Source organism: uncultured Winogradskyella sp. (assembly GCF_937958655.1).
Classification (GTDB): domain Bacteria; phylum Bacteroidota; class Bacteroidia; order Flavobacteriales; family Flavobacteriaceae; genus Winogradskyella.
The window spans coordinates 1-57,671 of record NZ_CALGNH010000003.1; the positions used below are offsets into that span (position 1 = coordinate 1).

General features: G+C 34.1%; 43 protein-coding genes and 2 tRNA genes (1 of these 45 running past the window's edge). 26 read left to right on the top strand and 19 right to left on the bottom strand.

Going from position 1 to position 57,671, the window contains the following annotated elements; genetic code table 11:
* Nucleotides 1–136: 136 nt before the first annotated feature.
* The 3 genes from tig (at nt 137) to clpX (ending at nt 3,640) form a co-directional block, all read left to right on the top strand.
* Complete coding sequence (gene tig, locus Q0800_RS00710) at nt 137–1,459, top strand: trigger factor (RefSeq protein WP_299126754.1); 1,323 nt, start codon at nt 137–139, stop codon at nt 1,457–1,459.
* An 89-nt stretch (nt 1,460–1,548) separates the two neighbouring features.
* Entirely contained in the window at nt 1,549–2,223 is a 675-nt protein-coding gene (locus tag Q0800_RS00715) for an ATP-dependent Clp protease proteolytic subunit (RefSeq protein WP_299126755.1), read from the top strand.
* A 187-nt stretch (nt 2,224–2,410) separates the two neighbouring features.
* A complete protein-coding gene (gene clpX, locus Q0800_RS00720) occupies nt 2,411–3,640 on the top strand; it encodes an ATP-dependent Clp protease ATP-binding subunit ClpX (protein ID WP_299126756.1) in 1,230 nt (409 codons plus the stop codon).
* A gap of 79 nt (nt 3,641–3,719) precedes the next feature.
* Here clpX and Q0800_RS00725 read toward each other — a convergent pair whose 3' ends face one another.
* The 6 genes from Q0800_RS00725 to Q0800_RS00745 all read right to left on the bottom strand — a co-directional run bounded on the left by Q0800_RS00725 (nt 3,720) and on the right by Q0800_RS00745 (nt 10,929).
* Nucleotides 3,720–5,798 (bottom strand): T9SS type A sorting domain-containing protein, encoded by a 2,079-nt coding sequence (locus Q0800_RS00725; RefSeq protein ID WP_299126757.1) that lies wholly within the window; start codon nt 5,796–5,798, stop codon nt 3,720–3,722.
* 122 nt (nt 5,799–5,920) lie between these two features.
* Nucleotides 5,921–6,934 carry a hypothetical protein gene (locus Q0800_RS00730; RefSeq protein WP_299126758.1) on the bottom strand — a complete coding sequence of 338 codons (1,014 nt, stop codon included), beginning with the start codon at nt 6,932–6,934 and terminating at the stop codon, nt 5,921–5,923.
* Between the two features lie 86 nt (nt 6,935–7,020).
* Entirely contained in the window at nt 7,021–7,221 is a 201-nt protein-coding gene (locus Q0800_RS14140; protein ID WP_366518820.1) for a DUF6252 family protein, read from the bottom strand.
* A 14-nt stretch (nt 7,222–7,235) separates the two neighbouring features.
* Entirely contained in the window at nt 7,236–7,583 is a 348-nt protein-coding gene (locus Q0800_RS00735; RefSeq protein ID WP_299126760.1) for a hypothetical protein, read from the bottom strand.
* Between the two features lie 461 nt (nt 7,584–8,044).
* Nucleotides 8,045–9,277: a hypothetical protein gene (locus Q0800_RS00740; RefSeq protein WP_299126761.1), complete on the bottom strand. Its 1,233-nt coding sequence runs from the start codon at nt 9,275–9,277 to the stop codon at nt 8,045–8,047.
* Nucleotides 9,278–9,411: 134 nt separating this feature from the next.
* On the bottom strand, nt 9,412–10,929 hold the full coding sequence (locus Q0800_RS00745) for a GH3 auxin-responsive promoter family protein (protein ID WP_299126762.1): 1,518 nt from the start codon (nt 10,927–10,929) through the stop codon (nt 9,412–9,414).
* A 54-nt stretch (nt 10,930–10,983) separates the two neighbouring features.
* Between Q0800_RS00745 and Q0800_RS00750 the strand changes: the two genes are divergently transcribed.
* Nucleotides 10,984–11,775, top strand: a complete 792-nt coding sequence (locus Q0800_RS00750) for a DUF2797 domain-containing protein (protein ID WP_299126763.1) — start codon at nt 10,984–10,986, stop codon at nt 11,773–11,775.
* Here Q0800_RS00750 and Q0800_RS00755 read toward each other — a convergent pair.
* The 5 genes from Q0800_RS00755 to Q0800_RS00775 form a co-directional block, all read right to left on the bottom strand.
* Nucleotides 11,772–12,404 (bottom strand): LysE family transporter, encoded by a 633-nt coding sequence (locus Q0800_RS00755; RefSeq protein WP_299126764.1) that lies wholly within the window; start codon nt 12,402–12,404, stop codon nt 11,772–11,774. The genes Q0800_RS00750 and Q0800_RS00755 overlap by 4 nt on opposite strands.
* 104 nt (nt 12,405–12,508) lie before the next feature.
* Nucleotides 12,509–12,703: a 30S ribosomal protein S21 gene (gene rpsU, locus Q0800_RS00760; RefSeq protein ID WP_299126765.1), complete on the bottom strand. Its 195-nt coding sequence runs from the start codon at nt 12,701–12,703 to the stop codon at nt 12,509–12,511.
* Between the two features lie 81 nt (nt 12,704–12,784).
* Complete coding sequence (locus tag Q0800_RS00765) at nt 12,785–13,648, bottom strand: RNA polymerase sigma factor RpoD/SigA (protein ID WP_299126766.1); 864 nt, start codon at nt 13,646–13,648, stop codon at nt 12,785–12,787.
* A gap of 111 nt (nt 13,649–13,759) precedes the next feature.
* Entirely contained in the window at nt 13,760–16,390 is a 2,631-nt protein-coding gene (locus tag Q0800_RS00770) for an AsmA family protein (protein ID WP_299126767.1), read from the bottom strand.
* A 98-nt stretch (nt 16,391–16,488) separates the two neighbouring features.
* Nucleotides 16,489–17,193 (bottom strand): queuosine precursor transporter, encoded by a 705-nt coding sequence (locus tag Q0800_RS00775; RefSeq protein ID WP_299126768.1) that lies wholly within the window; start codon nt 17,191–17,193, stop codon nt 16,489–16,491.
* 71 nt (nt 17,194–17,264) lie between these two features.
* On the opposite strand from Q0800_RS00775, the gene folK reads away from it, so the two are divergent.
* Nucleotides 17,265–18,398, top strand: a complete 1,134-nt coding sequence (gene folK, locus Q0800_RS00780) for a 2-amino-4-hydroxy-6-hydroxymethyldihydropteridine diphosphokinase (RefSeq protein WP_299126769.1) — start codon at nt 17,265–17,267, stop codon at nt 18,396–18,398.
* Nucleotides 18,385–18,867 carry a GyrI-like domain-containing protein gene (locus Q0800_RS00785; RefSeq protein WP_299126770.1) on the top strand — a complete coding sequence of 161 codons (483 nt, stop codon included), beginning with the start codon at nt 18,385–18,387 and terminating at the stop codon, nt 18,865–18,867. The genes folK and Q0800_RS00785 overlap by 14 nt, the downstream gene beginning before the upstream one ends.
* 82 nt (nt 18,868–18,949) lie before the next feature.
* Here the strand turns inward: Q0800_RS00785 and Q0800_RS00790 are convergent, their stop codons facing one another.
* Complete coding sequence (locus tag Q0800_RS00790; protein ID WP_299126771.1) at nt 18,950–19,621, bottom strand: methyltransferase domain-containing protein; 672 nt, start codon at nt 19,619–19,621, stop codon at nt 18,950–18,952.
* A gap of 79 nt (nt 19,622–19,700) precedes the next feature.
* Nucleotides 19,701–20,237, bottom strand: coding sequence for an RNA methyltransferase (locus Q0800_RS00795; protein WP_299126773.1), 537 nt, complete (start codon nt 20,235–20,237; stop codon nt 19,701–19,703).
* Between the two features lie 210 nt (nt 20,238–20,447).
* Here Q0800_RS00795 and mutS point away from each other — a divergent pair, with 210 nt between their 5' ends.
* From mutS to Q0800_RS00880, 17 genes are all read left to right on the top strand, one after another.
* Nucleotides 20,448–23,060: a DNA mismatch repair protein MutS gene (gene mutS, locus Q0800_RS00800; RefSeq protein ID WP_299126775.1), complete on the top strand. Its 2,613-nt coding sequence runs from the start codon at nt 20,448–20,450 to the stop codon at nt 23,058–23,060.
* Nucleotides 23,061–23,155: 95 nt separating this feature from the next.
* A tRNA-Gly gene (locus tag Q0800_RS00805) sits at nt 23,156–23,227 on the top strand.
* Between the two features lie 43 nt (nt 23,228–23,270).
* Nucleotides 23,271–23,354: transfer RNA gene (locus Q0800_RS00810), tRNA-Leu, on the top strand.
* Between the two features lie 229 nt (nt 23,355–23,583).
* Complete coding sequence (locus Q0800_RS00815; RefSeq protein ID WP_299126777.1) at nt 23,584–24,519, top strand: hypothetical protein; 936 nt, start codon at nt 23,584–23,586, stop codon at nt 24,517–24,519.
* 259 nt (nt 24,520–24,778) lie between these two features.
* A complete protein-coding gene (locus Q0800_RS00820) occupies nt 24,779–27,577 on the top strand; it encodes a triple tyrosine motif-containing protein (protein ID WP_299126778.1) in 2,799 nt (932 codons plus the stop codon).
* Nucleotides 27,578–27,844: 267 nt separating this feature from the next.
* Nucleotides 27,845–31,027, top strand: coding sequence for a glycoside hydrolase family 2 TIM barrel-domain containing protein (locus tag Q0800_RS00825; protein ID WP_299126779.1), 3,183 nt, complete (start codon nt 27,845–27,847; stop codon nt 31,025–31,027).
* Nucleotides 31,028–31,061: 34 nt separating this feature from the next.
* Nucleotides 31,062–32,543 carry a carbohydrate-binding protein gene (locus tag Q0800_RS00830; protein WP_299126780.1) on the top strand — a complete coding sequence of 494 codons (1,482 nt, stop codon included), beginning with the start codon at nt 31,062–31,064 and terminating at the stop codon, nt 32,541–32,543.
* 47 nt (nt 32,544–32,590) lie between these two features.
* Nucleotides 32,591–33,394, top strand: coding sequence for a glycoside hydrolase family 16 protein (locus Q0800_RS00835; RefSeq protein WP_299126781.1), 804 nt, complete (start codon nt 32,591–32,593; stop codon nt 33,392–33,394).
* A 13-nt stretch (nt 33,395–33,407) separates the two neighbouring features.
* A complete protein-coding gene (locus Q0800_RS00840; RefSeq protein WP_299126783.1) occupies nt 33,408–34,247 on the top strand; it encodes a PKD domain-containing protein in 840 nt (279 codons plus the stop codon).
* A 106-nt stretch (nt 34,248–34,353) separates the two neighbouring features.
* A complete protein-coding gene (locus Q0800_RS00845; protein ID WP_299126784.1) occupies nt 34,354–37,800 on the top strand; it encodes a hypothetical protein in 3,447 nt (1,148 codons plus the stop codon).
* Nucleotides 37,801–37,812: 12 nt separating this feature from the next.
* On the top strand, nt 37,813–39,102 hold the full coding sequence (locus tag Q0800_RS00850; protein WP_299126785.1) for a glycosyl hydrolase family 17 protein: 1,290 nt from the start codon (nt 37,813–37,815) through the stop codon (nt 39,100–39,102).
* Between the two features lie 3 nt (nt 39,103–39,105).
* The gene (locus tag Q0800_RS00855) at nt 39,106–40,593 is read left to right on the top strand and encodes a glycoside hydrolase family 30 protein (protein WP_299126787.1); all 1,488 of its coding nucleotides are present in this window, start codon (nt 39,106–39,108) and stop codon (nt 40,591–40,593) included.
* An 11-nt stretch (nt 40,594–40,604) separates the two neighbouring features.
* Complete coding sequence (locus Q0800_RS00860) at nt 40,605–42,017, top strand: MFS transporter (RefSeq protein ID WP_299126789.1); 1,413 nt, start codon at nt 40,605–40,607, stop codon at nt 42,015–42,017.
* Between the two features lie 89 nt (nt 42,018–42,106).
* Nucleotides 42,107–45,403 carry a VCBS repeat-containing protein gene (locus tag Q0800_RS00865; RefSeq protein WP_299126791.1) on the top strand — a complete coding sequence of 1,099 codons (3,297 nt, stop codon included), beginning with the start codon at nt 42,107–42,109 and terminating at the stop codon, nt 45,401–45,403.
* A gap of 218 nt (nt 45,404–45,621) precedes the next feature.
* On the top strand, nt 45,622–47,019 hold the full coding sequence (locus tag Q0800_RS00870) for a T9SS type A sorting domain-containing protein (RefSeq protein ID WP_299126793.1): 1,398 nt from the start codon (nt 45,622–45,624) through the stop codon (nt 47,017–47,019).
* Nucleotides 47,020–47,109: 90 nt separating this feature from the next.
* Nucleotides 47,110–49,224, top strand: coding sequence for a thioredoxin domain-containing protein (locus tag Q0800_RS00875; protein WP_299126795.1), 2,115 nt, complete (start codon nt 47,110–47,112; stop codon nt 49,222–49,224).
* A 6-nt stretch (nt 49,225–49,230) separates the two neighbouring features.
* The gene (locus Q0800_RS00880; RefSeq protein WP_299126796.1) at nt 49,231–50,229 is read left to right on the top strand and encodes a LacI family DNA-binding transcriptional regulator; all 999 of its coding nucleotides are present in this window, start codon (nt 49,231–49,233) and stop codon (nt 50,227–50,229) included.
* 50 nt (nt 50,230–50,279) lie between these two features.
* Here Q0800_RS00880 and Q0800_RS00885 read toward each other — a convergent pair whose 3' ends face one another.
* Nucleotides 50,280–50,639 carry a hypothetical protein gene (locus Q0800_RS00885; RefSeq protein WP_299126799.1) on the bottom strand — a complete coding sequence of 120 codons (360 nt, stop codon included), beginning with the start codon at nt 50,637–50,639 and terminating at the stop codon, nt 50,280–50,282.
* A gap of 85 nt (nt 50,640–50,724) precedes the next feature.
* Nucleotides 50,725–51,960 carry a glycosyltransferase N-terminal domain-containing protein gene (locus tag Q0800_RS00890; protein WP_299126802.1) on the bottom strand — a complete coding sequence of 412 codons (1,236 nt, stop codon included), beginning with the start codon at nt 51,958–51,960 and terminating at the stop codon, nt 50,725–50,727.
* Between the two features lie 118 nt (nt 51,961–52,078).
* Between Q0800_RS00890 and Q0800_RS00895 the strand changes: the two genes are divergently transcribed.
* The 3 genes from Q0800_RS00895 to Q0800_RS00905 are packed head-to-tail and all read left to right on the top strand — an operon-like array spanning nt 52,079 to nt 55,544.
* Nucleotides 52,079–53,239, top strand: coding sequence for a DegT/DnrJ/EryC1/StrS family aminotransferase (locus Q0800_RS00895; RefSeq protein ID WP_299126805.1), 1,161 nt, complete (start codon nt 52,079–52,081; stop codon nt 53,237–53,239).
* A 4-nt stretch (nt 53,240–53,243) separates the two neighbouring features.
* Nucleotides 53,244–54,263 (top strand): UDP-glucose 4-epimerase GalE, encoded by a 1,020-nt coding sequence (gene galE / locus Q0800_RS00900; protein WP_299126808.1) that lies wholly within the window; start codon nt 53,244–53,246, stop codon nt 54,261–54,263.
* A 3-nt stretch (nt 54,264–54,266) separates the two neighbouring features.
* A complete protein-coding gene (locus tag Q0800_RS00905) occupies nt 54,267–55,544 on the top strand; it encodes an amidohydrolase family protein (protein WP_299126809.1) in 1,278 nt (425 codons plus the stop codon).
* A 1-nt stretch (nt 55,545) separates the two neighbouring features.
* On the opposite strand, the gene lspA is transcribed toward Q0800_RS00905, so the two are convergent.
* The 4 genes in view from lspA to Q0800_RS00925 are tightly spaced (at most 36 nt apart) and all read right to left on the bottom strand, a layout consistent with a single transcriptional unit that may run on beyond the window.
* Nucleotides 55,546–56,055, bottom strand: a complete 510-nt coding sequence (gene lspA / locus Q0800_RS00910) for a signal peptidase II (protein WP_299126810.1) — start codon at nt 56,053–56,055, stop codon at nt 55,546–55,548.
* 11 nt (nt 56,056–56,066) lie between these two features.
* Nucleotides 56,067–56,960, bottom strand: a complete 894-nt coding sequence (fabD, locus tag Q0800_RS00915) for an ACP S-malonyltransferase (protein WP_299126811.1) — start codon at nt 56,958–56,960, stop codon at nt 56,067–56,069.
* A gap of 36 nt (nt 56,961–56,996) precedes the next feature.
* Entirely contained in the window at nt 56,997–57,542 is a 546-nt protein-coding gene (locus Q0800_RS00920; RefSeq protein ID WP_366518821.1) for a dihydrofolate reductase, read from the bottom strand.
* A 9-nt stretch (nt 57,543–57,551) separates the two neighbouring features.
* Nucleotides 57,552–57,671, bottom strand: the final stretch of a protein-coding gene (locus Q0800_RS00925; protein WP_299126812.1) for a 2TM domain-containing protein. 246 nt of this gene lie beyond the right edge of the window; only the last 120 of its 366 coding nucleotides appear in the window; its start codon lies off the right edge, out of view — the gene reads right to left on this strand; it ends in the stop codon at nt 57,552–57,554.

Consider the following 57,671-nt stretch of genomic DNA (forward strand, 5'->3'; position numbering starts at 1 on the left):
GTGTTTTACTAAGTATATTTCAAAGTATTTTATTTCAAATGCTTAAAGAAGATGTGAAACTACGGGATAGAAGAAATTAAAACATTGTTGAGGTGTAAAAAAATACGTATTTTTGCGCCCTTAAATTAAGAGAAGAATGAATATTACAAAGGAGCAAATCGATGAGCTTAATGCGATTATTAAGGTAGACATCGCTAAAGATGATTATCAAGATAAAGTGCAGTCTATTTTAAAGGATTACCGTAAAACGGCAAATATCCCAGGTTTTAGAAAAGGACACGTGCCTATGGGACTTGTTCAAAAGCAATACGGAATGGCAGTTCGTGTAGATGAAGTGAATAAATTGCTTCAAGATGCACTAGGTAAATTTCTTTCTGAAGAAAAAATAGATGTACTTGGGAATCCACTTCCTAAAAATCAGGAAGATTTTGATTGGGATTTAGATGATTATAGTTTTGAATTTGAATTAGGAATGGCTCCTAAATTTGATATAGATCTTAAACCTAAGAAAGCAATTGTAGGATATGAGATTTATGCAGATGATAAAATGATCGAAAATCAACTTACTACAATTCAAAAGCAATATGGTAAGTTAATCTCTCAAACTGAAGTGGCAAAAGATAGCGAAGTTACGGGTGCTTTTGTAAATGAAGAATTAGAGCTTGATAATACTGCTACTTTTGAAATTGCTCAACTAAAAGGAAAGAAAAATACAGATGCTTTTCTTGGGGCAAAAGTAGGTGATGTGATCACTGTGAAAACAAAAAGTCTTTTCAGTGAAGCACATAGCTATCAAAATGCACTAAAGAAAACTGAAGAAGAAGCAAAAGAACTAAATGCAGAAGTTGCTTTTACAATTTCAGAAGTAAATTCAAGAGAGCTTGCAGAATTTGATCAAGATTTATTTGATAAGCTATATGGGAAAGATGCTGTAAAAACAGTAACTGAGCTTAAAGAAAAAATGAAGGAAGATGCAGCTAAGCAATTCCAGCAGCAAAGCGATCAGCAGTTAATGAATGATGTGACTGATCACCTTATAGCAGAAACAAAATTTGATTTACCAGCAGATTTTCTTCAAAAATGGATCCAATCTACAGGAGAAAACCCAATGACTATAGAAGAAGCTATAGAAGAATATAACCGTTCTGAAAAAGGACTACGTTATCAACTTATAGAAGGAAAACTTATTCAAGAAAATAACTTGCAAGTAACCTTTGAAGAGCTTAAAACATATGCAAAGGATATGATCAAAATGCAAATGATGCAATATGGTCAAATGAACCCTGAAGACAAAGAATTAGAAGACATTGCAGCACGTATTCTAGGGAATCAAGAAGAAGTAAAAAGACTTTCTGAACAGCTAATGAATCAAAAAATGTTAACTTTCTTTAAGGAAAATGTAAACCTTAAGACTAAGAAGGTAACTTTTGATGAATTTGTAAAGGAAGTATACAATTAGAATACTTGTCTATAAATAAGTATCTTTAAGGCGTTTTACTTTTAGGAGTAAAACGTTTTTTTGTAATATAAAAATCGTATTAATAATATATGGACTACGGAAAAGAGTTTAAAAATTTTGCAATTAAAGACCAAGGTATAAGTTCTACTTACTATGAAAAGATCGTAAGTAGTATGATGCCAGTAGGGCTTACTCCAAATATCATAGAAGAGCGTCAAATGAATATTGCTATATTTGATGTATTTTCTCGTTTAATGATGGATCGTATCATATTTTTAGGTACAGGAGTTAATGACCAAGTCGCAAATATCATTCAGGCACAACTACTATTTTTACAAAGTACAGACGCGTCAAAAGATATTCAGATTTATATTAATTCGCCAGGTGGTTCGGTATACGCAGGTTTAGGAATCTATGATACTATGCAGTTTGTAAAGCCAGATGTGGCAACAATTTGTACAGGTATAGCAGCATCTATGGCAGCGGTATTATTATGTGCTGGTGAAAAAGGAAAACGTTCGGCATTAAAGCACTCTCGTGTAATGATACACCAACCAATGAGTGGTACTCAAGGACAAGTATCAGATATGGAAATTGCTGTACGAGAAACAATAAAGGTAAAAGAAGAACTATACAATATCATTTCTAGCCACTCAGGTAAATCTTACGAACAAGTAGAGAAAGACTCAGATAGAGATTACTGGATGAAGTCTGATGAGGCATTAGCATATGGAATGATTGATGAAGTTTTAGAACGCAAGTAATAGTAGTTGCTTACGACTAAATAATGGTTGTTGTCATTGCGAGTTCTGTTGCGAGGAACGAAGCAAACTAGGACGTGGCAATCTCTTAATTAAGTGATACGTTTTTGATGAAAATGATAACAACTAATACTAGACTAAAATTGAAGATATTCCCATTTCCATGGGAACTTAACTATAGATATTTAAGATGGCAAAAGAAGAATTAGAATGCTCATTTTGTGGTAGGAAAAAGCCAGAAACCAATTTATTAATTGCTGGGTTAGATGCGCATATTTGTGATCGCTGTATTGAACAGGCGCATGGTATCGTCATTGAAGAATCCAAGCAAACGGGTAATACAGAGTTGAGTGCTGAGTTAATGCTAAGGAAGCCAAAAGAGATTAAAGCTTTCTTAGATGAATATATCATAGGACAAGAATATACTAAGCGTGTCATGTCTGTTGCCGTATATAATCACTACAAGCGTTTATTACAACCTCCTTCTGATGATGATATTGAAATACAGAAAAGTAATATCATTATGGTGGGACAAACAGGTACTGGTAAAACATTAATGGCAAAAACAGTTGCCAGAATGTTGAATGTACCTCTTGCTATTGTTGATGCAACGGTTTTAACCGAAGCTGGCTATGTTGGTGAAGATGTAGAGAGTATTTTAACACGTTTATTACAAGCTGCAGATTATAATCTAGAAAAAGCACAACGTGGTATCGTATTCATTGATGAGATTGATAAGATTGCACGTAAGAGTGATAACCCATCAATTACAAGAGATGTTTCAGGTGAAGGAGTTCAGCAAGCTTTATTAAAATTATTAGAGGGAACTGTAGTTAATGTGCCGCCTAAAGGAGGGCGTAAACATCCAGATCAAAAGTTTATTGAAGTAAATACGGAGCATATTTTATTTATTGCTGGTGGAGCTTTTGATGGTATTGAGCGCGTTATTACTAAACGTCTTAACATGCAAGCCATTGGTTATAGTTCTATAAAAGATGATAATGTTGATGATGATAATATTTTACAGTATATCATTCCAAAGGATTTAAAGGACTTTGGATTAATTCCTGAAATTATCGGACGACTGCCGGTATTAACTCATATGGATCCTTTAGATGCGAATACATTAAGAGCAATTTTAACTGAGCCTAAGAATGCCATTATAAAGCAATACAAAAAGTTATTTGCTATGGATGAAGTCGAGTTTAGTATTACGGAAGGGGCCTTAAACTATATTGTGGAAAAAGCTATAGAATATAAATTGGGTGCACGAGGCTTGCGTTCTTTGTGTGAAGAGATATTAACCGAAGCCATGTTTGATTTACCTGGTTCGGGAGAGACTAAACTTAATGTGACTAAAGCTTATGCCGAAGACAGGTTGTCTAAATCTACATTAAAGAAACTGAAAGCTGTGTCATAGCTCATGTAAAACTACATAAATTAAAACCCACAAGCTATACTAAAACTTGTGGGTTTTTTATAAGAACAAATCTAATATTCTAATTTATAATAATCTGAAAACTCTCTGTTGTACCGTTATGCGAGAGTATAAGGGTATAAGTTCCCGTTAAAAACCCAGACACATCAAAGGTAGTAGGGTTAAAGGCAGAAGTGGTATTATAAACCGAAATACCAGAACTGTTGAACAACTGAATGTTAAAGTTAAGGTTAGGGTCAATAGTGCCATGTGGTACAGACTTTATCTTTACCGTAAGATTATCACTTGTAGGTACGGGATAAACTTCATAATAGTCCGAGGACAATGTGCCAGGAGCACTACCACCACAATTTCCAGCACAAGAGTTTATGGTATAGGTGAGATTTTGCCAATCTGACCATCCACAAATGTTCCGTGTCCTTACCCTAAACTCAAAATCCTTATTACAGTTAGGGTATAGGATGACGTATCTGTCGTTAGAATTATCAAAATCTCTAGACCACGTTACATCTGTAGTGATCTTTTCCCACTCTATTTCTAAGACATCTTGGTTGCTCGGTGTAAAGTTAAGTTCTAGACCAATATCTGGGCAGTTGCCACCATTACCAGAACTGATATGGTTAATAGTATTAGGATCTATTTCTACAATTGAGCTCACTATTGGTGAACCAACATAGATATCTTTGGTAAACAACATATTGTTAACACCACATCGCTGACTGTCAATGATTAAACGTAAGGTCACTGGTCCACTGGCATTACCGTTTCTGGATAATGTAATACTATTGCTATTAGTACCAGAGGTAACATTGACCACACCAGTAGAGACCACATTCCAACTGTAGGTGTCTGCTCCTGCGGGAAATGAGAATGTAGGATTACCAAAACAAAAGGCATCTACACCAGTAATTTCTTCATTACCACAAGTAAAGGTACAATTAAAACTATCTTCGTCATTTGCAATAGTATTTAACTCTAAAGCTAGCCAATCACCGTTTCTAGTATTAAATGAAATATGCTGTTCATTGGCACCACTAGGATCAAATGATGTCGTATAATTATCAAAGGGAATAGCAAGACTTCCTGTTGGTGGGTCAGCCGAATTATATTTTTTTATATAATCTGGATTACCTAGGGTAGTAGTTCCTCCACCAACATCAAGTGCAGTTGGTGTTGGTATAAAATTAAAGCTATTGGCTGATCTACCAACAAGGTTTAAGTTATATAACCAATCATTAGTTTCGCTATCATTGATATCCGAAAGGTCAAAAGTTACATTAAAAGCTCCTCCAGGATAAGAATCAAGGGGTAATTGTACTGCGTTAGGATTATTGAATTCCTGATCAGTAATATTAATGGAATACGAAAGCGATGTAATAAGAAAATCAATTTTTTTGGTAATTCTAATACGACCTTTGTAAATATTGTTAGACTGGCCAACATTTGGTAATGTCTTGGCTTCAAACCTTGCGTTAAAGTTCGTACGACCTGGTAACAGACCAGCTAAATAAGCTGGATTTTCCAGAATTGCCGCCAGACCTATATAAACAATGCTCTCATACCCAAACAAGGTAGGGTAAAAATTTAAAAGGATATCTGCAAATATGGTCGGCTCCACATCTCCACTTAAGTACAATAATTCTTGTTGTGGACCAACTTCTTGAAAATTGGCACAGTGGCTCCCGTTGCTTATGGCAATGTTTCTAGTTTGTATTGGATAGCCTTTATTCTGTAGTTCCGTTTGCCAAGTCTCAAACTCAGAATTATCTAGGTTAAAATTACCGTTTATGTTGTTGGACAACAGCTGTCTTGTACCTGGGCTGTTAAATACGTTTTGCAAATCGCTTATGGTTATAGAACCACCGCCAGCGGCAGGTAACGGTAAATTGCCAAGAGGAGTACTCACAAATTGGTCTGCTAAGTGCCGTGCAAAGTATTGTATACCAAGAGGGATATTGGCACCTTGGTGCGGTGCGTCGTGGCTTATGTACAAGCTGGTATCGTGATCCAAACTAGGATTGTCCTCCATGTCTGCCAAGGCGTAACGAGCAATGACGCCTCCCATACTTTGACCCAAGACCACGTTTTGTATATTTGGGTCTGTTTTAGTGTCGTTTACCCACTCAATAATATCTTCCAACAACAAGGCATTGCGCCTGAGGTCGTCCCTGCCTTGGTCCCAGTTGACATAGATGATGTCGTAATCGTCGATTTCAGTTCTAAGATTTAGTGAAGCATTTCGAGCCTCTTGTCTAAAGCTTACTATAACATTTCCCCTAATGGATTTTCAGTGCCCAACAGCCCACTTTCAAAGCCTTCTGCCACAATAAGCGGTCTATCAATGGTGCCACAAAAGTTACCACCAGCATAAGCAATCTGTATCGTTGCTGAGTTGGCAATGCCTTGAAATTGCTGTGTGCCTTGAAACTCAATTTGATCAAAAGCTAAACTCTCTGGGTTGGCAGGATTGCAAGATTCTGTAGTTAAACGTTTAGTTGAAACGATCGGTGCGTTTTGGTTACCCACAATAAGTTTACTGTGGCTATAGAGTACCTGGTTATTGGTCAACGTCAGCTTATAGTCCCAATCGTAAGTGCCTTCATTGGTGTAACTTAGGTTAATGCTTTGGTCTAAGGTCAAGGTTTGGTAACCATTACCATCATTAAAATCTATGGCAATACTTTGTACTTGGGCATCTTGGTTGGTGTACCATAGGTTAGTAGGTAGTTTTACGATCATATTTTTGTAGTTATAACTTAGTATGGGCGCAGTCATCATAAACACATCGTCGGTTTCATAAGGGTCTTGCCATACGCCATTGTCGTACTTATCGTAAAGTTTGTCGTTGTTAATGGTAATATCGTCTGGGTAGGCATCTTCTCGCAAGCGAGAATACTTGTAATACAAACCAGAAATGGCTATGGTATAAGGTAAACGCTCTGCTTGCCAGTTGGCCTCAAATACATTAGGATCTATGAGATCGGTAACATTGGTTTGGGTACGAGCCATAAGTAATGTGTTGTAACCAGAGGTATAGATACCCTTATGGACGTAGTTGGTATCACTGGCCACGCCATTATAAGAGCGTATGTCCACAAATTCCATGGCATAGTCGAGTAAAAGGTGGTGCGGTACTTTGGTAAGGTCTACACCTGCAAAGACGTCGTTGATGGTGTTTTTATAGTCGTGGGAAACGGTTTGGGCCTGGGTTGTAGTGCAAACAAAAAACAGCACAATAATCAAAGCCCTTAAGTATTGGGTAATCTTAATTTTCATAAATTAGTGAATTGAATAGTTAAACTTAGTTTTATAGGTTTAATTTTAGGCCTGATGTGTTGCAGCACATCGGGCCTTGTATTTAATTACTGGGTAAACTGCATGTCAAAACGTCCTTCCCTGATTTGTCTTAGGTCTCCATTTTGGTCGATAACATCAAAAAAGAACGTACCAGAGACTGTTTGGTTGTTCAAGTCTAGGTGTGTTATGGTTAATTGACCCGAATTTTCATGATCAGTATCAAAGATATCTCCATTATATAAGTACTTGCCAGAAGCACCACCAATGGTAAATTCGGAAACTAAAGTATATGTCTCATCTTCTTCAAGAGTCTTAGCATTTGTAGAGAGAGACCAATTAAATTAAAGTTTTCATCTCTTTTTGATGCTTGAAGAGTAAAATATCTTTCACCATTTATGAGTTGGTAAACACAATCCAAAGGGTTAGTGCCACCACCTGGTAAAAAGGGCTCACCGTCCAATAACGCACCAAAGGTATTAGCACCAGTCTGAGTAGCAAGTGGCAGTTGGTCTATTGGGTTGGTTAGGCCAGCATCGTCGTCGTTGTTGCAAGATGTAAGAGTTAAAAGGCAGAGAAGTAAAATTGTAAAGATTCCTCGAGAAGCTCGGAATGACAGTATAGCTTTCATAATATATTTATTTGGGTTAGAAATAATATAATGGTTTTTAGTGAGTTTTGTTTACGGTTTTACCATAAATAATGTTAAGCTTTTATTAAGCATACATTATTTTGTTTGTGGCAAAGTTATAGGAAGTAATCACACGCTACTATACGTATAAGTACGTATTTGCATAAGTTTAACAGTCTAGGTTTACATTACACTTATGGTTTAGTGCACCGCAATTTCAGGACTAGACAAGTGATAAAAAGAAACCACAATCTTAGATTGTGGTTTTTTGTTAGTTAGGATTATTAATTAAATATTGCTTGCAATATTTTATAAACTGTAATAAATAGCACATTTATTTACAGCTAATATAGAAGCAATTTTAAACCTGAGTTCTTATGAGTTTAATTTTTGGTTAAAGGTGATTGTATTCTCGTTTAACGAAATGTATAGGTTGTTTTTTTCGTTAAAGTGTAAGCCTTCTACTTCTTGGTTAACGTACCGTTGGTCGATAGTTTTAAATCTTCCTTATATGCCAAATTTAATTTTGTATCAGTAGATTTAAAAGATACTACTGCATCTTCATAACCATTTTTTATGGTTTTTATTTTGTACTGCTCAAAAGGTCTAATTTTAAATCTGTATGTAGCGTCTTTACCAGTAGTTTGACGCTCTATTTCATTACCCTTATTATCATAAAGTACTACCGTAATGTTAGGTAAGGTGTTATCTTCTTTATCAAAAATGATACCTTCTAAATCTTGGTAAATTGCTCTGGCATTAAATTTATACATATTAAAGCGCATTCCATCATTACCTTCGTTAGAAGAGAATACACCTTTATCGTTATCTAAAAGCGTAAATGCTACCTCATCTCTAATAGAATTTATTTTAATTCCTAAGTTACGCGGCTCAGAGTAATCTAATTCTCCATAAATGTTGGTAATGAAAATATCGAAACCACCTTGACTAGAGTGACCTTTAGAAGAGAAAAATAATTCTCCACCGTCTTTAGAGGTGTGTGGATATTTTTCATCGAGCTCAGTATTAATTGTAGGTCCCAAATTTATGGGTGTACCCAAAGTTCCGTTTTTGCTCAATGGTGCTTTGTATAGGTCAAAACCACCAAGTCCTCCTTCCATATTAGAAGAAAAAAACAAAAATTTACCATCGGTTGATACGTGAGGATTTTCTATAGAATGCGCTTCACTATTAAAGATTGCTGGTGTATGATCTTTCCAATTTCCGTAAGAATCTTTTTCTAACTGTGCAGAGTATAATTGGTAATTAGCAGCATTTTTGCGCTTACTTCTTGTGTAAAAAATAGTGTGCTCATCTGGTGTAAATGAAACTTGTCCTTCGCTACCTCTGGTATTTAAAATTCTACTAAATAATATAGGAGTTGAAAAATCAGAATTAGATTTTACAATATCAGAGCAAAACAAATTGGTATATGGTAAACCTGTAGTTTCATCCGTTCCGTTACCAATAGCGCCAATTTTTTTAGAAGAAACAATGACTAACTTATCTCTAAAAACAGCAGCTGGGATCTCAGAATATTCAGAATTTATTTTGGTTACATTAACATCAAAAAGATAACCACTGTTATTATAAGTTGCTATTTTTTTAGTTTTTGCAGTACCATCTATAGTACTAAATGGCAAGTACACACCAACTAGTACTACTGTTAACAATAGTTGTATTGTAGATTTCATAAAGAGGGTAAAAATGGATTAAAATACCGAAATTACTAAAAATCTTAATTACTCTTAAATTAAAGTAGTCTTTTTTAGATAAACAGACTATTTATCTGATGATTAATAGTTTTTTACAATAATTAACGATTAACTTAATAGCTATTAAGTTTAAGTAATGCATCTATATAATCTCTGGTGTTTGATAGTCGAGGTACCTTGTGTTGGCCTCCTAATTTGTCATTTTCCTTAAGCCAATCATAGAACAAATTTTTTCTACCACAATGAATTTTAGGCTTATTAAGCGTCATATTATTATAACGCTTAGCCTCGTAATCGGAGTTTAGAGCCTTAAGTGCGTTATCAAATAGTTCTTCAAAATAAGACATATTTTCTGGTGGCTTTTTAAATTCAATAATCCACTCGTGTGCACCTTTTTCTTTGCCACTCATAAAAATTGGTGCAGCTGTGTAATCTACAATTTCGGCAGCTGTTCTTTTACAGACTTTTTTTAAAGCATCTTCGGCATTTTCTATAATCAGTTCTTCACCAAAAGCATTAATATGGTGTTTAGTTCTGCCCGAAACTTTTATTCGATGCGGTTTTAGACTTACAAATCGTATGGTGTCACCTATTTTGTAACGCCAAAGTCCGGCATTGGTGGTTATAACTACAGCATAGTTTTTGTTAAGCTCTACATCACTTAAAGAAACGACGTTTTGGTCTTTAGTGCCATAGGTGTCCATAGGAATAAATTCATAGAAAATACCATAGTCTAGCATCAATAATAAATCACCAGAATAATTTTGATCTTGTATGGCAAAAAAACCTTCAGAGGCATTATAGATTTCGTAATACTTAAAGTCTTTTTTTGGTAAAATAGCTCTGTATTGTTCAATGTAAGGGTTAAAGCTTACACCTCCATGAAAATAGACTTCAAGGTTAGGCCATACGTCTAATAAATTAGATTTTCCTGTGGTTTCTAAAACATTGTTGAGTAAAACGAGCATCCAAGAGGGTACACCAGCTAAACTGGTTACGTTTTCGTTAATAGTCTCGTCAACAATAGCTTGCATTTTAGTTTCCCATTCGCTCATAAGAGAAACTTTACTACTTGGTGTACTACTAAATTCTGCCCAAAATGGCATATTATCTATAAGTATTGCACTAAGGTCTCCAAAAACAGTACCGTTTTCTTTGTAAAGTTCTTTACTGCCTCCTAAACGCAAACTTTTGCCAGTAAATAATTGTGCATTTTCATTATTATTAAGGTACATGCAGAGCAAATCTTTGCTGGCTGCATAGTGGCAATCTTCAAGAGAATCTGTGCTTACAGGTATAAATTTGCTCTTTGCATTGGTAGTTCCGCTAGATTTTGCAAACCATTTTATAGGCCTTGGCCAAAAGATATTTTGCTCGCCATTTCTAGAGCGCTCAATCAGAGGTTGAATAACTTCATAATTAACGATAGGAACACGTTCACTAAACGCTTTATAGCTTTTAATAGATGCAAAATCATACTGTTTACCGATCTCTGTATCTTTTGCAAATTTTAATAAGCTAAATAGTAATTCGTTTTGTACTTCGTTAGGGTATTTTAAAAACAATTCAATCTGATGAAATCGTTTTTTTAAAAACCACGAAGCAATGGAATTAACAATAGGAATTGGCATGGATTTCTTTTCTTTTGGCTAATTTAGCATTGCTAAAAATACTAAATTTCTTTTATGGTTTACACTGGTGTACTTACTAAAATGCAGACCGAGTTTTTAGAACCGATCCAATACTATTTAATTTTTGAAAATGATTTTATTCACATGAATCAACTATTAAATAAGTTCATTACTATAAAACTTGCAGGGCACGAGTGTTTAAGCTGTAAGTTAGATCGGCCTATATACAGACAAGGATTTTGTAAAAGTTGTTTTTTTGATAAACCTCTTGCAGGTGATTGGATAATGCGACCAGAATTAAGTACTGCGCATTTAGACAAAGAAGATAGAGACTTAGCTTACGAAAAAAAGGTGCAGCTACAACCACATATTGTATATTTAGCAAACTCTAGTAACGTAAAAGTTGGTGTAACTCGAAAAAGCCAGGTGCCCACGCGTTGGATAGACCAAGGAGCGCACGAAGCTATAGAAATAGTTGAAGTGCCTAATCGCTATTTGGCAGGCATTACAGAGGTTGCTTTAAAAGAACATGTTGCCGATAAAACAAACTGGAGGAAAATGTTGAAAAATGAAATTGAAGATGTTAATCTAACCGAATGGAGAACAACCTTAAAGCCATTTATACCCAAGGAGGTTGAGGCTTATTTTATCGAAAGCAACTCAGAAACCCATTTAAAATTTCCGGTGCATCAATATCCTGAAAAGCCAAATAGTCTTAACCTAAAAAAGCAGTTAGACTATTCTGGAAAATTAGTAGGTCTAAAAGGTCAATATCTCATATTTGAAGACAACACAGTGTTTAATATCCGCGCTAACGAAGGGCTTGTAGTAGAGCTAAGTCTTTAAATAAAATAGAGTTTAAAAACGTTAATTAAACCAATAAGAAATAACAAACTGCCTGTAACCTTATTGAGTATGAGGTTAATGTTTTTAAATCTGTGTTTTATCAATAAACAAAACTTACTGTAGAGGTATAGTGTAATTAATTTCCCAGCATAAACTCCAACAAAAAATAGAAAAAGATTAAGTAAAGGGGATTGAAGCGTTAACATAATAGTGTTAGTGTTAATCACCCCAAATATAACTAGCCAATAAATTAACACAGGTGGGTTTAGTACTCCTAAGAAAAAGCCAGTTGCATATTTAGATTGTAATAACGTTTTGGTGTTATTTGAGGGTTTAGATTTGTCTTTGTTAGATTTAAAGAATAAAAACCCGCCAACTCCTAGCAGTATTATGGCAATTAAAACTTGTAACCATTGGTTAGATTTAAAAAAATCCTTAACCACCATATTACAATGTAATGCGTAATAAGATAATATAACTTCGGCAATACCTGCCGTTACAGCTATCTTTAGTGCTTGGTTGGCATTTTCTCTTAATGTTGTATTAATAACAGCAATATTTGAAGCGCCAAGCGGTAATGCTCCTATAATGCATGCTATAAGTCCAATAAAAAAGTAAAGCAAAATCATGTGTCTTTTGTAGGCAATAGATTAAGAAACTTACAGAAAAGAGCATAAAAAAAAGAGTAACAAATTGTTACTCTTTTGAAACTTTAAATTATATAAAATGATATTTATACCTCTTCTTGGTCTCTTAAATTCTGAATGTATTGCGCTTTTTGAATTTCTCTTCTACGCTTTACAGAAGGCTTAGTGAAATAACGAGATTCTCTTAAGTTTTGCATTATTTGCACGTTTCTGTGCTTACGCTTATAACGCTTAAGAGCTCTTTCAATGTTTTCTCCTTCTTTGATTTCGATTTTAATCATCTTATAAATATATTGTTATAATGTCTTATTTCCTTCAAATGGTCGGCAAATATATGCTAACTATTTGAAAATAAAAAATTATTATCCTAAATAAGTTTTAAGAATTTTACTCTTACTGGCATGTCTTAAGCGCCTAATTCCTTTTTCTCTAATTTGGCGAACGCGTTCTCTTGTTAAATCGTAGATACTACCTATTTCCTCTAAGGTCATTGGTGGCTGATCTCCGATGCCAAAATTTAAACGAATAACATCACTTTCTTTTTGGGTTAATGTGTCTAGAGCACGCTCAATTTCTACATTTAAGGACGCTTTCATTAAGTCTTTGTCTGGTCTAGGCGATTCGCTCTCGCTCACAACATCGTAAAGACTAAATGTTTCACCTTCTTTTAGTGGTGCATCCATAGATAAATGACGACCAGAATTTTTCATGGATTGCTTTACCTCTCGTACACTAATATCTAACTCGCGTGCAATTTCTGTTGCATTTGGCGGTCTTTGGTGTATTTGCTCTAAATGAGAAAAGGTTTTGTTTATTTTGTTTATGGTACCAATTTTATTCAGTGGCAGTCTTACAATACGCGATTGTTCTGCTAAGGCTTGTAAAATAGCTTGTCTTATCCACCATACGGCATAAGATATAAACTTAAAACCTCTAGTTTCATCAAAACGTTTCGCCGCTTTTACTAAGCCTGCATTACCTTCATTAATTAAATCTGGTAATTTTAAGCCTTGGTTTTGGTACTGTTTAGCTACGGATACTACAAATCTTAAATTAGCTGTAGTTAATTTATCAAGCGCTACTTGATCACCTTTTTTTATGCGTTGAGCTAATTCCACTTCCTCTTCAGCAGTGATCAGTGGTATTTTACTAATGTCTTGTAGGTATTTGTCTAGGGATTTGTCTTCTCTGTTAGTTACCTGTTTGGTAATCTTAAGTTGCCTCATGAACTATTTTAGAATTTGTGAACCTACATTATAACGGAATAATTAAGAATTCCAAAAAAATAAACAAGTATTAACAAAAATTGGGAAAATTATGTGGTTTTAACGTAAAAATCACTGGTTTTTGGTAGAATCTTGTGGTTTATTATTCTTGTTTTTTCCGAAAATCCCTCCCAAAACAGAATTAACACCTTCCTTAATTTTATCTTTTGGGTTTTTATTTGTGCTGTCTGTTTGTGTGGTATTAGGATTTTCACCTAATACTCCGTCTAGTAAATCATTAAGTTGATCTGCACCTTGCTCTAATAGTTTTTGTTTTTGTAGTTCTAAGAGTTGCTTGGTTAAATTAGCCACTCCACTTGTTAAGTCTGTTGAAATATTTGGGCTAGAAAAATTACCACTTATATTGGCTGTAACTGGTATGCTAATCTTATCCACCTCACTATCATTAATCTTACCAATTAAACGATTAACTTCTCCGCCTAAATACTTGGCAGGTACTTGCATTACAACATTGTATTGTAAAGTATTTGCGAAGGTGTGAGCACCAGAAACTTCAATAGGAATATCCTTGTAATTGATGGTGAAGGGTTTTACCTGTACTGTACCATTTTTAAAACTGAGGCGTGTGTTTATGTTTTGTTTTAATTTTTCAAGATCTATAAAATTAAGTTGCTTATCTAACCCTCCAATTAGAGGGCTTTTGCTTGTATCAATATTAGATGTTAAGATTTCTGCAAGCGCTTTGCCTGAAATAGTACTTAAGTCTGGTGCAAAATTTTCGTCTAAAAATCCGCTGATGTCAATAGTAGAGTTTAGCTTTCCTTGTATCACTTTAGCAATTGGAGCTAAAACCTTTAGCATATCTAAATCTTTAAAAGACTGCGAAATATCAAATTGTTGCATGGCCAATTTCATATCAAATTTTGGTTTTGCATCTTTGGTAGAAACGTTGCCAGTAATTCCTAACTGACCATTAAATATATCCGTGGTCATATTGCTAAGGTTGGCATTTTGGTCTTTAATACGCAATTGTCCTTTTACATTCTTTAAATTGAGATTATCGTAGATTACGGTATTAGCGTTTGCCGTAATGGTGCAGTCTAAAAAGTCTGGAATTTTTAAAGACTCTTTCTTAGATGTGGTTTTGTTAGATTTGAGAGTAGCTGTTTCATCTTCTACCATAAAATCTGAAATAGCAAACGTATTACTATCAACGTTAAAATTTCCTTGTAGCTTTTTATCACTTAACAAAAAACCTAATAAATTATTGATAGTGCCAGTAGCGGAAAAATCGCTTTTTCCGGTAAGTGCATCAAAACTATTAAGGCTAACAGTGCCAGGTTTAAAGTTTAAATTGGCTGTGTTAATTTGTATGGGGTTAACGATATCTTCAGAAGAAAATATAAAATCTGAAATGGATACACTGCCTTTGTTCTTAATACGCTGGTAGGCATTGGTTTCAATAGCATTCATATCAAAGGATGTATTGAGTTTCCCTTTTAAAATACCGCTGAGTTGATTGTCTAATTCAACAGGATATGCTTTTGTAATATTTGCCAAATTTAACACGCCGTCTAAATTTGCATCAACTAGCATATTACTCGTTAGGTTTTTTATATGTGCTTCTGACTTAAAAACGTCTCGATCAATTTTAAAATCGAGTTGGTTGAGGTCAATGTACGTGTCGTCTGCATTACCAGTGGTATTTTTAATAGATGCATTAATAATTATATTTTCAACGCTTTTTGGTAAATCAGGATATTTAAAAGAGGCGTTGTTAGATTGCATATTTATATCTAAAGTTGGTATGGTTTCTTCTGATATTAGCCCTTTTATGGTGCCTGCAACGGTAAAGTTTCCTTTTGTATTTACGTTTCCAATATTTTTTACATATTCTTTAGGTATAACAGCAAGGAAATTTTTAAAGGACGATTCTGGGTTTTTAAAACTAATGTCAAGGTGTTGCCCATCTTCACCCATTTGTACATAACCTTTAAATTCTAAGGGTAAAGCGTTTATAAAGCCTTTGTTATCTTTAAAGGTGTACTTTTCATCTTCTAAATTAAGGTCAATTAGAGCATTGAGTTTAATTCTATTGTTATTGAGGTAATTAGTACTGTCAATAGCCATGCTAACTTTTGCCTCTGTTTTTGTGTCTAATTCAGAAACGTCTCCAGAAAATATGCCGTTACCGGAGTGGTTTATTTCGGTGAGATAAAATTCGGTATTGGCAATTTCGTCAATGTAGGTAAAGGCACTGTTGTTAATTTCGTAATGTTCAATATCAAAACTAAAAGGTGTAGCGTTTGTATCTTCTATGTGAGAATTAATATTTTCTTCTTCTTTAATTATGTCATAATTAGTTGTTCCATTTTTATTGGTTTTTATTGTTAAAAGCAACTCATCTGCTATAATTTCCTTAACCGTTAATGGTGCTTCCGTTCCTTTTAAAAGTTGCCCAATAGGCATCTCAAAGGCTAGAGACTTAGCGGTTGCTAAAGTTTCGCCAGCAAAGGGAGCTCTATTTGTAATTTTTAAGGTTTCTATATTGATTTCCGCTTTAGGGAAACTACTAATTAGGCTTAAGCTAATGTCATTAAAACTTAAATCAGCATTAAGGTTTTTATCTGCATAATTTTGCACTATGGTATCGATTTTAGATTCTAAAACAAATGGAATTGCAACGAGTATTGCAACAAAAATGAGTAAGATGATTCCAATAATTTTGAAAGTTTTCTTCATAGTATGGTATAATGCTTTTAGCTATAGTTACGTAAAATTTCTTAAAAAAACTTGCTTCACTAACAAAGTTTAAGAAGATTTTAATGTTTCATTTGTTCTTATAACAAATTTATTTCCTCATTTACTTTAAGTTTAAATCGTCTTCTAAATAAGTAAACACCAAGGTAAAGAAAAGGTGTGTCAAAAAAGGCTACCAATATTTTAAATAAAAAACCACTTATAACTAGACCTTTAAAACTAGACCATGGCAAGACTTCAAAATAACAAAGTAGACTAATAATTGATAAGGTATCTATAAATTGCGATAGCCAAGTAGAGAAGTTATTTCTTAACCACAGATGTTTTCCTTGCGTTAAATTTTTCCAGAAATGATAAATTCTAATGTCAATAAACTGTGCAAATAAATATGCAAACATGCTAGAGCTTACCGCTATAATAGTTTTGCTAAAAACAAATTTAAAAGTAGTATCGTCTAATGGCGAATTATCTAAAGCAGGTGCTGCATCTGCAACTAAAATAATACCGACAGAAAATAATGACGCAATAATACCAGCCACTACAATATCGTTAGCGCGTTTTTTACCATAAATTTCACTAATTAAATCTGTAATTAAAAAGGTGATAGGGTAAGGTAATATGCCTACAGAAATTTCAAAAAGAGGACTTCCAAAAATCTCTATCTGTAGCGGATACCAATAAAAAAACTTCTGAAAGATTAAATTTGAAACAACAAGAGCGGTAAGAAAAAGGGCACCTAATAACAGATAAATGCGTTGCGCTAAAAGTTTGTCTTTAGTGGACATTAAAATTGGTTAATAAATTGTTGAGGTAAAGATAATCTATTAATAATTGTTTTGTTTAATTTGCTTATTACATGATACCAACTAAAACTGTTTACATAGCATTAGGGAGTAACAAAGGCAACAAATTGCAAAATATGCAGACTGCTATAAATGCTATTTTTAAAACCGTTGGTGCTGTGCATAAAATTTCTAAAGTATATAAAACACCAGCTTTGGGTTTTGAGGGTGACGATTTTTATAACGCCTGTATAAAAATAGAAACCGAACTTAAGCCTAGAGCTATTTTAAAGGAGCTTAAGTGTATAGAAAAAGAATTAGGACGTTCTGTAAAAACAACCGAGGGTTATGAGTCTCGCGAAATGGATTTAGATATCCTTTTTTATAGTGACGACAGTGTTGAAGAAGAGACATTGGTAATTCCGCATAGGCAATTGCATAAGCGCAGGTTTGTTTTGCAACCTTTACAAGATATTGCAAAAGACTTTAGACATTGTAGATTAGGCAAAACTATTTCTGAGTTATTAGATATCTGTGAGGACGATTCTGAAATTACACCAATTAATATTTGGTTAAAAAACCCAAGAAAGGATTATGGTTTTAGCAACAATAATTTTATTGCTATTGAAGGAAATATTGGTGCAGGTAAAACGAGCTTATCAAAAAAAATTGCTAAAGATTTTAATGCTAAACTTATACTAGAACGTTTTGCGGATAATCCGTTTTTACCAAAATTTTACGAGCATCCAGAGCGGTACGCCTTTACCTTAGAGATGTCTTTTTTAGCGGATCGTTACCAACAAATTAGTGACGATTTATCGCAATTAGATTTGTTTAAGGATTTTATGGTAAGTGATTATGATGTGCATAAGTCCTTGGTTTTCTCCAAGGTTACTTTAGCAGAGGACGAGTTTAGGTTGTATCGGAAGCTATTTTACCAGGTATATAAAGATATTGCTAGGCCAGATTTGTACGTTTATCTCTACCAAAATACAGCGCAACTGCAAGCAAATATTAAGAAACGTGGTCGTAAATACGAATCTGACATAAAGGATGAGTATTTAGAAAAAATCAATTCAGGCTATCTCGAATTTTTAAAATCCCAAACCGATTTAAATATTAAAATAATTGATATTTCAGATAAAGATTTTTTAAAAAATAGAGCAGATTATTTATGGTTACTTAATGAGATTAATGATGGAATATAAAGTTGTTGAGTGCAAAGAGATAAAAATTGTAGGTGTGAGCGCGCCCGCTAGTTTTATAACGAATAAAGACGTTACGCCTCAATTGGCAAAGCAATTTATGCCAAGGTTAAATGCGGTTAGCGCTAAAAAGGATAATTACCGCATATCACTTCAAAACTACAATGGTTTTAATCTTAAGACATTTAATCCCAATACAATTTTTGAAAAATGGATAGGTGTAGAGGTTAGTGATTTTGTGGATGTGCCAAAAGAAATGCAGAGCTTAACGATTTCTAGTGGTAACTATTTGGTGATTGATTTTAAAGGTTCTATTCCAGAATTTATGCAGTTCTGGCAGCATATTCATTTAAAATGGTTACCCAAATCGGAATTTGAGTTAGACAGCAGACCACATTTTGAACGTTTGCCACAAAGTTATAGTCCAATGAACTCGGTTAATGAAGAAGAGATTTGGATTCCTGTAAAATGACAATTTTTTGTCATTTTACAGGAAGTTAAATCTCAAATTAACTTTATCTGAGATTTCTCATTATGCTCAAAATGACAGTATGCTAAAAAACTTTATAGAGATTAGTCACAATCCTACCTTTATTATTGTCTAAAACTATCTCATTTAGAAACTCGGTTGATTTCACTTTAAAATTAAAAGGCTCAGCTAACAGATCAACTCCACTATTTTGTTTTAATCGAATACCTTGACTTGCAATTTTATCTTTGTTTGGTTCAAAATTTCCAGAAGGAATATGTTCGGTAATAATAATGTACTTGTAATGAGAAAGTTTATCAACAATGCGTTTAATCTCCTTATTAGATAAATGCTGAAGGACTTGCCTTAGAATAATACCATCTGCATGTGGTAGCCCATCTTTAGAAATATCTAAACAGTGAAACTCTAGATTATCTGCTTTAAATAATTTTTTATTTCTATCGATTAAAGTTTCAACAATATCAATAGCTACATATTTTGAAGTATATGGCACGAGTTGCTTACCAATATTAAAATCTCCACAACCTAAATCGCAAACCTTAAGTTTGCTTTTATGAGATTTTAAAAAATCAGAAACGGTTTTTATATAAAACTTCACGGTGTTATGCTCGTGTGAACCAAAACCAGAATAGAAATCAGAGTCTTTTCCGCCCCAAAGATGTTGCTCGTAAATCTGTTGCATTACGGCTTTGGTTGGCCAAGGTTGCTTTTGTTTCATTTTTTCTGTGTTTGTCATTCCTGTAAAGGTTAAGTAATTCGAGGATAAAATTAATGACAAGAAAAGTTTAATCTTTCTAACTTCTAACTTCTAACTTCTAACTTCTAACTTCTAACTTCGAAAACACATCCCAAATTACAACACCTGCACTAACAGAAATATTCAAAGAATGTTTAGTCCCAAATTGCGGAATTTCAATCACCACATCACTGTTAGACACTACGGCTTGTTGTACACCTTTAACTTCATTGCCAAAAACAAAAGCATATTTGGTTTTAGGCTGAGGTTTAAAATCATTTAGCATTGTTGCGTTTTCGGCTTGTTCAATAGAACAAATATTTACACCTTCAGCTTTTAATTTTTTAATGACATCTTGCGTATGTTCGTGGTATTCCCAATCCACAGTTTCTGTGCTTCCTAAGGCCGTTTTTCTTATGTCATTATGTGGTGGTTGAGCGGTAATACCACAGAGGTAAATCTTTTCTATTAAAAATGCATCACTAGTTCTAAATACAGAGCCAATATTGTTGAGACTTCTAATATTGTCAAGAATTATGATGATGGGTGATTTTTCAGCGTGTTTAAATTCTGAAATTTCTAAGCGGTCTAGTTCTTCGTTTTTTAGTTTTCTCATAATCTAATATGCTATTGCGAGCTTTGCGAAGCAATCTATCACTTGTAATGAGATTAATTCGTCCTGCGTCCTCGCAATGACAATATGTTACCAATTTTATCAACACTTGTAAATAACTTATAGCTTTTCAGCTTCAATAAACCTCAAATTATAAGTAAATTAGCAGACTTGCGTTCCCGACGGCTGTCCGGACAAAAATACACAAATCTCTTGGCTAAAAAGGCAAAAAAAGAAACACCATTAATGAAGCAGTACAATGCTATTAAAGCAAAGTATCCTGATGCATTATTGTTGTTTAGGGTTGGTGATTTTTATGAAACTTTTGGTAGTGATGCTGTTAAGGCATCTAAGATTTTAGACATCATCCTTACCAAGCGAGGGGCTGGTAGTGATAGTGAAACGGAACTGGCAGGTTTTCCGCATCATTCATTAAACACCTATTTACCCAAATTGGTGAGAGCAGGTGAGCGTGTGGCAATCTGCGACCAATTAGAAGATCCAAAGCAAACCAAAAAAATTGTAAAACGAGGTGTTACAGAACTTGTAACGCCAGGTGTGGCCTTAAATGATGATATCCTACATTCAAAATCTAACAATTTTTTATGTGCCGTTCATTTTGACAAAAAGTATATAGGTGTTGCATTCTTAGATATATCTACAGGCGAATTTTTAACCTCGCAAGGAGATGCTGAGTATATTGATAAGTTGTTGCAAAATTTTAACCCTAGTGAGGTTTTAATTTCTAAGCAAAGCCGAAAAGATTTTACAGAAATATTTGGTAACGACTTTCATACATTTTACTTAGAAGATTGGGTGTTTCAAGCAGACTATGCTCATGAAACACTTACTAAACACTTTAATACAAAAACACTCAAAGGCTTTGGTATAGAGGATTTGTACGAAGGTATTATAGCCTCTGGTGTGGTGTTACATTATTTAAGTGAAACACGACACAGCAAACTCGAACATATTGCAACAATTTCTAGAATCGCTACGGACGATTACGTGTGGATGGATAAATTTACCATTAGAAATCTAGAGCTATATCATTCTACAAACGCCAATGCCGTTACGCTCATTAACGTTATAGATAAGACCATTTCTGCGATGGGAGGACGCACGCTTAAACGTTGGTTGGCGCTACCACTAAAGCATGCAGATAAGATTAAGCAACGCCATGAGGTCGTGCAATTTTTATTAGATAATGAGTCGGTGTTGCAAAAGATTCAAGGTCAAATAAAGCATATTGGTGATATTGAGCGTTTAATCTCAAAAATTGCAACAACAAAAGTCTCTCCGCGCGAAGTTATTCAGCTAAAAAATTCGTTAGAAGCTATAGTACCCATTAAATCGGTTGCAGAAACTTGTACCAATGAAGCCTTAAAAATTATAGGTGGTAACCTTAATAATTGTGATTTACTAAGAGACAAAATAAAGGAAACTCTTAATGAAGAAGCTCCAGTAAATGTGTTAAAAGGAAATACCATTGCCGAAGGTTTTTCTAAAGAGCTCGATGAGCTGAGAGGGCTGTCTAAATCAGGTAAAGACTATTTAGACGCTATGCTTAAGTGCGAAAGTGAACGCACAGGTATTCCGTCACTAAAAATTGCGTCTAATAATGTATTTGGATACTATATTGAAGTACGCAATACGCACAGAGATAAAGTGCCAGAAGAATGGATACGTAAGCAAACCTTAGTAAATGCGGAGCGTTACATTACTGAAGAACTTAAAGAATACGAAGCTAAAATACTTGGAGCTGAAGAACGTATTTTGGCTATAGAACAGCAACGCTTTAATGAGCTTGTACTTTGGATGCATCAATTTATTATTCAGGTACAACAGAATGCGCAAGGTATTGGGCAGTTAGATTGTTTGTGTGGCTTTGCAAGTTTAGCCAAGGCTAATGCCTATAACTATCCACAAATAGATGATAGTTTTGATTTAGAAATAAAAGAAGGTCGTCATCCCGTTATAGAAAAGCAGCTGCCACTTGGCGAAGCCTATATCGCTAATGATGTATATCTCGATAGAGAATCCCAGCAAATTATTATGATTACCGGACCTAATATGTCTGGTAAATCTGCTATATTAAGACAAACGGCATTAATAGTTTTATTAGCTCAAATAGGAAGTTTTGTACCAGCTAAAGAGGCTAGAATCGGTCTGGTCGATAAGATTTTTACGCGTGTAGGAGCGAGTGATAACATCTCAATGGGCGAATCTACCTTTATGGTAGAGATGAATGAAACAGCATCTATTCTTAATAATATTTCTGAGCGAAGCTTAGTACTTTTAGATGAAATTGGTCGAGGTACAAGCACGTATGATGGAATTTCTATCGCTTGGGCCATTAGTGAATACCTGCACGAACATCCTGCACGTCCTAAAACGCTATTCGCAACACATTATCATGAGCTTAATGAAATGACGGAAACCTTCTTAAGAATTAAGAATTTTAACGTTGCAGTTAAAGAATTAAAAGATAATGTGCTTTTTGTGCGTAAGCTGGTAGAAGGTGGTAGTGAGCATAGCTTTGGAATTCATGTAGCAAAAATGGCAGGTATGCCGCAACAAGTTATTAGAAGAGCAAATAAGATACTGTCTAAGTTAGAAAAATCGCATTCTAGCGAAGAGTTAACGGATAAAGTAAAGTCCTTAAAAGATGATATGCAACTCAGCTTTTTTAATTTGGACGATCCATTATTAGAAGAGATTAAAGATGAAATCTTACATACAGATATAGATACATTGACACCTGTAGAAGCCTTAATGAAGCTTAATGAAATTAAACGTATGTTGGTAAAGAAAAAACAAGCATAGCCAAGGTTAATTTATTTAAAAAAAATCTTTGCAATTCTAAGAAATAGTTTAAATTTGCAACCGCTTTTAAAGCGAATCGTTCATTAAAAGACTACGCGAAAGTAGCTCAGGGGTAGAGCATCACCTTGCCAAGGTGAGGGTCGCGGGTTCAAATCCCGTCTTTCGCTCTATACAATATATACCAAATAGATTACAGTCTGTAATCTTGATGCTGAAGTGGTGGAATTGGTAGACACGTTGGACTTAAAATCCAATGTCCATTAGGACGTACGGGTTCAAGTCCCGTCTTCAGTACAAAAAAAGTCAAAACGAAAGTTTTGGCTTTTTTTATTTATAACAATTAAGTAAATTTTTTTAAAGTTTGATGAAAAATCAAAATAAAATAGGTTTTAGTTATTAGTGATGCGTAATGGTTTAAGAGCCATTATTTTTAATAATTAAATAATGTTACAGCTTGTAATACTGCACTTTAGTTATTATTACTTAATTTAAATTTACTATCTTTTCCCCCAAAAAATTAGTCATGAAATTTATTAATACAGTATTGCTCCTCATTTTTTTATGTGCAATTCAATGGTCTAATTCTCAAGAGAATAGTAATAGAGATATAGAGTTTATAACTATTGATAATGATGGTAATAATATAATTACGATTAGAGAAATGCGTTCCTATTACCGAGGTAAACTTAGTAAATATGGGAAGATGATAGATTATAAGAAAATCTTTTATGCTTTAGATGCTAACGAAAACTCCATACTAACCTTAAGTGAATATTTAAAAGGGGAGGATTGGTTGTTGGCCTATAAATATTTTGATAGATGGCAGTTTAAAGAAGATTTTGTTTTACTGGAACAAAACCAAAACCAAGATGAAGGTAAAAATAAAGACAACAACAAGGGCAGGGATAAGAATGCTCAGATGGATCTAAATACCTTAAGAAGAAATAGATTTAATGTTATTGATAGTAATAATAATGGAGCACTAACCCTTGCTGAAACTCAAAATTTTTATAGGGGTAAGTTTAATTTAAGAACGGGTGAACCTATTAATGGAATAATCGAATTTTTTGCGTTTGATTCTAATAACGATAAAATTATAACCATTGAAGAATTTAGTAAAAGACCAATGTGGCGTATAGTTTATGAACGTGTTAAGGGTTATAGAGCTCAAAAAGACACAACAAATTCAGAATCACTTTCTGAAGCTTATGTTAATAATCAAATTAAGATTTTTAGCGAAGTAGATTCAAATAAAGATTATAAGATCAGTTATGACGAATTGGAGCGCTTTTATAATGGTAAATTTGATGCTGATGGATTACCTATGAATGCATTATTTCAATTTTATGGCTTTGATAAAAATGAGGATAATTTTATAGAACTCGCTGAGTTTGCTGAAAAGATTGATCTTAAATTAGCTAGGAAACGTTACATTGTTGAAAAGACTGCGAGTAACTAATTAATCGTATTTATAAATGTTGCTTTTATCATTTTAGTTATAGCTTTTAATTAAAGCTACCTTTATAAAAATTTTCGCATGTATAGTGATTTATTTGTCTAATTGGCTAAGTGTTGCTTACATAACATTTAAAATCAATAACACTACATAGACGGTAGTAATCCCTTTATTTGCTTATATTAGTACCAAACAAGGTTGTATTTTTAAAAGTCATTCAATTACATTCTATATGTAACTAACTAAGGCTGTGAAATTAATTATGGTAAAAAGGTTATTACGTTTAATAGTACTATTCGTAAGTGTATTTGCTTTTACACAAGAGATACCACCAATAGGTATTTTTACTCCACAAGATTATAAAGCTGAGGATCAAAATTGGTCTATAACACAATTTAAAAATAACTTTATTTACGCAGCTAATAATGCAGGATTATTAGAGTATAATGGTTCGTCTTGGAGATTATTTAGCTCGGCTAATAACGATATTTTAAGGTCGGTAACAGCCGTTGGTGATAGAATTTATTCTGGTGGCTATATGGATTTTGGTTATTGGATAAAAGACGATTACGGTGATTTTCAATACACCTCACTTTCTTCCGACAGAAATATTTCTGTTAAAGAAGATGAGGAATTTTGGCAGATCATAGATCTAGAGGGTTATATGTTATTTCAATCTTTAGAGCGTATCTATATTTATAACGTTACAGAAGATAGTTTTAAAATTATTGAATCCAAGGTAAGGATCAATAAAATGTTCAAAATAGAGGATACTATCTATTTTCAGAAAGATGGAGTAGGCTTATTTAAGATAGAAAATGGTAAAGAAATTTTAGTTTTTGAAGCAGGCTTTTTAAATAACCAAGAACTCATAAACATTTATAATACCACTGAAGGGCTGCTGCTTCATACAAAATTTGAAGGTTTTTTTCTTTTAAAAGGTGGTAATGACGTTAGCCCGTGGAATATAGGAACCAATGCCTATTTAAGGAGTATAAGCGCTTACAGTAGTATTAAATTACGAAATGGTAATTATATAATAGGAACAGTTTCAAATGGTATTATTGAAATTAATAGTCAAGGTAAAGTTTTGCTTAATATTAACCAAACTGATGGTTTAAGTAATAATACAGTACTTTCAATAAAAGAAGATATTGGCGGAAATGTTTGGTTAGCATTAGATAACGGTATTAATGTTTTAAACCTTAACTCTGCCTTTAAGGCTTATAAAGATACTTTAGGTGTGTTAGGTACAGTCTATAGCTCTGCAATATTGGGACAAAATTTGTATTTAGGCACAAATCAAGGATTATTCTATAGGGAGCAAAATGCAAATGATGATTTTAAATTTATAAAAGGTACAAAAGGCCAAGTGTGGACCCTAAAAGTTATAGGAGATCAGCTTTTATGTGGGCACGATCAAGGTACATTTTTGATAAGTAATGATAAAGCCACTAAAATAGCTGAAGAAATAGGAACATGGGTTATAAAGCGTGTAAATGGAGCGCCAAATCTTTTGATACAAGGCAATTATAAAGGCTTAAATATTCTTGAATTTGATAATAAAAAATGGAAATTTAGAAATAAAATCCAAGGCTTCGATATATCCTCTAGATTCATTGAGTTTATTTCTCCCTATGAAGTACTTGTAAACCATGAATATAAAGGTATTTATAAAATAACTATTGATAACAAGTATAGAAAGGTTACCGATTATAAGAAAGTACTACAAAAAAAAGGAGTAAAATCTGGTATCGTTACTTATAACAATAAATTGCTTTATAATTCTGATGAAGGTATCTCTGAATACGATAAGCATTCGGAACGATTCGTTAAAGACAGTGTATTAAGTCAGTTATTTTGTTGTGATAAATTTGTCTCGGGTAAGCTTATAAATGACAAAAATAATAGACTTTGGGGTTTTGTAAAAAACGAAATCATTTATATAGAACCTGGTGTTTTATCTGATAAGCCAGTCATTAATTCGGTTGCTGTGCCATTGGGCTTGCGTAAAACAAAACCTGGATATGAAAATGTATTAGCCATTAATAGTACTAACTATTTAATAGGAACAACAGATGGCTATTTCATATTAGATTTGGCTAAGACTAAACATAAGCCAAATAAACTATTTCTCAACGCTATAGCATATAACTCCAGGCATAATGAAACTACACCAGTCAATTTAACGCAGACTATTAAATTATCAAATGCCGATAATAGCATTAATTTTAAGTATAGTGTCCCAAAGTACGATGAGTTTTCTAATATTAAATACCAATACCGATTAAAAGGCATATATGATAACTGGAGCGATTGGTCTAATAAATCCGAAGTTACCTTTGAAAATTTACCCCATGGAACGTATAAGTTTGAAGCCAGAGCATCTATAAGTGGGTTACTATCAGAGAATGTTTTATCCTATGAATTTCTAATAGAGAAGCCATGGTATTTAAAGCCATTAGCAATCGCATCTTATATCCTGCTAGCTTTAGCGCTTGGTTATGCGGTTCATTATTTTAATTTAAGACATTATAAGAAGCAAAAACAAAAATTATTAGAGCATAATGAAAGAGAATTAAAGCTTGAGCAACTCGAAAATAAACGACGATTAATTCAGTTTAAAAATAAAAATCTTCAATTAGATATTGACAATAAAAACAGAGAGTTAGGTACGGCAACCATGAATTTGGTTAAAAGAAATGAGCTTTTAAATAACATTAAAGAATCCTTAGTTAAGAGTAAATCCTTAGATGACATTAAGCATGTTGTAAGAGTAATAAATTCTAATCTTAACAATACAAGTGATTGGAAATTATTTGAAGAAGCCTTCAATAATGTAGACAAAGATTTTATGAAAAGAATTAAAAAATTGCACCCAGCAATTACACCTAACGATCTTAGGTTGTGTGCTTACTTAAGGCTTAATCTATCCTCTAAAGAGATTGCACCATTATTAAATATATCTCATAAAAGTGTTGAAGTAAAACGTTATAGATTACGAAAAAAAATGGATTTAGACCATGATCAAAGCCTTACAAACTATATTTTAGAAATATAAGACCTATACAATTTTATATATACACTATACATTACCTATACAAATCTATAGTAAAGCCCCCTTAATTGATTGTTTTTAAATTTTAGACGTTAAGTCAAAGTCGCAATTCTACATGCATTTCACTTAATTATTCGTAATTTTTAACCACTCTTAATGCAATGTATATTTTTTGTATAGGGTTTGTTTAATAAATTAACAAAATTTAAGATTATGTTTAAGTTTATTAAATGTGTAACTAATCAAAAAGAAAAACTTAAAATAAAGACTATGAAAAAATACTTTCTTAAGTTACTAATGTTATGTCTTTCTATTCAAGTTTTTGGACAAGCGGACAATGTATCCGTCCAAAAAAGCATCGAGGGAATGAAGTTGATTGTAAATGGCGAAGATTTTATAATTAATGGTATGAATTGGGACTACATTCCTATTGGTACTAATACGCTCACAGCAAATTTCTGGAAAAAATCTGATGATGTTATTAAAGTGGGTTTAGATTCAGAAATGTCCCTACTTAGAAATATGGGTGTTAATGTTATTAGACAATATACTGGTGTACCGGCAAGATGGATTAAATACATTTATGAGAATTACGGAATTTATACCATGATAAATCATTCATTTGGTAGGTATGGATTAACCTTAAACGGAGTTTGGACACCCATAACTATCTACGATGATAAGGTGACTCAAGAATTTTTAATGAATGAAGTAACTACCCTTGTAAATGAGTATAAAGATACTCCAGGGCTGTTAATGTATTTATTGGGTAATGAAAATAACTATGGTTTATTCTGGCAAGGTGCAGACACAGAAGATTTTCCAGATGACGAAGAGCAAAAAGCATTTATTGGAGAAAAACGAGGGAGACCAATGTACAGATTAATGAATGAAGCCGCCAAAGTTATGAAAGAACTTGATGCCTCACATCCTGTAGCTATATGTAATGGAGATGCCTTATTTATAGATATTGTTGCCGAAGAATGTACAGACGTCGATATTTATGGTACTAACACCTACAGAGGTGCATCCTTTACAGATATGTTTAATGTTGTTAAAGAAAAGCTAGATATGCCATTAATGTTTACCGAGTTTGGCGCAGATGCTTTTAATACCAAGGAAAATCGTGAAGATCAGAAAGCACAAGCATACTATATGGTCAATAACTGGAAAGAAATTTACCAACATGCATCTGGCTTAGGTAAAACAGGAATTTCTATAGGAGGTTTTACATTTCAATTTAGTGACGGCTGGTGGAAATATGATTTTGATAATCGCGCAAATGCAGAAGTACATGATAATAATGCATCTTGGTCAAATGGTGGGTATCCAAACGATTTAGAGCCAGGCAGAAATAATATGAACGAAGAGTGGTTTGGGATCTGTGCAAAAGGTCCAACTAATCAAAGAGGTTTATACGATTTGTATCCAAGAGCAGCCTATTATGCTTTAAAAGAAGCACATCAACTCAACCCTTATGACGAAGGTGTAACAGCAGCGACTGTTGCAAGTTACTTTAAGAGTATTGAACTTATGGACGCTGTTTTAAGAGCAAGAGGAGATAAAGCAGCACTAGGTGGTAATGATTCCGAAAAAATTAGGTTAAGTCAGTTGACCGCTAAGTTTACAACATTTAATACTGGTGGAAGTTTAATTACAACACCAGACAATCCAGACCCAGAATCAAATGCTGTTCCTAATCAATTAGGATTTGATCATATGCAATCTTATTTTATAGGTGTTGAGGGAAATCCTGCACCTAACGTAAGAGCAGAAGTAAACCTTAATGTAGTGGGTAATGTAGCAAGAAATCCAATAGATGAAATCTTTTATGAAAGTATAACAAGACCCTTAACTCTAGAAACTCAGAATGGGCAAACCGTGCCGAGAGATGTGAATAGAGTTAATGTTTACCAAGCAGAATTTGAGTGGAATGCTAAAGATTTTGATTTAAGAGGTTTTTATAGAACAGGACATTATCATTGGCAATACGAAGGGGATTTCTTTGGGTTATATCCTGAGGCTAATTATGGGCCAAACCTGGATATTTATGGTGGTGAAATTCTTGGATTAGAAATAGACGGTAAAGGTTCTTTTGAAGGTTTAAAAGCCGCTTTTGGACCTCAATTATGGTGGGCGGCTAATCCAACAGCCTTATTAAAATACCAGCGCAAAATTGGTAAATTTGATATTACCGGTATTTATCATAGAGATTTAGAAACTGATCTTCAGTTTGATGATACGGGACGTCGTGTGTTAGACCCAAATCAAACCCGAAGTGGTATCATACCTGCATTTCCTACCGAACGTGCAACAATAGCTGTAGAGCGTGAGTTTGGTAAGTTAGGTCTTATTTTTGGGGGTATTTGGGCTGGTAGTCCTTTAAACGGAAGTTCCTTTCAAGATTTTAGAGACGGCAACGTTTTTGTAGATAAAGTCTCAAGCAAGGATAATTGGGGAGGGAAAGCAAAGATTACTTACCAAGGTGGTAAATTTAATTGGTATGCTCAAGGAGCTATCATGGGTTTAGTCGCTAATGGTGGAGCCGATGCCACTCAAACATTTACAGGTTGGAAACTAAAAGATAGTGGTAGTGGTAATATGACTAACTTTTTAACTGGTTTTACGTATTCGTTCAACAACTTTCAGATTGCACCAAACTTTATGTGGCAGCAACCTATTGTAGATCCAATGCCAAATGGAGTAGATGCGCCAGGACGTTTAAGAAATGTTATAGATGATCCTTTTGCAGTAAGAGGAGGTAACAGAGAAACTACAGCAGGTGAAATTCTTTTTACCTACGATCCTACGCCAGGAACATGGATGTATCAGTGGGATAATGACAGATCCGAAGACGCAAAATTTGCTATGAACTTAGGTTTTGTATACCGCCATTTACCAACAACCCAAGATGCGCATATTGGCTTCTTAGCAAACCGTACATTTTTTGCGTTTCCAAGGTCTGCTCCGGCGCAAGATTTATGGGAAGTACACTCTAGAGTGGTTTCTAAATTAAACTCAGATTTTGGCATTATAGGTAACTTCTATTATGGTAATGGTCAGGGTAATGGAGATAGTGATAGAACAATTACCAGATTTGGTGGTGATATAAGAGCCATTTACAAAAAAATGAAATTAGAAACCCATCTTAAGGTTAATGATTGGGGACCGTTTGATTATCATAGAGACTTTAACTTAACATTTCCATTGCAGTTAATGGTAGATGTATCAACCTCGTTAGGTAAACCAGACTGGTTTATTTTACCAAGTACAACAGTTGGTATCAGAGGAACATGGCGTTCGTTAAACGCATTTTCTCCAAGGTATTCTCCACTTGCTACACCAGCTAATGCAGATAATCCTAACCAACCGCCAATCCTTAGTCCTGTTGGTTTTCCTAATGGTTCAGAATGGGAGATTAGAACGTACGTCCACATTAATATTGGAAAATAATTGAGTAATGATGAAAAAAATAAAATATAATAATTTGAAAAGGATATGTTTTGCAGCATTAGTATTTATGCTTGCGTTAGGATGTGAAAGAGATTTAACAGAAGAGGTCCAATTAGCTACATTTCCTTCTATTGGCGAAGTATTTACAGATGCACCAGTAAATCTAACAGATCAATTTTTTGTCTCATTTGATCCTGCACAAGGAGCAAATACGGAAGGCTTTGGTGTAGATACTAATGTGGCATTCCAAGGCACCACATCTATACGTATAGATGTACCTGCTTCAAACGATCCCAATGGTGGCTTTATAGGTGGCATTTTTAGAGATCGTGGAGAAGGTAGAAATTTAACACAGTACGATGCACTGACTTTTTGGGCAAGAGGTTCTACAACAGGTACTTTAGGCGAAGTTGGTTTTGGAACGGATTTTTTAGGTGGACAATTCCCGGTGAGTCGCTCTAATATACAACTGACTACGAATTGGAAAAAATACGTTATACCAATACCAGATGCTTCAAAATTGGTTCAAGAAAAAGGCATGTTCTTGTTTGCTGCTGGTGGATTGGATGTCCTTGGTGATGGTCCAAATGGAAATGAAATCGGTTGGACATTTTGGTTAGACGAAATTAGATTTGAGACTTTAGGAACCAATTTAGCAGTAAATACAGAGATTTTAAATGGTCAGGATATTGTTATTCAGGGATTCGCAGGTACTAATTTAGAGATCACAGGTTTATCACAAACTATTAATCTTGGAACAGGTGAAAATGTAGATATTAATGTAGCACCAGCATATTTCAATTTTTTAAACTCTAACCCATCTGTAGCAACAGTAACAGAATCAGGTCTGGTTTCTGTAGCTGGGAATTCTGGCACAACCATTATTACTGGACAAATCAATGGTATTGAAGCAAATGGCTCATTAGAAGTAACGTCAAACGGTCAGTTTCCTGTTGCACCTATACCAACACGAGATTCAGGAGATGTTATTTCACTTTTTAGTGATGCGTATTCTAACGTGCCAGTTAGACACTATAATGGCTTTTTTGCGCCATTTCAAACAACCATGGGAGGTGCAGGGTCAGATCCAAATAATGTAGACATACAAGGTACTTTACCAGACGGTTCTTTAGATAACATTATTAATTATACACAACTAAATTTTGTAAGTATAGGTACCTACGATACTGTACCACTTGTTGATGTGAGTACGATGACACACCTACATATAAATATTAATGTTAGAGAAGCTATTGATCCAAGCGATTTTATAAGGTTAGAAATTGAAAGTGGCACATTTACGGGCTCAACTGGCAACGGCAGTTTTATACTTTCATCAGCATTTTTAACAAACCCTGCTAATGTTAATGATGATGGATGGGTAACTGTTGAGGTTCCACTTTCAAGTTTTTCAGGTAATATAGATTTTTCAGAATTAGGTCAACTATTCTTTATTTCAGATGCTACCATCTCAGATATATGGGTAGATAACGTATATTTTTATAATGATAATTAAAAGACAGTAAAACGATGATGAGACACATAAAATATATATTAGGTACTATGGCAATACTATTATTTGCCTGCGATTTAGACGAAACACAAGAAGTAGCAACATTAACCAATCTAGTATGGGAGGATAATTTTGACACTGACGGAGCGCCAGATCCTACAAAATGGGCTTTTGAAATAGGAGATGGAACAGCGCAAGGTATACCAGGATGGGGAAATAACGAGCTACAATACTATACAGATCGTCCAGAAAATGTTAGAGTGCAGAGCGGAGTGTTGGAAATTACAGCAAGACAAGAAGCTTTTAATGGTTCTAATTATACCTCTGCAAGACTTATAACTAGAGGCTTGTTTCAGAGAAAATATGGGCGTTTTGAAGCGCGTATAAAACTACCAACAGGTCAAGGTTACTGGCCTGCATTTTGGATGCTTGGTGATGATAATAACGGTACTGAAGTTTGGCCTAATATAGGCGAAATAGATATTATGGAATATCTTGGGGATGAACCAACAAAAGTATTTGGTACAATACATGGACCAGCCTATTCTGGCGGTGAATCTATTTCTAAAGAATACAATCTTTTAAATGACAGGTTTGATACAGGTTTTCACATCTTTGGAATAGAATGGGGACCAAGTTATATCAACTTTTATGTTGATGATGTGTTATATCAAACCTTAACACCGCAAGACGTAGAAGAAGAAACTAATGGTGAAGGTCGCTGGATATTTGATGATAGAGCGTTTTATATGATTCTTAACGTTGCAGTTGGAGGTAATTTACCAGGACCGCCTAGTCCAGATACTATTTTTCCGCAGAGCATGGTCGTAGATTACGTAAGAGTTTATAATTAATAAAGTGAGTCAGATGAAAACAATTTATAAAATAACTAAACTTTTAATGGTCTCACTAGTTGTAATGGTTATGTCTTGTGAGGATAATGAAAGTGGTGTAGATATTATTGGTTTAGAAGCTAATTTTACCTACACGATCAATGCTAGGACTATTACATTTACCAACATATCTAATGACGCTGTTGATTATAGTTGGGATTTTGGTGATGGTGACGTCTCTTCACTTATAAGTCCCATTAAAACCTATGAGGCTAATGGTACATATACGGTTGTTTTAACTGCTTTTGATGCGGTGGGTAACTCAGAGACAACAGAAGAAACTTTTGTAATAGATATACCAATATGTATAGACGAGACCAGTGAGAATATAGACCCTGCAAATGGACCTATAAATTGGACCTTTCTAACCACAGACGGCTCAACAACATTTAGTGCATTTGGTGCTACGGCAGGTTTTATAGTGGGTAATCCGGTAATAGATAATGTAAATCAAAGCTGTAATGTACAGCGTTTTGAAAAAACACCAGGCTGTCAAACGTTTGCAGGCTTAGGAGTTGCTTTAGCGTCACCGATAGACTTTTCTACAACAACTAATAAAACATTTACAATGAAGGTGTTGGCAGAAAATCAACTAACCGAAGTAACTTTAAGGTTAGAGTTTATGTCATTTCCTAATACAGAACCCTCGCAAGATAGAGTAGCCACAATAACACAACTAGGAGAATGGCAAGAATTAACCTTTGACTTTACAGATATACCATCGGGTACGTTTCAAAGTATGATTATCTATTTTGAAAGAGATGCAACTTGTGATGGAGATATCTACTATTTTGATGATATCATTCAGCAATAAGCGCAATTCAGAAAGCATTTAAATTAAACAACAGCACACACAATTATTAATTTTCAAAATTTTGGTGGTAAGCAGAGCTTATCATTAAAGTTGAATTACTTAGCCAATGTCTAAAACAGAATTATTAGATAATAATATAGAGTTAGAGCGCGTATCTATTAATGATAGAGCCTATTTTAAAATTACCAACAGTGATTTAATGCGACCATTTTTTATGACCATAGTCAGTGATTCTAATCACTGGATGTTTATATCTAGTAACGGTGGGCTTACGGCAGGTCGTAAAAATTCTGAATATGCATTATTTCCATACTATTCTGATGATAAGATTACAGAGTCCTCCGAAATAACAGGATCTAAGTCTATTTTTCAGGTAGAAAAAAAGGGTCAGCGCTATATATGGGAGCCCTTTTCAATTCGTTTTAAAGATAATTATAATACCAAAACTAACCTTTATAAGAGTGTTTATGGTGATGCTATAATTTTTGAAGAAATAAATTTAGATTTAGAACTATCCTTTAAATACGAATGGTGTTCAACGGACGCTTACGGTTTTGTTAAGAAGTCGACCTTGTATAATCAATCAGGGTTACCAGTTACCATAGATATTTTAGATGGTATACAAAATGTTATACCCTATGGAGTAAGTAGTGCTTTGCAAAATGCAAGTAGTAATTTGGTAGATGCCTATAAACGCACCGAATTGGTTAAGCAATCTGGCATAGCCATATTTGCATTAAGTGCTATTATAGTAGATAAAGCCGAACCAAGCGAGGCGCTCAAAGCCAATATAGCTTGGTCTTTAGGGTTGGATAATCCTAAGTATTTATTGTCTTCATTGCAGTTAGATGCCTTTAGGAATTTTAAGGACGTACAGCAAGAGGAAGATATTAAGGCAGAAAAAGGAGCTTATTTTGTGAATTCAAAAATTGAATTAAAAGAGCAACAGCAAAAAGAATGGGTGCTAGTTGCAGAGGTTAATCAAGATACGTCCGATGTTATTAAAATATCAGAAGACATCATAAAAAATGATGATTTACCTTCTAAGCTCAATAAGAACATAGCGTTAGGAACTAAAGCGCTCATAAAATTAAATGCAGCCTCCGATGCCATACAGTTAACCTCAGATACGCTAAGAGATACGAGACATTTTTCAAATACGCTTTTTAATATTATGCGAGGAGGCATCTTTGATGATGGTTATGGAATTGAAAAATGGGATTTTAAAACATATCTATTTAAGGCTAACAATGAAGTGGCGCAAAGGCAAACAGATGTTATAGATCAATTAGAAACCAAATTTACGGTTTCGGATTTAAAAGCAGTTGCTACTAGGAGTGAGGATAAAGATTTTCAGCGTCTGTGCTTAGAGTATATGCCCTTAAAGTTTAGTCGTCGTCATGGAGATCCTAGCCGTCCTTGGAACAAATTTTCAATTAATACAAGGAACGAAATCGATGGTTCAAAAATTTTGGATTATGAAGGGAACTGGCGAGATATATTTCAAAATTGGGAAGCCTTAGCGCATTCGTTTCCCGAATTTATAGAATCTATGATTCATAAGTTTTTAAATGCCTCAACTTTTGATGGTTATAACCCTTACCGAGTAACAAAAGGTGGTTTTGATTGGGAAACTATTGAGCCAGATGATCCATGGTCTTACATAGGTTATTGGGGAGATCATCAGATTATTTATTTACTTAAGTTTTTAGAGTTTTTAGAAAATTATAAACCAGGTAAATTAAACCAATTATTTAACAAAGCTATTTTTGTTTATGCTAATGTACCCTATAGAATAAAAGCCTATAAAGATGTATTACATAATCCTAAAGATACTATAGCGTTTAATGAAGCATTAGATAAACAAATAAGAACTAAACGCAATACTATTGGTGCAGATGGTGCATTGCTTTGCTATGATAATGGCACCGTAGTCCGTGCTAACTTTATTGAAAAGATTCTGGCAACAACGCTTTCAAAATTATCTAATTTTATTCCAGAAGGTGGTATATGGATGAATACCCAAAGACCAGAATGGAATGATGCTAATAATGCTTTAGTCGGTAATGGCGTATCCATGGTAACCCTCTATTATTTAAGGAGATTTTTAAAGTTTTTTAATGGTGTTTTTGAAAATGCAACTGAAGAAAGTGTTGATGTCTCCGTAGAGCTAACAACGTTTTTTAATGATATAAAAGTAGCCTTTAGTACCAATCAAGCCCTTTTAAACACAACTATAAGTGACGTAGATAGAAAGAAAATTTTAGACGCTTTAGGTTCTGCAGGTAGCCATTTTAGAGAGCGTATCTACACGCAGTCATTTTCTGGTGACAAATCTAAACTTAGTCTTAAGGATATTAAGACATTTACAAAGCTAGCCTTAAAATACTTAGAGCATTCCATAGCATCTAATAGGCGCCAAGATCATATGTACCATGCCTATAATCTTATGACGGTTAAAAACAAAAAGGAGATTTCCATTGCTCATTTAGATGAAATGTTAGAAGGACAAGTCGCTGTATTGAGTTCTGGTTATTTAAGTTCTAAACAAAACTTAGCTGTTTTAGATGGTCTTAAGCAGAGCAAGCTTTTTAGAAGCGATCAGTATAGTTACATCTTATATCCATATAAAGATTTAAGAGGGTTTATGGATCGCAACACCATACCATTAGAGGCCGTAGAAGGTTCAGATTTATTAAAAAAACTTGTTTCAGATGAAAATGCCCAAATCCTAAAAAAAGATATAGAGGGTAACTATCACTTTAATGGTAATTTTAAGAATGCTAACGATTTAGAAAACGCATTAAATCACTTACAGGAAGACGATTACAAGGTGTTGGTAAAAAGTGATACACCATATATCCTTCAAATATTTGAGAATATTTTTAATCACAAGGCCTTTACAGGGCGCTCAGGAACCTTCTATGGTTATGAAGGTTTAGGCTCTATTTATTGGCACATGGTTTCCAAATTGCAATTAGCGGTTATGGAATGTTGTCAAAAAGCGATTAGGGAAAATGAATCTGATGAAATCATAGGACGATTATTAGAACATTATTACGAAATCAATGAAGGCATAGGTGTACACAAGTCACCAGAATTGTATGGTGCTTTTCCAACAGATGCTTATTCGCATACACCAGCTGGTAAAGGAGCACAGCAACCAGGAATGACTGGGCAAGTTAAAGAGGATATTTTATGCCGTTTTGGTGAACTGGGTGTTTTTATAAGCCACGGCACATTAACATTTAATCCTTGTATGCTAAGAAAAGATGAGTTTTTGTTAGCATCAAAAGTGTTTGAGTATACCAATATACTAGGTGATGCTTCAACCCTAAATCTTAATAAAGGAGAACTGGCCTTTACATATTGTCAAATCCCTATAGTATACGTTTTGTCAGATCATAATAAGATAGAAGTTAAGTATACAAACGGTAATAGTGTCCCTATTGATAATTTACATCTCAATACTGAAATAAGTAAAGCGGTTTTTAGTCGTACTAATGTTATTAAACAGATTAAGGTGCATATAAATACAAACATTTTAAAATAAAATGTGTTTAGGATGAGAAAAAGTTATGTTATAATTATTAGTTTTTCTCTAATGCTTTTAGTGTCTTGTGGTAAAACCAAAACAGAGAACACATTAGTTATACAGAGTCTTAAAGAAGTTACAGCTAAGGATATATTAGGAAACTCAGCGTATTTAGCAATCTCTTATGGAGGTTACAGAAAAAAATCTAGAGATAGTCAGCCGACTATATCAGAGTTAAAAGAGGATTTAAAAATCTTATCGGCAATGGGCATTAAGGTATTGCGAACTTATAACGTTCAGACTAAATTTCCTCATGCCTCAAACGTACTTAAAGCAATTTCAGAATTAAAAACAGAGGATAAAAATTTTGAAATGTATGTAATGTTAGGGGCTTGGATAGATTGCCTAAATGCTTGGACAGAAGCACCAAACCACAACGTTGAGAGTCCAAATAATGAAGGGGAGATTAAAAGAGTTGTAGCGCTTGCAAATCAATATCCAGATATCGTTAAGATTATAGCTGTAGGCAACGAAGCTATGGTAAAATGGGCAGCTTCTTATTATGTACAACCCTCAATAATCTTAAAATGGGTAAAACACCTTCAGAAGTTAAAGGATAACGGACAGCTGCCAAAAGATCTTTGGATTACTAGCTCAGATGATTTTGCATCTTGGGGAGGAGGCGAAGCACAATATCATGTAGCGGATTTAGAACAACTTATAAAGGCGGTAGATTTTATATCTATGCATACCTATCCTTTTCATAATACACATTATAATCCAGAGTTCTGGGGAGTGCCAAAAGCCCATGCGGATATACCAGATGCAACCAAAATAGAAATGGCAATGGAGCGTGCTCTAAAGTTTGCGCAAAAACAGTACGATAGCGTTACCAATTACATGAAAAGTCTTGGTGTAAATAAGCCTATACATATTGGCGAAACGGGTTGGGCGACAAGATCTAATGGGTTTTATGGAGACAATTGCTCTCGTGCCGCAGACCAGTATAAACAAGGTCTTTATTACAAATCAATTAGGAATTGGACAAATAATGCTAGTATCTCTTGTTTTTACTTTGAAGCCTTTAATGAACAATGGAAAGATGCTGGTAATCCAAAAGGATCAGAAAATCATTTTGGCTTATTTACAATCGATGGAAAAGCTAAATATCCGATTTGGGATTTGGTAGATCAAGGTGTTTTTGATGGGTTAACTAGAAATGGTAATACAATTTCAAAAACATATAATGGTAATAAAGAAGCACTTTTAAAGCCGGTTTTGGTGCCACCAATTAATGAAGAAATAATGGTAAACAGATAATATATGAAGTTAGTTAAATGGAATATGTGTTGTCTTTTAATTTTGGTTATGGCATGTGCAAATTATCAAAAAAAAGAACTTAAAGTTCAGGTTTTTGAAACTTCCGCAAGTGGTAATAAAATGCAACAAATAACTGAATTTAATAAAGAAGATGTAGTATCTCATATTAGTATTGATCCTAGCAAAAAGTTTCAAACCATTACGGGTTTTGGAGGTGCATTTACGGAGTCCTCAGCTTATTTGCTAAATAAATTAAGTAAAAAAAACAGAGATACCATAATGAGAGCTTACTTTGGAAAAGATGGAGCTAATTATTCATTATGTAGAACACATATGAACTCTTGTGATTTTTCTTTAAATCAATATTCTTATGCACCAACAGAAGATATTGAGTTAAAAGATTTTTCTGTAAACGAGGATATGGATGATTTAATACCAATGATTAAAGAAGCTTATGCTATATCTCAAGAGGGTTTTAAATTATTTGCCTCACCTTGGACCGCACCACCATGGATGAAGGATAACAAAGAATGGGTAGGCGGTAAACTCTTAAAGGAACACTATCCCACTTGGGCATTGTTCTTTTCAAAATATATTGAAGCCTATAAAGAACAAGGTATTGAGCTTTGGGGATTTACAGTTGAGAATGAACCTCATGGTAACGGTAATAATTGGGAAAGCATGCATTTTACACCAAAGGAAATGACGGATTTTGTGCAATATTATTTAGGGCCAAAATTAGAAGCGGATGGTCATGGTGATAAAACTATTTTAGGATATGACCAAAATAGAGAAGGCATAAAAGAGTGGGTAGATGTAATGTATGCTACAGACGAGTCTTCAAAATATTATGATGGCACAGCAATTCACTGGTACGAAAGTACCTATGAAGTATTCCCCAAAGCCTTGCAATATGCACACAAAAAAGCTCCTGATAAATACCTGATAGAAACAGAAGGCTGCATAGACTCTGAAGTGCCAGCATGGAAAGATGATGTATGGTACTGGAAAAAAGAAGCAACAGATTGGGGTTACGACTGGAGAGAAGAAGAAAAAAAGTATTTACATCCTAAATATGCTCCGGTAAATAGATATGCAAGAGATATTATAGGTTGCTTAAATAATTGGGTAGATGGCTGGGTAGATTGGAATATGATTTTAAACAGACAAGGCGGTCCAAATTGGTTTAAGAATTGGTGTGCTGCGCCAGTAATTGTAGATGAAGACGCAGACGAAGTTTACTTTACACCATTGTACTATACCATGGCACATTTTAGTAAATATATTAGACCTGGCGCCGAAATTGTTCATGTTAATAAAACGGATGATGAGTTATTGGTATCGGCAGCATTAAATCCAGATAAAAGTTTAGCAATTGTCATTTTTAATGAAGGTGAAATACCTAAAAGCTTCAATTTAAATTATGATGGAAAAACAAAAGTGATTGGAATTAATAGACAGGCTTTACAAACGATAATACTAACTAAATAACAATTAATATTATGTCAACATTTATAAACAAAGTTCCATTTGGCCAAAAAGTAGCCTTTGGTTTTGGTATGCTTGCCAATCAAATGTTTCCTGCTGCACTTGGGGTATTTATAATTGTACTAGTTCAAGATTTACGATTTGCGCCATTACTTTGGGGAGTTATTCAGTTTGCACCAAGATTATTCGATGCAATTACAGATCCAATTATGGGTTTTATCTCCGATAATACACGTTCAAAATGGGGAAGGAGAAGAGCTTATGTCTTTGTAGGCGGTATAATTATGGGTCTGGCTTATGTAACGATGTGGCAATTGTTTAAGGAGAATGGCACAACATTTAATTTTTGGTATTTCTTCTTATGGTCCTTAGTTTTTTATTTAGGATTAACCATTTTTAGCGTGCCCTATGTTGCCATAGGTTATGAAATGAGTGATGATTTTCACGAACGTACCCAAATAATGGCTATAGCCCAATGGATAGGTCAATGGGCTTGGGTCATTGCACCATGGTTTTGGGTTATATTGTACGATCCAAATTGGTTTCCAAAGGGTGCGGATTACGGAGTTAGGGAACTTTCAGTTTGGGTGGCAATTCCTTGTACTATTTTTGCTCTAATACCAGCACTATTTATTAAAAGTAAATCTACATCAGATAGAGAAGACTTTGTACCTATTAGTCTTAGAAGTATAATTAGTAGTATCTCAGAAATCTTTAAATCTGCTTTTGCAGCATTTAAAATTCCAGAATTTAAACGTATTGCAGTTGCCACATTTTTAGTGTTTAATTCTTTTAATGTTATTGCTGCGTTTACACCCTTAATTATATGGCATCACATGTTTAATAGTGACCAAGCTGCTGCAGGCATTTGGCCGTCAATGCATGGTAGTGTAGGTGCTTTATGTACCACATTTTTAGTAATACCATTGGTAACTTTTATGGCTAAACGAATTGGCAAAAAGAAAACCTTTATGATATCACAATCAATTTCAATAATCGGTTATATATTATTTTGGTTTTTATTTATAGAAGGAAAGCCACACCTCTTTTTATATGCACTACCGTTTCACTCATTTGGAATTGGTGGTTTGTTTACAATAATGATGTCTATGACTGCAGATGTATGTGATTTGGATGAGTTGCAAACAGGTAAACGTCGCGAAGGTGTTCTTGGTGCCGTTTATTGGTGGATGGTTAAAGTAGGTTACGGATTTTCAGCCTTACTAGGTGGAACTATCTTATGGATAGTTGGTTTTGAAGCAGAAGCAGTTACAACATCTTCCGTTACAGGGATAAGATCGTTTTACTCCTGTCTTCCAATTCTTGGAGTTTTAGGTGCGTTATGGGTTATGAAAGGCTATAATTTAACAGAAGAACGTGCTAATGAAGTCCGTAAAGAATTAAAAGAGCGTAAGTTAAAATCATAATACGAAGTCATTAATTTTAACTGCTTTAGTATTATGAGGCCATAGTATTTGTATATCTTTACTAATAGATGTTAATATTTTAATTTAAAATGAAAAAGAATAGCATTAAATCTATAGTTTTAGTTAGCGTTCCTCTGTTAATTTTTGCATGTAATAACACACCTAAAAGAGATTTAAACCCTAAAGAATTAGTGGGCGGTTTTGAATTGCTAAACTCAGATCTTACAGGTGTAGATTTTAACAATTCTATTAGGGTTTCAAAAAAATTACATCACTATTATTTTGGTCAAATTTATTTAGGGTCTGGTGTCGCTATTGGTGATTTAAATAACGATGGGCTACCAGAACTATTCTTTGGCGGCAATCAGGTCGCAGATCGATTATACCTTAATAAAGGAGATTTTAAGTTTGAAAATATTACCAAAAAATCTAAAGTTGGTAAAAATTCAGGTTGGACATGGGGAGTAACTATGGCAGACGTTAACGCTGACGGTTTTTTAGATATCTATGTAAGTAGAAATGGATATTCTTTTAATAAAGAAGATCGTAAAAATCAATTATACATAAACAATGGGGATTTAACATTTACCGAATCTGCTAGTGCGTATGGCTTAGCTGATATTGGTTTTTCTACCCAAGCTGTATTTTTTGATATGGACAACGATGGTGACCTAGACATGTATCAGTTAAATCAGCCACCAGATAAAAAAATAATGTTGTCAAAAAACCTGCCGAAGCACGAGTACAGGCATTTTTTAGATCGTATTTATAGAAACGATAATGGTAAGTTTAAGGATGTGTCTAGAGACGCAGGTATATCGAGGCAACTGGCTTATGGCTTAAGCGTTATTGCATCAGATTTTAATAATGATGGCTATATAGATTTATATGTGGCAAATGATTATGTAATGCCAGATTTTATGTATTACAATAATGGTGACGGAACGTTTACCAATGTTATTAATGAAGAATTAAAACATATTACCCAATTGAGTATGGGTTCTGATACGGGTGATATTAATAATGATGGCACTTTAGATTTAATAACAACAGATATGATGCCAGAAGATCATTACAGGTCTAAAACCAATATGGCATCTATGAGTACAGAAGTGTTTAATGCAGTAGTAGAGGCAGGTGGGCACCGTCAATATATGACCAATACACTTCAGATTAATACAGGCCTTGGAAGCTTTTCTGATATAGGAAACATGGCTGGTATTTCTAGTACAGATTGGAGTTGGTCTAGTCTTATTGTAGATTTAGACAATGATGGTTGGAAAGATATCATTGTTTCCAACGGAGTTAAGAAAGATTATGATAATAATGATTATAGAAATCAGTTAAGTCAATTAGATCCTAATAAAACTACTGTAGATGAGTTTTTTAGATTAAGCCAAGAGGCTCCGTCAGAAGTCATTTCTAATTATGCATTTAAAAATAAAGGAAATTTGGAATTTGAAAAAGTCGCTAAGAAGTGGAGTTTTGATACACCAAGTTTTTCCAATGGAATGGCTTATGGAGATTTAGATAATGACGGTGACCTAGACGTGGTTGTTAATAATATAGATGCCGAAGCTTTTATTTATAAGAATAAGGCTAACGGAAATTTTTTAAAAATAAATCCCATTGGTCCTAAGGCTAATCCATTTGGTTTAGGTGCAAAAGCCATTATAAATTATGGCAATAGCACTCAAATTGCTGAAAACTTTGTAACTCGTGGTTATTTTTCGTCAGTAGAACCAGGGTTGTTTTTTGGCTTGGGCAAACAAAAAGAAATAGACGAGCTTAAAGTGGTATGGCAAGATGGTAAAGTTAACCGTTTTAAAAATATTACAGCCAATACAATAATAGACGCAGATTACAGTAAAGCTGTAATGCCGACGGAAAAAGGTAAAGACAACAAAACACTTATTTCTAAATTAAACAGTAAAGATTTTGGTATAAATTTTTCTCATAAAGAGAATGATTTTAATGAATATACCGAAGAAATATTATTACCACATAATGTCTCTCAAAATGGACCGTATTCAGCCGTAGGTGATATAAATGGAGATGGCTTAGAGGATATTTTTATTGGTGGAGCATCCAATCAATCGGGTGTGTTATACACACAAACAGAAAATGGTAAATTTAACGAGAATACAACGCAGCCTTGGGCCAAAGATATAAAGGCAGAAGACTTAGGCTGCTTGTTTATTGATGTAGATAATGATAAAGATTTAGATCTATTTATAGCTAGTGGTGGTAGTGAATATAAACAAGGAGATGTTGTCTTAAGAGATCGATTATACATTAATGACGGAGTAGGTAACTTCATAAAATCGAATAATAGTTTGCCAGATATTAGAGAAAGCTCGCAAGTTGTTAAATATTCTGACATCGACAACGATGGTGATTATGATCTTTTTGTTGGTACACGCTTAATTGCTGGTAAATACACTTACCCTGCCACTAGCTATATTTTAATAAATAATGGTGGTGTATTTAAAAAAGCGACTAATGCTATAGCACCATCATTACAACATATTGGAATGGTAACAGATGCTGTTTTTACAGATTTAGATACAGATGGCGACGACGATTTAATGATTGTTGGTGAGTGGATGGAAATAAAGGCACTAATTAACACAAATGGTGTTTTTGAAGATAAATCAGAAGCATATAACCTCGGTAATACCAGAGGTATTTGGTGGTCTATTACAGCGTCGGATTTAGATGGTGATGGTGATGATGATTACATTTTAGGCAATTTAGGTAAAAACAATAAGTTTAAAGCTTCGGTAGAGCACCCTTTTAAAGTATATACCAACGATTTTGATGGAAATGGTACTAATGATATTGTTTTAGCCAAATATTATAAAGATGATTATGTCCCATTGCGTGGTAGAGAGTGTACGAGTCAGCAAATGCCTTACGTAGCAGATAAATTTGAGAACTACGATAGCTTTGCCTCATCTAAATTAATAGATATACTTCCCGAAGAAAAAATTGAGGATGCAGTCGTTTATGAAATTAAGAGTTTTGAAAGTATTATTTTAATTAACGAAAACGGTAAACTTGTAAAGAAGGCCTTGCCAAATCAAGTACAAACGTCACCCTTAAAATCCTCTGTAGTATTAGACGTAAATAAAGATGGTAATTTAGATATTATCTCAGTAGGTAATCATTATGGAGTAGAAGTAGAAACAACCAGATACGATGCTGGTTATGGAGGTGTGCTTCTAAATAAAGGAGACCATAATTTTAGTTTTTTACCAGCAACGCAAAGTGGCTTCTATGTGCCGTTAGATAGCAGAATTATTAAGCCGCTTAAACTTAAAGGAGAATTAATGCTATTGGTGTTAAATAATAACGATAAACCCTCACTGTTTAAATTAAATTGATTTAAAGCGTTAAAAATTACTTGTATAGTTAGGCTAATTTAGTTTGTACTACTTTTTTTTAATTTAAATTAATGAAAATCAAGCAGTTGATAATTTAAAAAAAATAATCATTTTTCGGTTTTATTAGGCTTGTATGGTTTTTGTATAGGCATAAAATAACTTGTAATTGCCAAAAATTCATTTAATTGCATGCAGTATTAACAAATAACTAAAAAAGTATGAAGAAAATTACATTTTTCATTGCGATGATGACCATAACATTTGGGTTCTCGCAAGAGCTTATTACCAATGGCGATTTTCAAACTGGTATGGCAGGAGACTGGTATAGTGGAGGAGAAAATCAACCTATTGAAATCGTTGATCTTGGAGGGGGTGAATTCGTTTTCCAAGCAAACGTTGCTAGCGTTACTGATGCGTGGCGAGTAAACTTAAGTCAACTTGTGGATTTAGAAGATAATACCACTTATGACCTTACGTTTGATGCTTTTACAGACACCGCAACAGGCACAAGAACTATGACAACTACCTTAGGTCAAGCAGGGGCACCTTTTGGTGCAACCATGTCAGAGGAACTTACATTAACAGACACCCCTCAGACTTTTAATTTTTCAATTACCACAACTTTTGATACCGCAAATACGGCTTCAGATAACCCTGGAAGTAGACTAATTTTTGATATGGGTGCAGATACAGGTTTTGTATTTATTGATAATGTTTCTCTGGTATTATCTAATTCTAGTTGTAATAACAACGGTATGATGGATGGTGATGAAACTGGTGTAGATTGTGGTGGATCTAATTGTGCTCCCTGCGTGGTAGTGCCACCTGGACCAGCACCCCTACCTACCTCACCAGATGGTGAAACTCTTAGTCTTTATGACGGTAACCTAGCAGGTGATGTAACAAGTTTTACTACAAATTGGCCTTTTGCATACGATTTTGGAAATCCGCCAACTGAAATAGATTCAGATCCTGGAGCAGATGTAAACGGAATTTGGGGATTAGACCTAGGGGTTGCAGGATATGGACAAGGGGAAGGACCTATTGATGCGTCTATTTATGGTTTCTTGTCTTTTGACTATTGGTATACTCCAAACGCAGGAACTTCTGGTTTTAGATTTGAAATTATACATAACAACCCATCGGTTCAAGGATTCGTATACGAAATCGGTCCTGGTATGGATGATGAAGAAACAACCGTAGAAGAGCAATGGACTAAAGTAGTTATTCCATTATCTTATTTCGTGGCCTTAGGTTTTGATGAAACAGCGTTCTTTCAATGGAAATTTGATCCTTACATGCAGTCTGTAGATAACGCAGGTATTCTTTATGTAGATAATATTCTACTAACGCAGAATAACCCGCTATCAATTGATAGCTTCGAAACCTCTCAATTTACCGCGTTCCCTAACCCAACGACTAACAATTGGAATATTAAAGGCAATGCCCTTATCAATTCAATAGCAGTTTATGATTTATTGGGTAAGCAAGTTAGTGCATTAGTTCCTAATGCTACTGAAGCTACAATTGATGCAACCTCCTTAAATTCTGGTATTTATTTTGCAAGAATTGAAGGGTTAAATGGGTCTCAAACAGTTAAACTTGTTAAGGAATAACAAAGATTAATAGTAATTTAATGATTAAAGCGTGTTTACTTTTGGGTAAACACGCTTTTTTTATAACTTCACTTTTATATAATTAATAACATGTTGAAAAACTTAGTTTATAATATTGTTTTACTGTTAATGTGTTTTGGGTGTAATCAAAATAATAGTAAGACGGCTTCAGAAAGTGAAAAAGCCAATGATTTAATACATGAGACAAGTCCTTATTTGTTACAACATGCTTATAATCCTGTAGATTGGAAAGCATGGAACCAAGAGACCCTTCAGCAAGCTAAAGATCAAAATAAGTTAATCGTGGTATCTGTGGGTTATTCTGCATGTCATTGGTGTCATGTTATGGAAGAGGAAAGTTTTGAGAATGATTCTATAGCCAAACTAATGAACCGAAATTTTATAAATATTAAGGTAGATAGGGAAGAACGACCAGATGTAGATCAGTTATATATGAGTGCTGTACAATTAATGACTGGTAGTGGTGGTTGGCCATTAAATTGTATTACGCTTCCAGATGGAAGACCTGTATTTGGAGGAACGTATTTTACAAAAACCCAATGGCAAAAGATTTTAGAAGATATGTCTGCCTTATACACCGAGAATCCTGCGAAAATGATAAGTTATGCAGAGCAGTTGACTGAAGGTATAAAAAAATCAGATTTAATAACAGTTGCAGACAAGGACATCGCCTGTAATAAAGCATCATTTAAAACCGCTATTACTAAAATTGAAACATTACTAGACTATGAATTTGGTGGGCAGAAAGGCGAGCCAAAGTTCCCTATGCCTACATTTCTCAATCTATTACTACGCTACAGTTACCAAACCAATAACCAACAACTACAAAACTATGTAATGACCACATTAACAAAGATGTCTAATGGCGGTATATACGATCATGTGGGTGGTGGTTTTTCTAGATATTCAGTAGATGAAAAATGGCATATTCCACATTTTGAGAAAATGCTGTACGATAATGCACAATTAATTAGTTTATATTCTAAAGCCTATCAAATTTCTTCTAGCCCAAATTTTAAAACAGTAGTAGCAGAAACAATTAATTTTATTGATAACGAGCTTACGGATGCTAAAGGAGGATTTTATGCCGCTTTAGATGCAGATAGCGCCAATACTAATAATGAACTAGAAGAAGGAGCCTATTACATTTGGCAAGAAGAAGAATTAAGAGCAATTTTGAAATCGGACTTTGAGTTGTTTAGTAAGTATTATAATATTAATACTACAGGGAAATGGGAGGATGATAAATATGTGCTTTATAAAACCATCTCCGACGATAATTTTATTAAAAAGAATACCCTTAACAGTTCTGAGTTTAATATAAAATTAAAGGACTGGAAAAAAAAATTGAGCGCTGCCAGAAAGCAAAGAACACTACCAAGAAAAGACGATAAAGTCTTAACATCCTGGAATGCTATAATGCTAAAAGGATTATTAGATGCATATAGAGCTTTTGGGACTATAGATTACTTAGAAAAAGCAAAAAGAAATGCAAAATTTATAGTAGAACTTCAAATGAATTCAGAAGGCAAACTCTTTCATAACTATAAAAACGGTGTGAGCTCAGTAGATGGATTTGCAGAAGATTATGCACATACTATCAGTGCTTTTATAGACTTGTATCAGATAACCAGTAATGAAGAATGGTTGCGTTTAGCCAATACCTTAATGCAATATAGTTTGGATCATCTTGGTAATGACGACAACAAAATGTTTTACTTTACATCCCAAAAAGAATCTGATTTAATAACAAGAAAAACAGAAGTTTACGATAATGTTATAGCGTCCTCTAACTCAGTGTTTGCAGAGAGCCTTTTTAAATTAGGGCATTATTATGGGAATAAAGCGTATTCAGATCGTGCAAAACAAATGCTGAAAAACGTTAATGAGGATATGTTAAAAACACCTTCGGCATACACTAATTGGTTAAATTTGTATTTAAATTATGCTAATGCTTACTACGAGGTTGCCATTTCAGGAAAAGAAGCTACTAAATTGTTAAATCAACTTAATAAATACTATATTCCAAACATATTGATTTCAGCTTCTAAATCTGAAAGTAACTTACCATTATTAAAAAATAAATATATAATAGACGAAACACTAGTTTACGTTTGTGTAAATGGTACCTGTAAACTACCAGTAAATTCAATAGAAAAGGCCATGAGTCAGATATCTAAATAATTTAAAATGACAACACTAAAGGAATTAGCTAAGCGTTTAAATATATCCATTTCAACGGTATCAAAAGCATTAAATGATAGTCATGAAATTAGTGATATAACTAAAAAGCGTGTCAACAACCTTGCTGAGGAATTAAATTATAAACCAAACCGAATAGCCCAACAGCTTAAAAATAATAAAACAAAAACTATAGGTGTTATCTTACCAACGGTAATAAATCCATTTTTTGCGGAAGTACTGCATGGTATTGAAATAACTGCTACAAATTTTAATTACGACATTATTGTCTGCCTATCTAATGAGTCCTTAGAAAAGGAAAAGCGGAGCATTGAGTTACTCTCAAATGGAAGTGTCGACGGTTTTATTATTGCGGTAGCAAGAGAAAGTCAAGTTAATGGAGTGTCAAAACACATAAAAGAAGCTATAGACCGTAAAATCCCAGTATTAATGTTTGATAGGGTAATGCATGATATTACTTGTAATAAAGTTGTAGTTGATGATTTTAAATCCGTGTATACAGCTACAGATTTTTTAATTAATGAGGATAAACGAAGCAACATACTTTTAGTAAGTAATATAGAAGAACTTAGTGTTGGTAAGTTAAGAACGTTGGGTTATGAAAAAGCGATACAAGAAAATGAATTAACGAGTAATATTTTGAAATTAGATAATGTAGAAAATATAGATGAAACCATTTATAACTATCTTAAAGCAAATAAATCTATAGATGCTATACTTTCCTTAGATCATATTACAGGTATTGTAGCTATAAACATGGCTAAAAAATTAGGGTTAAAAATACCAGAGGACTTATCTGTTATTGGCTTTGGATACGAGCATACAAATCTACTCTCTAGTCCAAAAATATCCATTATTCATCAAAAGGCTCACCAGATAGGTGAGATGTCTGTTAAATTGCTCTTACAGCAATTAAATACAGATAATTATGGATTAGAAACAACCATAGTGCCAAGTGAACTTAAACTAGGTAGATCTACAAAATAAAAAAAGCCTGATTGGCATCAGACTTTTTTATAACTTAAAAAGAAGTTGTATTAATTTCCTTTTAATTTATCGGCAGCGTTATCAATAGCATCATTACCAGCTTGCTTAGCCTTATCTACAGCGTCATTACCAGCTTTTTTCACATTATCAACAGCGTCGTTAGCGGCATCTTTAACGTCATTAGCCATATTTTCAGCACCTTCTTTTACGTTATCCACAGCATCGCTTGCTGCGTCTGCTGCATCACCAGCAGCATCTTCAACGGCATCTGCTGCATTGTCAATAGCATCACCAGCTGAATTCGCTGCTTCCTCAATAGCGTTTTCTGTTTTTTCTTTTGTTTCTCTACAAGATGTAAATGATAATCCAAGTACAGCTACAAGAACCAAACTTAATAGAACTTTTTTCATTGTTTTTAGTTTTAGTGTTAATTGTTAATGCCCTAAAATACTAATTTTAACATATTTAAATGTGGAATTACGGATATATTTAATTTTAAAGACTAATCGTATCCAAAATTTTATGAACTGCACCTTTATTTTCTAGAATAAAATCGCTGTTAATCTTGCCTTTTTGTTTGGTCAGTTTTTCGTCTAATAGTAAAGCATTTAATTTATTAGATAATTCCTGTGAAGTTGAAACTGAATCAACACCACCTTTAGAAATTAATGCTTTAGCTTCAGGAAATTTATCGTAATTATTACCAATTAGAATGGGTATGCCAAACACAGCAGGTTCTAATATATTATGGAGTCCAGTAGAGCCAGCTGCACCACCAACATAAACGATATGTGCATAACTGTAAATTTTACTTAAATAGCCAATAGTATCAAGAATAAAAACGTCGTATTCAGATACATTTTTATCTGCCATGTCCGAAAAACAGATTGTCTTTTTAGTAAGTTCGGCTTTAATTTTAGTTATGTAATTTTTTTTGATATTGTGCGGTGCTATTAAAAATTTTAGCTCCTTATTTTGGTTTTTATTAATAAAATCAAAAAATAATTTATCATCTGCTGGCCATGTACTTCCAAATACAACACAGGTTTTAGTATTAATGAATTTTTTGATAAAAGGAATATTGTTGTCTAATTTTAACTGATTAAAAACTCTATCAAATCTAGTATCACCGGATACCGATACATTTTTAAAGCCATTAGTATTAAGTAGATTTTTAGAATTTTGATCCTGAGTATAAATATGATTAAATGCTGATAATGAAGATCGCATTAAGCCGCCATACCATTTAAAAAAGCTCTGATCTTGTCTAAACACAGCAGAGATTAACAGCGCGTTTATATTTCGTTTTTTAATGACGTATAAAACGTTAGGCCAAATTTCGTATTTCACAAAAATGATTAAAGTAGGATTAACAATAGTTAAGAATTGCTTAGCATTTGCTAAGCTATCCATTGGCATGTAAACTGCCACGTCCGCAATTTTTGCATTTTTTCTAACCTCAAAACCCGATGGAGAGAAGAAAGTTAAAACTATTTTATAATCAGGATATCTTCTTCTTAAAGCCTCAAAAACAGGTAAACCTTGCTCGTACTCGCCTAAAGATGCGCAGTGGAACCAAAATGTTTTATCATTCGGTTCGATTTTAGATCTCAAGGTTTTAAGGGATACTTTTCTACCATTAACACCAAGTTTTAATTTGGTATTAAATTTTGCCAAAAGTTTTATCGCAAAACTTGCTATAAAAATTCCTATTGAATAGAGTAGTCTCAATGTCTAAGATTTGTGCTAAAATACATTTCTTTCAATAAATTGCATTGGCATAGCGATTACAATTTTGTATTTTCGCTTTGGTGCATTGGCATCATTAGTGATAATTAGAAATTTTCGAATGAAAAAAATACAGATGGTAGACCTTCAAGGTCAGTATGCTAAAATCAAAGCTGTTGTAGATCCTTCTATCCAAGAAGTAATGGATAGCGCTGCATTTATTAATGGTCCAAAAGTGCATAAATTTCAAAAAAATCTTGAAGATTATCTAGGCGTAAAACATGTTATTCCTTGTGCTAACGGAACTGATGCTTTGCAGATAGCTATGATGGGTTTGGGTTTAGAACCAGGCGATGAGGTGATTACTGCAGATTTTACATTTGCCGCAACGGTTGAGGTTATTGCACTTCTTAGGTTAACGCCTGTTTTAGTAGATGTAGACCCTGTAACGTTTAATATTGATATAGCGGCTATTGAAAAAGCCATTACACCAAAAACAAAGGCTATAGTACCAGTACATTTATTTGGATTAGCCGCAGATATGGATACTATAATGCAACTGGCAAAGAAGCATAATTTATACGTTATAGAAGATAATGCGCAGGGTATAGGTGCAAATTATACACATACCGACGGCTCTAAAACCAAAACAGGTGCAATTGGTCATGTAGCTTCCACATCATTTTTCCCGTCTAAAAATTTGGGATGTTATGGAGATGGAGGTGCTATTTTTACAAACGATGACGATTTAGCGCATACCATAAGAGGTATTGTTAATCATGGTATGTATAAGCGTTATCATCATGATGTTGTTGGTGTTAACTCTAGATTAGATTCTATACAAGCCGTAGTGTTAGATGCTAAACTTGTTTATTTAGACGCTTATAATGCAGCAAGACGCAGCGCTGCCCAAAAGTATTCAGAAGCTTTTAAAGGTTATTCTCATATTATGACACCAAGTGGTAAAACGGAATGCAAAGGCATTTGCAATACGTGCGATTGTCATGTATTTCATCAATATACTTTAACTTTAAAAGGAATCGATAGAGATGCGTTAGTGCAGCATCTCCAAGCAAATAATATTCCATGTGGTGTGTATTACCCTATCCCTTTACACAAGCAAAAAGCTTATGAGGATGAACGCTATATAGAATCGGATTTTACGGTGACCAATCAATTGGTGAAATCCGTAATTTCTTTACCAATGCATACAGAGCTAGAAGATGATCAGATAGAGTTTATCACAAAGACAATAATAGATTTTATAGACAATAACGCTTAATTATATGAAAATATTAGTAACAGGTGGTTTAGGTTTCATTGGTTCTCACACTGTAGTAGAATTACAGCATGAAGGTTTTGAAGTCGTTATAATTGATGATTTAAGTAATGCCTCTATTGATGTTTTAGAAGGGATTACAAAAATAACAGGGACGAAGCCACATTTTAAAGCCTTAGATTTAAAGGTTAAAGCCGATGTTCAACAATTTTTTGAAGCGCATAAGGATATAGCTGGTGTTATTCACTTTGCAGCAAGCAAGGCAGTTGGTGAGAGTGTCCAAAGTCCATTAAAGTACTATGAAAATAATATAAACACCTTAGTTTATGTACTGCAAGAACTAAGTCAGTTAACCCATAAAAATTTTATATTCAGCTCATCATGCACGGTTTATGGACAAGCTGATGAATTACCAATTAGTGAAAACGCTCCCGTAAAACCAGCGGAATCTCCATACGGAAATACAAAGCAGATAGGAGAAGAAATTATAAGAGATGCCTGTAAAGTAGATCAATCACTAAACAGTATAGCTTTACGATACTTTAATCCTATTGGTGCTCATTCATCGGCCGAAATTGGAGAATTGCCAATTGGAGCACCTCAAAATCTAGTGCCATATATAACACAAACCGCTGTGGGATTACGAGATCAGTTATCTGTTTTTGGTGATGATTATCCAACAAAGGACGGCACCTGTGTTAGAGATTATATTCACGTCGTAGATTTAGCAAAAGCGCATGTGGTAGCATTACAACGCTTAATAGCTTCTAAAAATAAATCTAATTTCGAAATTTTCAATTTAGGCACAGGTAAAGGAAGCTCTGTGCTAGAAGTTGTTAAATCATTTGAAAAAGTATCTGGTACTAAACTCAATTATAAAATAGTAGCGCGTCGAGACGGAGATGTTACTGAGGCTTATGCAGAAACAACAAAAGCTAGTAATGATTTAGGTTGGAAAACTGAACTTACACTAGATGATGCTATGGCTTCTGCATGGAAATGGGAACAAAAAATTAGAAACAAATAATCTATGAAAACTTTACTTCAATTAATTGTATTATTAGTTTCAACAACACTAGCTGCGCAGCAGACTTATTTGCATTGTGGTAAACTCATAGATACTAAATCTGGTAAAGTACTCACACAAAAAACAATTGTAGTTTCTGGTAATAAAATTATAGCTGTGAATGACGGTTATACAATACCAACACATATTGAATATAATGTTGTAGATCTAACATCAAAGACAGTAATGCCTGGGCTAATAGATATGCATGTGCATATTGAGCATGAGACCAATCCTAAAAAATATCTACAAGCCTACACGCAAAACGCTGCTGATATTGCATTTGGTTCTGTTAAGTATGCTGAGATTACCTTATTGAATGGGTTTACTACAGTGAGAGATTTGGGAGGTTCTGGTGTTAATGTGTCTTTACGAAATGCTATTAATACTGGTAAAGTTGATGGTCCCAGAATTTTTACCGCAGAAAAAGCACTCGCAACTACTGGTGGTCATGCAGACCCAACTAATGGAGCTAAGCGAAGTTTAATGGGAGATCCAGGGCCAAAAGAAGGTGTAGTAAACGGTGTTGAGGATGCTAAAAAAGCTGTAAGGCAACGTTATAAAAATGGTGCAGATCTCATAAAAATAACAGCTACAGGAGGTGTATTGAGTGTGGCTAAAAACGGACAGAATCCTCAATTTACTATTGAAGAAATAAAAGCCATTTGTGAAACTGCTAAAGACTACGGGTTTCATGTAGCTGCGCATGCTCATGGCGACAATGGTATACAACGGGCTATTTTAGGTGGTGTTAAAACCATAGAGCATGGTACATTGATGAGCGCAGAGACTATGGATTTAATGAAAAAGTATGATGTGTATTTAGTGCCAACCATAAGTGCAGGTAAGTTTGTTTCAGACAAAGCTAAAATAGAGGGTTACTATCCTGATATTATTGTACCTAAAGCTTTGGATATTGGTCCAAAAATTCAAGATATGTTTTCTAGAGCTTATAAAGCAGGTGTTGGTATTGCCTTTGGTACTGATGCAGCGGTCTTTTATCATGGTGACAATGGAAAAGAATTTGGGTATATGGTTGAAGCAGGAATGCCAGCTATGGAGGCCATACAAAGTGCCACAATAACCAATGCTATGCTTCTAAAAATGCAGAATCAGCTTGGTCAGATTAAAGCGGGTTATTTAGCAGATATTATAGCCGTTGATAGAGATCCTAACTTAGATGTTTCAGTTATGCAAAACGTAACTTTTGTAATGAAAGATGGCAAGATTTATAAACAGTAGCTTATTCTGTTTTTAGTTTTTTTACGTTCTTTTTGCTAGTAAAAATTCCACTAAGTAATAATAGTATCATCCCAGTGGTAACCGAGAGATCTGCAACGTTAAAGATGCCTGTTTTAAATACTCCTCCTAAATCAATAAAGAAAAAGTCCGTAACCTGGCCGTAAATTATTCGGTCGAAAACATTTGCTATACCTCCGCCAATAATACAGCAAAAGGCAATAAGACTAAGACGGTCTAGTTCTCGAGTTTTTACAATGTAGTAAATAACGTATATGAGAACTATAGTGGGTAAAACGAGTAAAAAAATAAGACGTAGTGTGGGATTCATATCACTTCCCATACCCAAAAAAGCACCTTTGTTCTCTACCCAAATTAACTGAAAATAATCTTTAATAATATTCATTCTACCTTTAGCTCCTTCAACCATATGAGTTCTAACGATGTTTTTAGAAATCTGGTCAATAGCGATATTAAAGACAATAAGAAGCGTAATAAATAGGTTTCTTTTCAAAATTTAAGATTTTAGGCATTAGTATCAAACGTTGCCGAAGCAGTTTCAGTCTCTCTGTGGATTTTCTTAACCAAACCTTGTAAAACCTTACCAGGTCCAACTTCTGTAAAATGCGTTGCTCCATCTGCAATCATTTGCTGTACGGATTGTGTCCACCTTACTGGCGCTGTTAATTGCAAAATTAAATTGGCTTTTATTTCGTTTTCATCTGTAATGGCAGAGGCTGTTACATTTTGATAAATAGGACAATTGGGTTTGCTAAACGTTGTGTTTTCTATTGCAGCAGCTAATTCTTCGCGAGCAGGTTCCATTAATGGTGAATGAAAAGCTCCACCTACAGGCAGTACTAAGGCGCGTCTTGCACCTTCTGTTTTAAGGGTTTCGCATGCTTTATTAATAGCATCAATTTCTCCAGAGATTACTAACTGGCCAGGACAGTTATAATTAGCCGCAACAACAACACCATCTGTTGTACTACATACCTTTTCTACTACAGCGTCATCTAATCCTAAAACGGCAGCCATTGTACTTGGTTGCAATTCGCAAGCTTTTTGCATGGCCTGTGCACGTTGCGATACTAATTTTAAACCATCTTCAAATGTCAAAGCACCAGCAGCAACTAAGGCCGAGAATTCACCGAGAGAATGACCAGCAACCATGTTCGGCTTAAATTGGTCACCTAGTGTTTTGGCTAGGATAACCGAATGTAAAAAGATTGCAGGTTGTGTTACCTTGGTTTCTTTAAGGTCTTCAGCAGAACCTTCAAACATAATGTCAGTTATAGAAAAGCCTAATATGTTATTAGCCTTTTCAAAAAGCTCTTGCGCTAAAGTTGAATTTTCGTAAAGGTCTAAACCCATACCAGAAAATTGAGCGCCTTGCCCTGGAAATATATATGCATTCATAGAACTATCAATTTAGTGCTGCAAAAATAGGAATATTTATCGTTTTATGTAGGTAATAAAAGAAAACGGATAAGCATGCTTTTCATCAGCATCATGTGAGGTTCTCTCGATTTCTTTCCAAGTAGTGTTATCAATTTCTGGGAAGAAGGTATCTGCGTTTTTAAACGTGGAGTGTACGCGTGTAATTTCTAATTTATCTGCCAAACGCATGGATTGTTTGTAGATTTGTCCACCACCAATAATAAAAGGCTGATTGTCTTTGCGGGCAGCATCAATAGCATCTTCAAGATTATTTACAATAATAACTCCATCTGGTGCTTTATAGTCTTGTTGCCTTGTAATAACAATATGTGTTCTGTTTGGTAGTGGCTTAGGGAAGCTTTCAAATGTTTTACGTCCCATAATGATATAATGACCACTAGTTAGTTTTTTAAATCGTTTTAAGTCATTACTAAGGTGCCAAATTAAATCATTGTCTTTGCCTATAGCATTGTCTTCGCCAGCGGCTACAATTATGGTGAGTTCCCTAGACTTTTTTTTTTCTTCTATATGTGTTTGGTTATAAGCTGGTGATTGTGCTATTTTTTGTTCTTATTTTAACAACCCTTCTTTAAGCTTATCTATCCGTTGCTGTTGCTGATTAACTAATTTTTCGAGTTGTTGTTTTTCCCATGCTTTACCCATAAACTTATTTGTAATAAATACGCTTAT

Excerpts from the sequence above, each read along its gene's own strand:
- Q0800_RS00825 (WP_299126779.1), top strand. The coding sequence starts at position 27,845 with ATGAAAAAATACTTTCTTAAGTTACTAATGTTATGTCTTTCTATTCAA.
- Q0800_RS00895 (WP_299126805.1), top strand. The coding sequence starts at position 52,079 with ATGAAAAAAATACAGATGGTAGACCTTCAAGGTCAGTATGCTAAAATC.
- Q0800_RS00790 (WP_299126771.1), bottom strand. The coding sequence starts at position 19,621 with ATGACAAACACAGAAAAAATGAAACAAAAGCAACCTTGGCCAACCAAA.
- rpsU (WP_299126765.1), bottom strand. The coding sequence starts at position 12,703 with ATGATTAAAATCGAAATCAAAGAAGGAGAAAACATTGAAAGAGCTCTT.
- Q0800_RS00855 (WP_299126787.1), top strand. The coding sequence starts at position 39,106 with ATGAAGTTAGTTAAATGGAATATGTGTTGTCTTTTAATTTTGGTTATG.
- galE (WP_299126808.1), top strand. The coding sequence starts at position 53,244 with ATGAAAATATTAGTAACAGGTGGTTTAGGTTTCATTGGTTCTCACACT.
- Q0800_RS00735 (WP_299126760.1), bottom strand. The coding sequence starts at position 7,583 with ATGAAAGCTATACTGTCATTCCGAGCTTCTCGAGGAATCTTTACAATT.
- Q0800_RS00755 (WP_299126764.1), bottom strand. The coding sequence starts at position 12,404 with ATGATTTTGCTTTACTTTTTTATTGGACTTATAGCATGCATTATAGGA.
- fabD (WP_299126811.1), bottom strand. The coding sequence starts at position 56,960 with ATGAATGCATATATATTTCCAGGGCAAGGCGCTCAATTTTCTGGTATG.
- Q0800_RS00775 (WP_299126768.1), bottom strand. The coding sequence starts at position 17,193 with ATGTCCACTAAAGACAAACTTTTAGCGCAACGCATTTATCTGTTATTA.
- Q0800_RS00875 (WP_299126795.1), top strand. The coding sequence starts at position 47,110 with ATGTTGAAAAACTTAGTTTATAATATTGTTTTACTGTTAATGTGTTTT.
- Q0800_RS00750 (WP_299126763.1), top strand. The coding sequence starts at position 10,984 with ATGGTTTACACTGGTGTACTTACTAAAATGCAGACCGAGTTTTTAGAA.
- Q0800_RS00860 (WP_299126789.1), top strand. The coding sequence starts at position 40,605 with ATGTCAACATTTATAAACAAAGTTCCATTTGGCCAAAAAGTAGCCTTT.
- Q0800_RS00745 (WP_299126762.1), bottom strand. The coding sequence starts at position 10,929 with ATGCCAATTCCTATTGTTAATTCCATTGCTTCGTGGTTTTTAAAAAAA.
- Q0800_RS00905 (WP_299126809.1), top strand. The coding sequence starts at position 54,267 with ATGAAAACTTTACTTCAATTAATTGTATTATTAGTTTCAACAACACTA.
- clpX (WP_299126756.1), top strand. The coding sequence starts at position 2,411 with ATGGCAAAAGAAGAATTAGAATGCTCATTTTGTGGTAGGAAAAAGCCA.
- Q0800_RS00850 (WP_299126785.1), top strand. The coding sequence starts at position 37,813 with ATGAGAAAAAGTTATGTTATAATTATTAGTTTTTCTCTAATGCTTTTA.
- Q0800_RS00820 (WP_299126778.1), top strand. The coding sequence starts at position 24,779 with ATGGTAAAAAGGTTATTACGTTTAATAGTACTATTCGTAAGTGTATTT.
- Q0800_RS00880 (WP_299126796.1), top strand. The coding sequence starts at position 49,231 with ATGACAACACTAAAGGAATTAGCTAAGCGTTTAAATATATCCATTTCA.
- Q0800_RS00835 (WP_299126781.1), top strand. The coding sequence starts at position 32,591 with ATGGCAATACTATTATTTGCCTGCGATTTAGACGAAACACAAGAAGTA.
- Q0800_RS00870 (WP_299126793.1), top strand. The coding sequence starts at position 45,622 with ATGAAGAAAATTACATTTTTCATTGCGATGATGACCATAACATTTGGG.
- Q0800_RS00885 (WP_299126799.1), bottom strand. The coding sequence starts at position 50,639 with ATGAAAAAAGTTCTATTAAGTTTGGTTCTTGTAGCTGTACTTGGATTA.
- Q0800_RS00840 (WP_299126783.1), top strand. The coding sequence starts at position 33,408 with ATGAAAACAATTTATAAAATAACTAAACTTTTAATGGTCTCACTAGTT.
- Q0800_RS00730 (WP_299126758.1), bottom strand. The coding sequence starts at position 6,934 with ATGAAAATTAAGATTACCCAATACTTAAGGGCTTTGATTATTGTGCTG.
- Q0800_RS00715 (WP_299126755.1), top strand. The coding sequence starts at position 1,549 with ATGGACTACGGAAAAGAGTTTAAAAATTTTGCAATTAAAGACCAAGGT.
- folK (WP_299126769.1), top strand. The coding sequence starts at position 17,265 with ATGATACCAACTAAAACTGTTTACATAGCATTAGGGAGTAACAAAGGC.
- Q0800_RS00815 (WP_299126777.1), top strand. The coding sequence starts at position 23,584 with ATGAAATTTATTAATACAGTATTGCTCCTCATTTTTTTATGTGCAATT.
- Q0800_RS00795 (WP_299126773.1), bottom strand. The coding sequence starts at position 20,237 with ATGAGAAAACTAAAAAACGAAGAACTAGACCGCTTAGAAATTTCAGAA.
- Q0800_RS00785 (WP_299126770.1), top strand. The coding sequence starts at position 18,385 with ATGATGGAATATAAAGTTGTTGAGTGCAAAGAGATAAAAATTGTAGGT.
- Q0800_RS00765 (WP_299126766.1), bottom strand. The coding sequence starts at position 13,648 with ATGAGGCAACTTAAGATTACCAAACAGGTAACTAACAGAGAAGACAAA.
- Q0800_RS00740 (WP_299126761.1), bottom strand. The coding sequence starts at position 9,277 with ATGAAATCTACAATACAACTATTGTTAACAGTAGTACTAGTTGGTGTG.
- Q0800_RS00865 (WP_299126791.1), top strand. The coding sequence starts at position 42,107 with ATGAAAAAGAATAGCATTAAATCTATAGTTTTAGTTAGCGTTCCTCTG.
- Q0800_RS00845 (WP_299126784.1), top strand. The coding sequence starts at position 34,354 with ATGTCTAAAACAGAATTATTAGATAATAATATAGAGTTAGAGCGCGTA.
- tig (WP_299126754.1), top strand. The coding sequence starts at position 137 with ATGAATATTACAAAGGAGCAAATCGATGAGCTTAATGCGATTATTAAG.
- Q0800_RS00770 (WP_299126767.1), bottom strand. The coding sequence starts at position 16,390 with ATGAAGAAAACTTTCAAAATTATTGGAATCATCTTACTCATTTTTGTT.